Here is a 57,671-nt window from a genome sequence, read left to right as displayed (position 1 = left end):
CGCGATGCCGGCGATCGAGGCTACCCGCGCAGCCTCCGCCGCCGGCACGCCACGGTCGGTGAGCAACGGCACGAAATGCACCGAACAGCCATTGATGGCCAGCGCCGCCAGGAAAAACGCCGTGCCGATCAGCCAGAACGAGCGGCTGCGCAACGCCTGGCCGACGCTGAGCCCGACCTTGTCCTGGGCCATGTTCAGGCCCTCGCAGCAAGGCAGGTTGTCAGGGTTCAGGCCCTTGTCCGCCGGCCGGTTCTGCAACTTCCAGCCCACGCCCACGGCCCCCGCGACCACCACCAGGCCCATTACCCCGTACGCCAGTCGCCAGCCCACGGCGGCCAAGGCGTACTGCGCCAGCATCGGCATCAGCGCCGCGCCCACGCCAATCCCGGCCATGCTCAGGCCCAGGGCCAGGCCGCGACGGCGCACAAACCAGCAACTGACCGCCATGGCATAGGCGGTGGGCGTGCCGCCGGTGGACAGCAGGCCCACCGCGCAAAAGGCCAGGTAAAACACCAGCAGATTGGCCGGCAACAGCCCCAAGGCCATGATGCCGACGCCAAACAGCAGCAGCGCGGGCACCGCCACCTGGCGTGCGCCCTTGCGATCAATCAGGCGCCCCACCCAGGGTGTGCACAGCGCCGCCGTGAGGATGGCGATGGTCAGCCCCAGCGACACCTGGGAACGGCTCCAGCCAAACTCGGCACTCAGGGGCTTCATGAAAATACCGAAGGTGAACACCAGCACCGGGCCCTGGCTGACAATCATGCCCACCACCGAGGCCATCACCACCCACCAGCCATAAAACATGCGTGACGTCTTCATTGCCTGTTTACCTGTGATTATTGTTATTCAGGTAGCGGTACTGCGGCAGTACCGCATGGGGTCAAACGTACGGAGCCTGGGGCGTGTGCGGTTCAGCAGCCGCGCCACTGGGGCTTGCGTTTTTCGGCGAAGGCCCGCGGCCCTTCAAGGCTGTCGGCACTGGCCTGGCGGTGCTGTTCGGCAGCGTAGCGCTGGGCAACGGCTTCGGCCAGCGGCAGGTCCAGGCCCTGCATGGCGCAGGCCTTGGTGGCACGCACGGCCAGTGGCGCGCAGGCGAGGATATCGGCGACCCATTGTTCCACGGCCTCATCGAGCAAGTGGGCGGGGACCACTTCATTGATCAGCCCCAGCTCATAGCCGCGCTGCGCGGTCATGGCGCGGCCAGTCAACAGGTAGCCCATCGCCGCCTTCAAGCCGATCTGGCGCGGCAACCGATGCACGCCGCCGGCCGTGGCGATCAACCCGCGCCGCGGCTCGGGCAGGCTGAGCTGGGCGTGCTCGGCCGCGACGATGATGTCGCAGGCCAGGGCCAGCTCCAATCCCCCGCCGTGGGCCGAGCCGTTGAGCCTGGCGATCAGCGGCTTGGCAAAGTCGAAGCGGTCGGTGAGGCGCCGGGTGCGCTGCCACAGCTGAGCTTCGGCCTGGCGCTGGGCTTCATCGGCCCCAGCCATGTGCGCCAGTTGCTTGAGGTCGCGCCCGGCACTGAAGGCCTGGTCACCCTCCCCGGTCAGCACCCCCAGCCACAGCTCGGGGTCTTGCTCCAGCTGGTCACAGGCCAGGCTCAACTGGTGATAGGTCAAGGGGTCCAGGGCGTTGCGCACCTCGGGGCGGTTGATGCGAATGTACAGCACATGCCCACGCCGCTCGGTCAGCACATTGTGCTGCTGGGCGCTCATGTCACAGCCCCAGCACGCGTTCGGCGTTCTTGTGGAAGAACGCTTCCAGCATCTCGTCGCTGTAGCCCAGTTCGCCCCACTCCTTGAACAGGCGTTCGTGGGGGATGCTGGGGTAGTCGCTGCCAAACATCACCTTGTCCTTGAGCCGACCGCGCATATCGCGCTTCAGCGCCTCGGGCAGGTACTTGGGCGCCCACCCGGACATCTCCCAGAACACATTGCCCTTGTGCAACGCACACACCGTGGTCTCGTCGATCCAGGGGTAGCCGGGGTGCGCCATGACGATGGTCAGGTCGGGAAAGTCCGCCGCCAGGTTATCGATGGACGAAGGGTGCGCATGGCGAGTCTTGGCGCCCATGCCGCCGGGCATGCCGGCTCCCATGCCCGTCATGCCCACGTCGATCATCACCGGCACCTTGAGGGCGTTGATCTCCTCCCACAGCGGGTAATAGCGCTGATCGTCGACACTGAAGTGCTGCATGATCGGGTGGAAGTGGAAACCCAGCATGTCCAGATCGCGGATGGCGTGCTTGGCTTCATCGATGGCCACCTGGCCCATGGCCGGCTCCACCGCGCCCCAGGCCTGGATGATGCAATCATGGCGGTCGCGCATGCCGGCCACGTAATCGTTGTCGCACGGCACGGTATTGATCGTCGCCCGCAAATCCAGGGCCACCAGCACCGCCTCGATACCGGCGCTCTGGAACTCGCGCACTACGTCCTCTTCGGATTTGGCCTTCCACTCCCGGTGCCAATACTTGGCCAACGCATCGACGTAGGGGCCTTGGCAGTCGATCCAGCGTTGTGTGTTGGGGTAGCAGTGCAGGTCGATACGGCGCATATGATCACACCCTTTATTGTTATTGATCATTTATGAACATGTTCTTTATAGGGGTGTGCGGAGGGGTTGTCAAGGAGGGATGGGGGAGGTTTTGGGGTGGGGGATTGCGGGGGCTAGGCTGGGGATTTTCTGTGTGCATGAGATCGAGCGCCGCCCGCGCGGCGCTTCCCGGGCAGAGCCCGGTCCTACATTTGTTGCAACGTGCCATTGCCTGTGAGATCGCCTAGTCCGCTTTGTTTTTTCACTGCGGATCTGTGGTGGTGCAAACAAGGCGGACTAGGTGATGGCACAGACATAATTGGCCCGAAACAAACGTGGGACCGGGCTTGCGCGTGAGGCCGGGAAGCGCCGCGCGGGCGGCGCGCGATGGTGGCCATAATGTAAATCTCAACCGCACACCATTCGACAACAACACACAACCATCATCGAACCCCTGCCCCTCACCGCCCCTGATTAAACAAAGGCGAATCCGCCTTAACAATACTCGCCGTGCGCTCAATATGCCCCCGCAGCAACCCCACCGCCTCATCCGCCCGCCCTTCCACTGCGGCCTCCATGATCTGCTGGTGCTCGGACTTCACATCGCGCTTGGCGGTAAACGCCTGCGGCGCCGACAGGGTGCGGTAACGGTGATGCTGGTCAGCCAATTGATCACAGAACGCCAACAACCACCTCGACCCACACCCACCAATCAACGCCCGGTGGAACGCGCGGTGCGCCGGTTCCCAATCCGGGTTGTCTTCGAAATGCTCCTGGGACAGCGAGCGCGGCGTGCGCGCCAGGCGGTGGTGGGCGATCACCACCTCTTCTTCCCACGCCCGATCACGGCGGGCGATGGACTCGCGCAGCGCGATCTCTTCCAGCCAGCAGCGGGTCTTGGTGATTTCCACCAGGTCCTGCTCGCTGACCTCGGCCACGACAAAACCACGCAGTTCGCGCTTTTCCACCAGGCCGTCGGAGATCAGCCGGTTCAGCGCCTCGCGCAATGGCGTGGCGCTGGTGGCGTAACGACCCGCCAGGGCATCGATCACCAGCTTGCTGCCCGGCTCCAGCTGACCGTTGATCAAGTCAGCGCGCAGCTGATCATAAAGGTCGGTAGCGCGGGTGGAGGGGCGGTTATCGATGCTGACAGCGGGGGTTCGAGCCATGGGTAGGGGCACCAGAGAATGAAAAACAAGCAGTCGGGGTTGCGATTGCGCAGCCAATCATATCAGATACAGCCACACCGTTCATTTAATATATAAAAAGGAACCGTTATGCCCACCCTCACCCTCGATCAGGCTCAAGCCGCACTGCATGGCGCCTTGCAGGCCGCGCGCAGTCATCAGTTCCGGCCCATGGCCATTGTGGTGGTCGACGCTGCCGGTGCCGTGATCACCTCCGCCCGTGAGGACGGAACCACCGCGCTGCGCATGACCATCGCCACCGGCAAGGCCTGCGCCGCCATCGGCATGGGCGCCAACACTCGATTATTAGCAAAGAAAGCCAGTGAAATGCCAGCTTTCTTCGGCTCGATCGCGGCCAGTGCCGCGCACCCGTTCATCCCGCAAACCGGCGCAATGCTGGTGCTAGACGCTTCCGGCAACGTATTGGGGGCGATTGGCGCCTCGGGCGGGACAGGCGATGAAGATGAGCTGATTGTGTCCGCGGGCATCGACGCGGCGGGCTTGGCAGCGCGCTGACAGGGGCGCCGGGGCCCTGTAAAACCGAACCGAAAGGGCCCCGCGCTTTGTAGGAAAAACCGATACAGAATATTTTAATATTTTATATTGCCACTAAAATTCGTTTTATATAGGATCTGCCCACACAATCATAAAAATAGCCGCCACCATGACCTTCCAGCTCGCTAAAGACCTGGGCACCGATATCCACGCCCACTTCGTCCCCGGCCAATTCCCCGCCTGGGCCGACAAGCATGTACCCGCCGGCTGGCCCTCCATGCTGCAGGCGCCTTCCCACGACGGCCATTGCCACTGCCACGTGATGATCGACGGCAAGCAGTACCGCACCGTGTCCGACCAATGCTGGAGCCTGCCACGCCGCCTGGCCGACCTGCCGGGCATGGGCCTGGCGCACCAGGTCATCTCGCCGATGCCCGAGTTGCTCAGCTACTGGATGCCGGCGCACCACGCCCAACCCCTGTTGCGTTATATCAACGAATCCATTGCCCAGCTGTGCGACGAAAGTGGCGGTGCCTTGCTGGGCATGGCCGCCGTGCCGCTGCAGGACGTCGGCCTGGCCATCGCCGAACTCGAATACGCCGTGCGCACCCTGGGCCTGGTTGCGGTCGAACTGGGCAGCAACATCAACGGCCTTACCCTGGCCGACCCCAGCCTGCGCCCCTTCTTCCAGGCCTGCGTGGCGCTGGACGTGCCGGTGTTCGTGCACGCCCTCAAGCCCTGCGGCATGGACCGCCTCAGCGGCCCGGCGCAACTACAGCAAGTGCTGGCCTACCCCAGCGACGTCGGCCTGGCCGCCGCCGCCGTGATTACCGGCAACCTGCTGCGTGACTGCCCCGGCCTGCGCCTGGCCTTCAGCCACGGCGGCGGCACCTTCGCCTCATTGCTGCCGCGCCTGGAACAAGGCTGGAAAACCTTTCCCAGCCTGCGCGACAGCATCGCCGTTTCACCCAGCGAACAGGCGCGCCAGCTGTACTTCGACACCCTGGTATTCGACGCCCCGACCCTGCGCCACCTGATCGACAAATTCGGCGCCAGCCAACTGCTGCTGGGCAGCGACTACCCGTTCAATTTCCATGAGCGCACACCCGTGGCACGCCTGGCCGAATGCGGCCTGAACGACACCGACATCCAGGCCCTGCTGCACGGCAACGCCCACCGTTTTCTCGCACTCTCGACTCACACAGGCAGGGGTTGATTTATGGCTTCCAAATGGATTCAGGCATTGCGCAGCGTCGCGCTGGACGTACCGGACCTGGCACTCGCGGAGGACTTCTACACCCGCGTCTGGCACCTGGACATCGCCGCACGCACCGACACTGCCATTTACCTCAAGGGCACCGGCGCCGATCACCACCTGCTGGCCCTGCACCAGGCCGACCACTTGGCCATCCGCAACGTCACCCTGCGCGCCCGCGATGCTGACGCCCTGGGGCAGATTCGCGAAGCGGCGCTGGCCAACGGCGGCCAGATCATCGAAGACCAGGTCAGCGTGACCGAGCCGGGCGGCGGCATTGCCCTGACCCTGCGCGACCCCCACGGCCGCATCCTGCGCGTGGTGCACGGCGACGAGCGCGGCCAGGCTTTCGAAGCCAGCGACCGCCCCATCCGCCTGGCCCACGCCGTGCTCAACAGCCACGACGTGGCGCAGTCCCAGGTGTTCTTCGAGCGCGTGCTGGACTTCCGCCTGTCCGACCGCACCAAGATCATGGCCTTCCTCAACTGCGACCGCGACCACCACTCCATCGCCCTGGGCGTGACTGACAACGACGCGCTCAACCACATCGCCTTCCTGATGCCGGACCTGGAATCGGTGATGCGCGGCGGTGGCCGCATGCGCGACGCCCAGCACCCGATTGAATGGGGTCCAGGCCGCCATGGCCCAGGCAACAACGCGTTCAACTACTTCATCGGCCCGTTCGGCGAAGTCATCGAATACACCGCCGACGTCGAGCAGATCGACGACAGCTACCAGGCCGGCGCGCCGGGCGACTGGACCTGGCCCGAAGGCCGCGTGGACCAGTGGGGCATTTCCCAGCCACCGTCAGCGGCCCTCAAGGACGCCCAGCGCAACGTCTTCTTCATTTCCCCAGAGCAAGGACAATAACAATGAAATTCACCACCTTTCTGCACAACGGCACCCCACGCCTGGGCCTGATCGAAGGCGACCAGGTCATCGACCTCAACGCGGCCCTGCCCCACGTACCGGCCGACCTGCGCCAGGCACTGGAACAAGGCATCGACCTGAACGAAGCGGCCCTGGCCGCCGTCGACAGCCAGGCCCCGCGCCTGCCGCTCAATGACCTGCAACTGGCGCCACTGGTGCCCGAGCCGGGCAAGACCATCTGCCTGGGCCTGAACTACTTTGACCACGCCAACGAGAGCGGTCGCGGCAAGCCTGAATACCCATGGTTCTTCTACCGTGGCAAAACCTCGCTGATGGCCCACGAAGTGGCCGGCCGCCTGCCCAAGGTCTCCGAGCGCTTCGACTTCGAGGCCGAGCTGGCCGTGGTCATCGGTGCAAAAGTACCGCGCCATGTGGCCCAGGCCGATGCCCTGGATTACGTGTTCGGCTACACCTGCTTCAACGACATGTCGGTACGTGACTACCAGAAGCGCACCCCACAGTGGACCATCGGCAAGAACTTTGACGACACCGGTGCCCTGGGCCCGGTCGTGGTCACCGCTGACGAGCTGCCTGCCGGCGCCACCGGCCTGCGCATCCAGTGCCGCCTGAACGGCGAGATCATGCAGGACGCCACCACCAGCGACATGATCTGGTCGGTGGCCGAAACCATCTCGCTGCTGTCCGAGTGCCTGACCCTGGAACCGGGCGACGTCATCGCCATGGGCACCCCGGCCGGCGTCGGCCAGGCGCGCACCCCGCAACTGTGGATGAAGGCTGGTGACGTGGTAGAAGTGGAAATCGAAAACGTCGGCCTGCTGCGCAACCCGATCCTGGCCGAAGGAGCCTGAGCCATGGCGGCCGATATCTACGATGTAGCCATCGCAGGCTTCGGCCCCTCGGGGGCCATTGCCGCCGCGCTGCTGGGCCAGGCAGGCGTGAGCGTCTATGTGTGCGACCGCGCCCATGACGTGTACGACAAGCCGCGCGCCATCGCGCTGGACCACGAGATTCTGCGGGTGTTTCAGCACCTGGGCATCGGCGAGGAAGTGGCGCAGTACTGCGAGCCCTTCACCGACTCCTGCTACTACGGCCTGGACGGGCAGATGATCCGCCGCATGACCGTGGTGCCCGAGCCCTACCCGCAGGCCCACCAACCGTCGGTGGTGTTCACCCAGCCGCCGGTGGAAGCGGTGCTGCGCCGCAAGATCGCCACGCTGGCCAGCGTCACCGTCGAAACCGGCATGAAGCTTGAGACCCTGCAGCAAAGCGCCGACGACGTGACCCTGACGCTCAAGGCCGAAACCGGCGAGCACAAGACCGTCAAGGCGCGCTACCTGATCGGCTGCGACGGCGCCTCCAGCACCGTGCGCGAACAGGTCGGCCTGACCCTGCAAGACCTTGACTTCGACGAGCCATGGTTGGTGGTCGATGTGCTGGCCAACGAACAGGGCCTGGCCAAGCTGCCGACCACCAGCGTGCAGTACTGCGAACCCGAGCGCCCCTGCTCGTTCGTGATGGGCCCGGGCAACCACCGCCGCTGGGAAATTTCCCTCAAGCCGGGTGAAGACCCGGTGCAGGCCGCCACCCCCGAAGGCGCCTGGGCATTATTGGAACGCTGGATCGGCCCGCAGGACGCGCAACTGTGGCGCCAGGCCAGCTACCGTTTCCACGCCCTGGTGGCCGAGAACTGGCGCGTGGGCCGGGTGTTTATCGCCGGCGACGCCGCGCACCAGCAACCGCCGTTCCTGGGCCAAGGCATGTGCCAGGGCGTGCGTGACGTCAGCAACCTGATCTGGAAGCTGCAAGCGGTGCTCGACGGCCGCGTGCAGGGCCAGGCCGCCGAAGCCCTGCTGGACAGCTACAGCATCGAGCGCAAGGAACACGTGCGCCAGCTGACCACCACCATCAAGTCGGTGGGCGCGGTGATCTGCGAGCGCGACCTGGACAAGGCCCGTGCCCGCGATGCGCGCCTGCTGGATGAACAAGGCGGCAGCGTGCGCCCTACCCCGCGTCAGGATATCCTGCCGCGCCTGACCACCGGCCTGCTGGTCGACAGCCCCGCCGCCGGCAGCCTGTTCCCGCAGCCCTGGCTGCTGCGCGACGGCAGCCGCCAGCGCATGGATGACGTGCTGGGCGGTGGCTGGCGATTGGTGGTGACCGACCCGGACCTGGGCCTGGATGCGCAGTTGCAAGCCACCACCGGCATGCAGCGCGTGGTGCTCGACAACCAGACGCTGACCGAAGCCGACGGCTTGCTGGCCGCCTGGTTTACGCGCCACAACGTGACCGCCGCCCTGGTGCGCCCGGATCACTATGTGTACGCGACCGCCGCAGGTGTCGGCCCCCTGGTGGCCTTGCAACGCGACTTGCTGCACCGTTTGACTGCCTGACCCCATTCAGCCGTGACTGCTTACAACTACAAGGAACAGTCCATGAACGTCGTATTCCGCAATGCCCGCATCTTCGATGGCAGCGGTGCCGCTGCCTTCGCCGGCGAGATCCGTGTTGAAGGCAACCGCATCACCGAAGTGGCCCGTGCGCCGCAGACCGTGTCGGCCCATGACGCGCGTATCTTCGACTGCACCCACCACGTGGTGATGCCTGGCCTGGTCGAACCCCACGCCCACATCACCTGGCCGACGTCGGTGGAAAAGTTCATCCCCGGCATGTACCTGCCGCCCGAAGAGCTGGCGCTGACCGCCGCGCGCAACGCACGCATCCTGCTGGACCACGGCTTCACCAGCGCCTACTCCGCCGGTGCCTTGAGCAAGTCGCTGGAAATCAGCCTCAACGCCCATATCGTCTCCGGCGGCATGCCCGGCCCGCGCCTGATCCCCTCGTCGGTAGAGCGCGAGCCGCCGAACGAAACCGAGCTGGACCCCGGCAAAGTCGAAGGCAACCAGCGCGGTGCCGATGGCATGCGCACCTTCGTCAAGGAGTGCGCCGAGCTGGGCGCCAAGGCCGTCAAGTTCCTGATCTCCGGTGAAAGCGCGCTCAAGCCCGGCGCCTCTCACGAACTGCTGTACGACGCCGACGAACTGATGGCCGCCGGCGAGCAGGCGCGCGAGTCCAACGTCTGGCTGACCGGCCACGCCCATGGCGCCGAAGCCGTGAAAATCGGCGTGCGCAGCGGCTTCCGCGTGCTGTACCACTGCACCTATGCCGACGAAGAGGGCCTGGACCTGCTGGAATCGCGCAAGGACGAGATCTTCGTCGCGCCCACCATCGGCATCATCCAGGCCACCCTGGACGCCAACCCGCCGCCGCACTTCGACATGAGCCACATGAAGGCCGACGCCGCCATCGTGCTGGAACACCAGAAAGCCCTGGTGCCCAAGCTGCGCGCCCGTGGCATCCGCCTGCTGCCGGGCGGCGACTATGGCTTCCCGTTCAACCCCAACGGCCGCAACGCCCGCGACCTCGAGCTGTGGGTACGTCACTTCGACTACACCCCGCTGGAAGTGCTGCAGGCCGCCACCGAACTGGGCGGGCAGATCATGGGCATGGGCGACGAACTGGGCCTGATCAAGCCCGGTTACCTGGCCGACCTGCTGATGATCAAGGGCGACCCCACCGAGGACGTCACCGTGCTGCAGGACAAGCACAACATCGCCCTGATCATGAAGGACGGCCAGCTGTACAAAACCCCGGAAGCACGGGCATGAGCGGCATGAGCGAAGCGCTGGCCGCGCGCATTCGCGAGGTGGGCAATGACTTGCCCGCCGTTGCCGCGCTGTACGCCGACACCCCACCTGCGGAGTCAGCGAACCTGCACGTCGACCTCAGCTACGGCGCGCACGAACGCCACCGCCTGGACCTGTTCACGCCCACCGGCACCGCGCCAGCCGGCGGCTGGCCGGTGCTGGCGTTCTTCCACGGCGGCGGCTTCATTCGTGGCAGCAAGGCGCACCGGCAGAACATCGGCCACTTCCTGGCCCGCCATGGCTATGCCGTGGTGCTGGCCAACTACCGGTTGGCGCCGGAAAGCGCTTGGCCGTGCGGGCCGCAGGACGTGGGGCTGGTGTGGCAATGGCTGCAGGACAACGGCCACGAATTTGCCGTGGACCCATCGCGCATCGTGTTGATGGGTGAATCGGCGGGCGCTGCCCATGTGGCGGCGGTCGCGCTGCGCGAAGCGTTTCAACCCCAAGGCTGGAACATCCGCGGCGCCGTGCTGCTGTCGGGCCCCTACAACGCCCGGCTGGAAGGCAAGGCCCGGGCGCAGTTCGGCATCGACACCCCCGACCCGCGCAACGAAGCCTATTTTGGCAGCGACCCGGCGGTGTGGGACGGTGCCAGCACCGTTGACCACGTGTCGAGCGCGCCCTTCCCGTTGCTGATCGGCTTTACCCAACTGGACCTGCCGCAGATGCAAGTGCAGGCCGGCGAGCTGTTTGCGCGGCTGGTCAGCCAGCACGGGTTCAACCCCGAACTGCTGGTACTGCCCAACCACAACCACTTTTCCCAGGGCTTCAGCATCGGCACCCCCGACACCTCGCTCAGCGACCCACTGCTGACCTTCCTGGAGGCCACTACAACACCGTAGCCGCTGCCGCCAGGCTGCGCTGGCCCCATGCCCCACCGAAGATGTCCGGGGTTCACACGAGCCAGCGCAGCCTGGCGGCAGCGGCTACAGATCACCGTTACAGCACACCCTGGACACTAACAATAAATCAGGTGTAACCCCATGAACCAAGCGCCCGTCCCCGCCCAGCACTACATCCAGCGCGAAACCCTGCTCGGCTGCGCGATCAACGCCGCCATCGCCCTGTTCTTCGCCGCCCTGCTGTTCCACAACACCCCCACCATCCCGCTGTGGGGCACCAAGGGCATCGCCGTCGACCTGATACCCACGGTGTTCATGCTCACCCTGTTCGGCAGCCTGGCCATCTCGCTGCTGACCCGCCAGCGCCTGCGCCAAGGCCGCGTCGCACCGCCCCAGGCCCGGCCCTCGTCGTGGATTTCGGCATTGGCCTCGCTGCCGCTGCCGGTGCGCACCGTGATTGTCGCGGTGCTGATGACCGTCGCCCTGGTGCCTGTCACTTGCCTGGCACTGATGGGCCTGGCCGTGGACACCCTGGCGTTCTGGCCGTTCGTGGCCTTCAAGATGGTCTACGCCGCCATCGTCGGCGCGCTTTCCGCGCCGTGGATTCTCAAAGCTGCGCTGACTGTCCGCTCGCCTGCCTGAGCGTCAGGACTTATTTCGAAGAAGGAACTGCCATCGTGCCTACCACCCTGCTGACCAGAGCCCTGGCGTGCGCCTGCCTGGTTGCCGGCCTGCCTGCGGCCGCCGACGACTTCAACCAACTACGCCCGCTGTTGGAAAAGCCCACCCAGGCCTTCAAACCCAGCATCCGCTACTGGCTGCCCGGCGCCCAGGCCGACAGCGCCGTGATCGCCCAGGACATGCACAGCATCGCCCAGGCCGGCTTCGGCAGTGTCGAGGTCGCCGACCTGCCGCAAAACGCCGGCCCCGTGGACCCCGCGCGCTACGGCTGGGGAACGCCGGCGTGGCGCGCAGTCTTGGAAGCCACCCTGCGCGCCGCCGCCAAGAATGACCTGCGCGTATCGCTGACCATCGGCCCAGCCTGGCCGGTGGTGGTGCCGGGGCTGGACCCCAACGGTACACAGGCGGCCAAGGAGCTGGTGGTCGGCTGGAAAGTGCTGAGCGGTGGCGACACCTACGCAGCCCCCGCGCCGGAGCCTGCGAAAAGCCGCGCGCCACAGATCACTCAGCAGCATCTGGTAACCGCCCAGGCCTGGCAGTGCGCCGACCAATGCGCCGAAACCCCGATCCGCCTGAAACCCGGTTCGCTGGTCGAACTCAAGGCCGACGCCACCCTGCACTGGCAAGCCCCCCAGGGCGGCCACTGGATCGTCATCGGCTACTGGCAGCGCGGCACCGGCCAGACCGCCGCCCTGGCCATCATGCAACAGAACCCCGCCGCCAGCGCCCCACAGGCCTATGTGCCTGACCACTTCGCCGCCGCCGGCACCCAGGCGGTCACCGGATACTGGGAATCCAATATCCTTACCCCGGCGCTCAAGGGCCTGATCCGCCAGCACGGCCGCGACCTGTTCGAGGACTCCCTGGAACTGGACTCGCACCTCAACTGGACGCCCGGCCTGCCCGACACCTTCGCCCAGCACCGCGGCTACCGCCTGGAACCGTTGCTGCCGCTGGTCATCGTCGACAACCAGCGCCACTTCGGTGCCCCGCGCACCCGCGTGCCCACCTTCGAGCTGGCCAGCGCCGTGCCCCATGCCGACCAGGTGTTCACCGATTACGAACGTACCCTCAGCGACCTGTACCGCGAACACCACCTGCAACCACTGGCCAACTGGGCCCACAGCCTGGGCCTGGGCTACCGCGTGCAAACCTACGGTCAGCCCATGGACATGGGCGCCGCCGCCGAGCAGGCCGACACTCCCGAAGGCGAGAACCTGACCCTGAACAACGAGCTGGACCTGTTCCGCGTGCTGGGCACCGCCGGCCAGATCCAGGGCCGCAGCCAGTTCTCCACCGAATGCTGTTCAATCATCGGTGGCAGCTACCGGCAGAGCTGGCCGGACATGCTCAATGTGCTGCAACTGCACTACGCCGGTGGCGTCAACCAGATCACCGTGCACGGCTACCCGTACTCGGGCAAGGTGCCCACGGCGCGCTGGCCGGGCTGGTCGCCGTTCGAGCCGTTCGGCCCCAGCTTGTTCTCGCCCAACATCGACAACGGTTTCTCCGAAGCCTGGGGGCCGCGCCAGCCGTCCTGGCCGGACATGCTGCTGATCACCGGCTATTTGGCGCGTACCCAGGCGCTGCTGCGCCATGGCACGGCGCAGACCGAGCTGGTGGTACTCAATGATGTACTGGATCACGAAGGCCCGCTGCTGGCCGATCCGTCGTTGGCACAGGCCGGTTACCACTACGGCTTCATCAGCAGCCAGCAAGTGCTCAGCCATGGCCTTGCCTGGCAGGGCAAGCAGCTTGTCATGGGGAAGGCGCACTGGCAGGCGCTGTTGATTGACGGCAGCCGACCGTTGGCCATGGATGTTCAGCAACGCCTGCAAGCCGTGATCGCCCAAGGCGCACCGGTGCTGGTGATCGGCGGCAACCTGGCGCTGGCGGGCGCAACGCGCGTCGGCGATTACGCCCAGGCACTGAGCGCGCTGCAAGCACGGCACGTGCAACCTGGCTTCGTCGCGGGCGTGGCAGGCGTGTACAGCGTGCACCGCCGCGACGCCGGCAACGACTACTACTGGCTGGTCAACACCGGCAAGCAGGTCTACAAGGCGCAGATCGCCCTGCGTGGCCACGGCAAGCTGGTACAGCTGGATGCCTGGAGTGGCAAGGTGGTGCCCGTGGCGTTCACGCATCAGGCGCCGGACAGTGTTGGCACGGAGGTGGAGCTGCAACCCGGCCAGGCAATGGCCTTTGCCTTGGGTGAACACTTCGCCGCCACCGCAGCGCCTGCCGTGCAGTGGCAAGCCCCGGTAGCCTTGAGCAACGCCACCCTGCAGCTGGAAGACTGGGGCCCGGCGGCGGACGGCTACGGCATGCGCGTGCAGCACAAGGATGTGGGTGCAGCACCGCAAGGTCCGTGGTCCGAGGTCGACGGCCTGCGCAACCTGTCGGGCCGCGCCACCTACCAAGGCAGCTTCCAGCTGGCCGACGGCGCCACCGCCGCGCGTCTGCTGGTGCCCGCCGCCGATGGCGTGTGGCAATTGAAGGTCAACGGCCGCGCCGTGGCGGTAGACCCGCACCTGCGTGAAGTGGTGATCAGCGGCTACACCCACGCCGGGCGCAATACCGTGGAACTGACCATGGCCTCAAGCTTGAACAACCGCATGAAGCAGCAGGAAGCGGCCATCTACGGCCCGCTGCCGTTCCAGCCCTACGGCCTGCAAGGCCAGCTGACCGTGCAATTGGGTCGCTGATGCGGGTGTGGGAGCTGGCTTGCCAGCGAGCTTTTCGGGCCTCAACAGCTCGCTGGCAAGCCAGCTCCCACAGCGAACAGGTCCCACGTCTACCCTGCCCCTCCACCGTCTACAGGTGAACTCCATGCTTGGATGCAAACCGACTCGCCCGCTGCTGGCCTTGGCCATCGGCGCCACCCTGTGTGCCGCAGGCCACGCCAGCGAGGCAGATACCACCGCCACCACTAGGGCAAACCAACTGCTGGCCAACATGACCCAGGCCGAAAAAATCAGCCTGGTCCACGGTGCCGGCTTTTTCACCTCGCCCATCGGCGGCGGGGGCTTCGTGCCGGGCATCGAACGCCTGGGCATCCCGCCCATCAACTACGCCGACTCAAGTTCGGGCATCAACCTGGCCGGCAAGAACACCACACCCCTGCCCGCCACCCTGGCGCTGGCCGCCAGCTGGGATCCAGCCCTGGCCCACCGCTATGGCACGCTGATCGGCACCGAACTGCGCACCCTGGGCTTTGCCGGCGGCCTGGGCGGCGGCACCAACCTGGCGCGCGAGCCGCGCAACGGCCGCACTTTTGAATACCTGGGCGAAGACCCGCTGCTGGCCGGCACCCTGCTGGCCGAACGCACCAAGGGCACCCAGGCCCAGCACATCCTGGGCATGGCCAAGCACTTTGCGGTCAACGGCCAGGAAACCGATCGCTTCAATTCCAACTCGGTGGTCAGCGAACGCGTGTTGCGTGAGCTGTACCTGCGCCCGTTCGAAATCGCCGTTAAGGACGGCCAGCCCGCCATCGTCATGTGCGCCTACAACAAGGTCAACGGCGAGAAGGCCTGCGAGAACAAGCACATCCTCAGCGACATCCTCAAGGGCGAATGGGGCTTCGACGGGTACGTGCAGTCCGACTGGGTGATGGCTGTCACCGACACCGCGCGCGCCGCCAACAGCGGCACCGACGAAGAAGAACCCGGCTCGGCCAATGACAACGAACCGGGCCTGATGGGCCGCGGCACCTGGTTCAACCAGAAGCTTGCGGCGGCGCTGCAAAATGGCACGGTCGCCCCCCAGCGCCTGGACGACATGGTGCGTCGCAAGCTGACCATGCTCTACCGCCACGGCATCATGGACGCACCGCCCGTGCCCGGTGGCCAAGTCGACAGGGCCGCAGGCGACAAGCTGGCGTTGTACGCCGCCGAGTCCTCGATAGTCTTGCTGAAAAATGCGCCCAAGCCCGGCACGTCCCAGCACGCACCGCTGCCGCTGGATGCCGCGCACCTGCACAACGTAGTGGTCGTCGGTGGCCACGCCGACGCCGGTGTCATGGGTGGCGGCGGTTCCGCCTCGGTGCCTGCCCGCGACGGCAACGCCGTGCCGTGCCGCACGCCGGGGGCGAAGGATTCGGTGATCCACATTTTCGACCTGTGCGCGATCTGGCATAAATCCTCGCCGCTGGAGGCCATCCGTGCCCGCCTGCCGGGCGCCACCGTCACCTATTTTGACGGCAGCGATGCAGCCGCCGCAGCCGCCGCGGCTGCAAAAGCCGATGCCACCATCGTCTTCGCCACGCAGTACACCATGGAGCAAGTGGACCTGCCGGACCTGTCGCTGCCCGACGCCACGCGTGACCCGGCCAACCAGGGCTACGACCAGAACGCGCTGATCGACACCATTGCCAGCCACGCCCGCAACACCATCGTGGTGCTGGAAAACGGCACCGCCGTGACCATGCCGTGGGTGGACAAGGTGCAGTCGGTGCTGGCCGCCTGGTTCCCGGGGGCACAGGGTGGGCCGGCGATTGCCAGCATTCTGTTCGGCGAGGTCAACCCATCCGGCAAACTGCCCATCACCTTCCCGGCCTCCGAACAGGACCTGCCGCAGCGCGCCATCAGCAGCACCAACCCCGATGTCGACTACGACGAAGGGCTGCTGATGGGCTACCGCCGCTACGATGCGCAAAAGCGCACACCGCTGTTCGCGTTCGGCCATGGCTTGTCGTACACCCACTTCAGCTACACCGGCCTGCAGGTCACCCCCTACGCCAACGGCGACGTCAGCGTCAGTTTTACCCTGACCAACGACGGCCCGCGCGGTGGCGCCGAGGTGGCCCAGCTCTACGCCGGGCTGCCGGCGGACAGCGGTGAGCCGCCGCAGCGGCTGGTGGGGTGGCAGAAGGTGTTCCTCAAGGCGGGTGAGTCACGCAAGCTCAACCTCACGCTGCCGGCCGCGCGGTTCAGCGTATGGAGCGATGGCTGGTTTGTGCCCCTGGGCGAAGCGTCGTTGACCGTGGGCGGTTCTTCGCGCGACGCGCACGGGCTCAAATCCACGTTCACGATGGGCAAGCGCTTGCTGGCGGCGGGCGCCTGACGGGCGCAACAGGTGCGGCCAACACCGGCTCCTACCGCGCACCGCGTAGGAGCCGACTTTAGTCGCGATGCAGACGATGCGGTGGCCAGCCTGCACATCGCATCAATCAATTAGTGGCACCGCAACATCAATTATTCAATAATATTTAAATATCGATACATAAACAAAAAGCATATCAACAAAAAACAAACGAAACTCCCCTCCGTGGCGTAACACTTCAACTTCGCCCATCATTAAAAAACTTTCATAAACCAACTCGCGTCGCTTACTGCGACTGCCCAAGGTTTGCTGTCCTGCCCTTTGCCTTTTCGTGCTTTTCTTCCGGCCCGCCCTTTTGCAGCGTCCGGTTGACACCATGTTCCACCGGCAATACCCGAGTTTCCCCATGACGGGGAAAACAACAATAACAATTCAACTCCAAGACAGGGAAAGACCATGCGATCCACCTTCAACATCCCGGCATTTGCCCCGTTGGCGCTGTGTGGCGCCATTGCGGCGGTCACTTCCATGGGGGCCTGCGCCGCCAGCAGCAGTGCCAAGGACACCCTGACATTCGACGCCAGCAGTGGCGGCACCGCAGGCTCGGTGAGCGTGTTGGGCAGCACCGTCAACTACACGGCCTACACCGTGACCTACGTCAGCAAGCCCATCGATGCGGCCCAGGAGGTGATGACGATTTACATCCCCTCCACGGCCACCAAGGACTCGGCCATTTACATGCCGCTCAATACCGGTGGCTACATGCAGCTCGACTCCCTGGCGCCTGCCGACGTCACCACCAGCAACAACACCGACCAGCCCCACGCCGCCGCGGTGGCTTTGTCCAAAGGCATGGTCGTGGCCTCGGTGTCGGGCCGCGGGCGCAACACCACCCTGGTCATCAACGGCGCGACCACCGAGGTGGGCAACGGCCCCTCGGCCATCGTCGACCTCAAGGCCGCCATCCGCTACCTCAAGCACAATGACAAGGCCATGCTCGGCGATGCCGACAAGATCATCATCAGCGGCACCAGCGGTGGCGGCGCGTTCAGCTCGTTGATCGGCACCACCGGCAACAGCGCGATCTACAAGAAATACCTGACCGAAATCGGCGCCGCCGACGAGAAGGATGACGTGTTCGCCGTGGCGCCCTACTGCCCCATCACCAACCTGGACAATGCCAACGCCGCCTACGAGTACTACTTCAACGGCACCGGCATCACCACCTTCGCGCCCACCGCACCGGTCACCCTCACGGCCAACGACCAGCGCCTGTCCACGGTCATGGCCAACATGTTCGTGCCCTACGTCAACGGCCTGGGCCTGCGCCACCCCACCACCGGCGCAGCCCTGGTACTCAACAGCTACAGCCCCGACGCCGTCATGGGCGGCAGCTACCGCAACTACCTGTACAGTGTCATCGGCGCCTCGGCCACCCAGTTCATCATCGATGCCGGCTACGTCAACGGCAACGGCAGCCTCAACGCCGCAGGCCTGGCCTACATGAGCACCGCCACCGCCATGAACAGCGCCACCTCCGGGCTGGCCCCGCAGGACTTCATCAGCTGGAACGCGGCCACCCGCACCGCCTCGCTCAAAAGCTGGAAGAACTACATGACCTTCATGAACCGCATGAAGCCGGTGGGTTCGTTCGACAACGGTTTCTATGACGTGACCGGCGAAATGGACGTGTTCAACACCGACCCCACGGCCCTGAAGAATGACATCACCGTGGCCGAAGGCTGGAACCACCTGGATGAAAACCTCGGCGCCGCCATCACCAAAGCCGGGCTCAAGGGCGTCACGGGCTACACCAGCCTGAAACACTTCGTGGTGCGCGACGACGTGGCGCCGCAGGTGGCGATGATGAACCCCATGTACTTCATTGCCAAAGCGCCGAAGAACACCGGCCTTGCGGTCAACCCCTACGCCGACCAATTGTACGGCTCCAGCACCGTGGCCCCGCACTGGCGCATCCGCGTTGGCTCCTACGACCGCGACTCCTCGCCTTTCATCTCGCTCAACCTGGCCACCGTGCTGCAAAACCGTGGCAAGGATGTGGACTATCACATTGCCTGGAACCAGCCCCATGCCGGCAACTATGACAATACCGACCTGATTGCCTGGATGGTGGACGTCGCCAAGCATAAATAACGCTTATTGACACACCGTTAGTTGTTGCCCCCCTAAAGTCTGATTATTCAAGTGCGGCCCCCGGCTGTCTTGAATAATCAACTTCAGGGCCGCCGTTTAATTATAAGAAGCAACAGGCGTTTGCATGACACTTTTTCAGCCAGGCCTGGCCACCGTGACGGAATTGTCCATTGTCGAGCAATTGGTGGCTGACAATCGATTGAAATCCACTGACCGCGAACGCGCCCACCGTTTATATAACGAGGCAAGCGACGAACGCTTCAGCACGCTGTTGTTACGCCTGGGCCTGGTGTCCGAGCGCGACCTTGGCCAGGCCTGGGCCACCCTGCTCAATGCGCCACTGATAAAAGAAAGCGAAGCCCCTGCCACGCTGGAGTCGCCCCCTGACCTGCCGGTACGCTTTCTCAAGCAGCATCAATTGGTGCCGGTGGGCCGTGACCCGGACGGCACCCTGCATGTACTGCTCGCCCACCCTGACGATACCTATGCCGTGGACGCAGTTGCCTATGCCTGCCGCTGCCCGCTGCGGCTGTCGGTGGGGCTGGGCAGCGACATCGACATGCTGATCGAACGCTATTACGGGCAAGGCCGCTCGGCCATGGGCACCTTGGTGGAGAACATCGACACTACGGCCCGCAACGAAGACGACATCGAACACCTCAAGGACCTGGCCAGCGAAGCGCCGGTGATCCGCCTGGTCAACCTGGTGATCCAGCGCGCCGTGGAACTGCGCGCCTCGGACATCCATATCGAACCTTTCGAGCACCAGCTCAAGGTGCGTTACCGCGTGGACGGCGTGCTGCTGGCAGCCGAAGCGCCGCCTGCGCATTCCACCGCCGCCGTGATTTCCCGGGTCAAGATCATGGCCAAACTGGACATCGCCGAGCGCCGCCTGCCCCAGGACGGCCGCATCATGCTGCGCATCCAGGGCAAGGAACTGGACTTGCGCGTGTCCACCGTGCCCACCAGCTTCGGCGAGTCGGTGGTGATGCGCCTGCTGGACCGTGAAGCGGTGAGCTTCGAGTTCGAGCGCCTGGGCTTCGGCGGCCCTGGGCTGGCCAGTTTCCTGGAACACTTGCAGCGGCCCCACGGCATCGTGCTGGTGACCGGGCCCACCGGCTCGGGCAAGACCACCACCCTGTACACCGCGCTGTCGCAGCTCAACACCGCCGAGCGCAAGATCATCACCGTCGAAGACCCGGTGGAATACCAGCTGGAGGGCATCAACCAGATTCAGGTCAAGCCCAGCATCGGCCTCAATTTCGCCGATGCCCTGCGCGCCATTGTGCGCCAGGACCCGGACGTGATCATGATCGGCGAAATGCGCGACCTGGAAACCTGCCGCATCGCCATCCAGTCCGCCCTCACCGGCCACCTGGTGCTGTCCACCCTGCACACCAACAGCGCCGCCGGCAGCGTTACGCGCTTGCTGGACATGGGCGTGGACGACTACCTGCTGGCCTCCACCGTCAACGGTATCCTCGCCCAGCGCCTGGTGCGCCGCCTGGACCCGGCCCTGTGCGAGGCCTACGAACCGCTGCCCGAGGTGGTGGCCCAGTACCAGTTGCAGCGCTACACCGACGAGCGCCCCGTGCGCCTGTACCGGCCGCGCGCCGACGTGCCGGCCGGCGAAGGCTTCCGTGGGCGCAGCGCGATCACTGAATGGCTGGTGCTGGACGACGATCTGCGCCGCCTGCTGATGCAACGCGCCGACGCCGCCACCCTGGAGAAAGCGGCCCGCGCCGCCGGCATGCGCACCCTCTACGAAGACGGCATGCGCCAGGCACTGGCAGGGCTAACCACCCTGGAAGAAGTGCTGCGCGCAACGAGTGGAGACTGACATGGCCACCTTTCGCTATCGCGCCCTGGACAGCGCCGGCAAACCGGTGGATGGCCATCTCAGCGCCCCGGCCGAAGCCCAGGCCGTGGGGCAGTTGCAGGAACGCGGGCTGCTGGTGCTGCACGTGGTGGCAAGCCCTGGCGAACCCAGCGCGGCCCTCGGCCTGTCACGCCTGCGCGCCTGGTGCCAGCGCGAACCGTTGGGCGCTGCGCAACTGGCGCAGTTCACCCAGCAACTGGCCACGTTGCTGGGGGCCGGCCAGCCGCTGGACCGCGCCTTGGGCGTCCTGCTCAACCAGCCGGGCGATGAGCGCGCCCAGCGCCTGATTGCCCGGCTGCGCGAGCAGGTCAAGGGCGGCCAGCCGCTGTCGGCGGCCATGGCCGAGCAAGGCGATCAGTTCTCCCAGCTGTACCTGAGCATGGTGCGCGCCGGTGAAGCCGGTGGCGCCCTGGAAAACACCCTGACGCAGTTGTCGGTTTACCTGGAGCGCGCCCAGGCCCTGCGTGGCGAAGTGATCAACGCCCTGACCTATCCCGCCTTTCTGGTGGTGGGCGTGCTCGGTTCACTGGCCTTGCTGATGGCCTACGTAGTGCCGCAGTTTGTGCCGATTTTCACTGACCTGGGCGTGCCGATTCCGCTGATGACGCAAAGCGTGTTGTGGCTGGGCCAGTACCTGGCCGACTACGGCCTGTGGCTGCTGGCGGGGCTGATGGGCGGCGCCAGTCTCTGGGCCGCGAGCCAGCAGGATCCCGAACGACGCTTGCGCCGCGACCACCGCTGGTTGCGCCTGCGCGGGGTGGGCCCGTTGCTGCAACGCCTGGAAACCGCGCGCCTGGCGCGCACCCTGGGCACCCTGCTGCACAACGGCGTGAGCCTGCTGAGCGCGCTGGCCATCGCCCGGCAGGTGTGCGGCAACCGCGCCCTGCAGCACGCCGTGAACCTGGCCACCGACCAGGTCAAGGACGGCGGCGCCCTGGCCCACGCCTTGGGTGCCAGCGGCCTGCTGCCCACCCTGGCGCTGCAAATGATCCAGGTGGGCGAAGAGTCCGGGCAACTGGACCGCCTGCTGATCAAGGTCGCCGACGTCTTCGACGCCGAAGCGCGGCGCAGCATCGACCGCCTGCTCGCCGCCCTGGTGCCCAGCCTGACCATCGTCATGGCCGTGCTGGTCGCTTTCATCATGCTGGCCATCATGCTTCCGCTGATGAGCCTTACCAGCAATATCTAAGGAACCCCTCGCGTATGAACACCCTGAAGTCGGCCCGTGCCCAAGGCGGGTTCACCCTGTTGGAAATGCTGGCGGTGATCGTGCTGCTGGGCATCGTCGCCACCATCGTCGTGCGCCAGGTGGGCGGCAACGTCGACAAGGGCAAATATGGCGCCGGCAAGGCGCAGCTGGCCAGCCTGAGCATGAAGGTGGAAAGCTACGCCCTGGACGTCGGCGCCCCGCCGCGCAGCCTCCAGCAACTGACTACCCGCCCGGCCAACGCCGGCAACTGGAACGGCCCGTACGCCAAGCCGTCGGACCTGCGCGACCCGTTCGGCCACGATTTCGGCTACCGCGCCCCGGGCCAGCATGGCCCTTTCGACCTGGTGTTTTACGGCCAGGACGGCCAGCCCGGTGGCGACGGCTTCAACGCCGACCTGGGCAACTGGGAATAGCACGCCGTGGCCCGCCCCGCCCAACATGGCTTCACGCTGCTGGAGATGCTGATGGTCATCGTGCTGATCGCCGTGGCGGTGGGCCTGGTGTCCTATGGCGTTACCCGCGGGCTGGACAACGTACGCGCCCGCGAAGCGGCGCGCACGCTGGCCCTGGCGCTGCGCGGCGCCCGCACCCAGGCCATCACCAGCGGCGTGCCTGCCAGCGTCAGCTTTGATCTGGCGGCGCGGCGCTATGTGGCCGCCGGCGGGCACGTCCAGACCCTGCCCACCGGCATGACCCTGCAATTGACCACGGCCGCCGTGCTGCGCCAGGGCCAGCACGCCGACGTGGCCTTCTTTCCCGATGGCAGCTCCACCGGCGGCAGCATCCGCCTGGCCAAGGACCGCCGCACCTGGCGCGTGGACATCGCCTGGCTCACCGGCGACGTGCACTGGCAGCAGGTGCAGCCATGATCCGCGCCGCGCAGCACGGCTTCACCCTGCTGGAAATGCTGGCAGCCCTGGCGCTGCTGGCGGTGACCTTCTTCGTGCTGATGGGGGGCATCGGCCAGGCCACCCACGCCCTGCTGCAAGACCAGCGCGCCACGCGCATGGCCCTGCAAGCCAGTTCACTGCTCGATGACAGCCTGCACAGCGCCCTCACCCCGCGCGCCGTCAACGGCCAGTTGCCCGACGGCACCGACTGGCGCCTGGTGATCAGCACCCTGGGGCCGGCCACCAAGGTGCAGCTGTACCGCATTGACCTGACCCTGCAGGCCGCCCAGCACGCCGAGCGCTTCACCACCCTGCGCGCCCAGTCCGTCGCCGGGGCGATGAAATGAGGCGTGTAGCGCAAGGCTTCACCCTGCTCGAAGTGCTGTTGGCCATCAGCCTGCTGGGCATCCTGCTGGTGTTGATCGGCTCGGCGCTGATCAACACCCAGCGCACCCTGGCCACCACCGAACGCTTCACCGCCCGCCTGGGCCAGATCCGCACCGCGCAGTTCTGGCTGCGCGAGCAGTTGCAGCAGGTCCTGCCCTTGCCCCTGGCCGTGGCGCACCAGGGGCCTGCCCAAGTGTTTGAAGGCGAACCCCAACGCATGCAGTTCATCGCCAGCCTGCCGCCACACCTGGGCGGCGGGCTGTACCTGCATACCCTGCGCCTGGGTGGCGCGCCCCAGGCACCGGTGCTGGAAATGGCCTTTGCCCGCCTGACCGGCCCCGGCGCCAGCCAACCCTGGGGCGAACCGCAGGCCCTGCTGCGCCGCGTGCGCCAGGCCAGCTTCAGCTACAGCGGCCTGGACGCCCAAGGGCGCCCGACTGACTGGCTGCCCCGCTGGCCGTGGCCCCAGCGCCTGCCGCAAAAGGTACGCATCGCCTTGCAACCCCAGGGCAGCATGGCCTGGCCACCGCTGGAAGTCGCCCTGCGCCTGGATGCCAACCACCTGGACAGCACGGGGGGCGCGCCATGACTCATCAAAGGCAGGCCGGCGTCGCCCTGCTGATCAGCCTGTGGGCGCTGGCCCTGCTCAGCCTGCTGATGGCCGCCATTGTCAGCGCCGTGCGCCTGGAAAATCGCCAGAGCAGCTTCCTGCTGCAACAGACCCGCGCCCACCTGGTGGCCGAATCAGGCGTGGCCCTGGCCGTGGCGCGCCTGAGCAGTGGCCCGGGCTGGCCCGGCATGGGGAAGGCGCTGGACTTCAACCTGGACGACAGCCATGTGACCGTGCAAGTGGCCAGCGAACTGGGCAAGGTCGACCTCAACAGCGCCAGTCCCGACCTGTGTGGCCGGCTGGCAATCATCGTCGGTGCCACCCAGGCCCAGGCCGCGCAACTGGTGGCCGCCCTGCGCCAGCGCCAGGCCGCCGGCAGCCTGGCGCCCTTACGCATTCTGGAAGAGACCCTGCAACTGCCGGGCATGGACAGCGACCTGTTCGCCCGCCTGCAGCCCTACATCACCGTGTGGAGCGGCAATGACCAACCGCTGGCGGGACTGGCCGCGCCGCCGGTGTTGCAGGCGCTGGGCCAGAACATCAGCGCCGTTTCCAGCGAGTCCGACCCCGGCCAGGTGCTCACCCTGACCAGCCAGGCACAACTGGCCAACGGCTTTCGCGCCACCCTGCGCGTCACCCTGCTGCTCACCCCCAACGAAGGCCGCGCGCAACCCTATCGCGTGCTGCGGTGGCAACCATGAAAACCGAGCTTAACTGGCGCGCTGCGCTGCAACCACTGCACCACCACTGGCAGGCGTCGGCCCTGCCACGCCTGCTGGCCTGGTGGCTGGGCGAACTCAAGGCCTGCCTGCCGGCGAGGCTGACGCGGGCCCTGGCGCAAGACGACATCTGCCTGCTGCACTGGCAGGACGGCGCCCTGTGGCAAACCGGACCGGATGGCGTCATGCCCTGCACCCCGCAGCCCGAGCGCCGCTACGTGTTGGTGCTGGGGCCTGGTCAGGCGCTGATCCGGCCGGTGACCTTGCCTGTCGCCGCAGCCAGCAACCTGACCGACGTGCTGGCCTATGAAATGGATCGCTACACGCCCTTCCAGGCCCGGCAGGTGTACTACGCCGTGCAACGGCTGCCCACGCCACAAGGCCAGCCACTGAGCGTGCGCCTGGTGGTCAGCCAGCGCACCAGCGTCGACGCCCACTACCAGGCCGCCCAGGCCCTGGGCCTGCACCTGCACGCCGTGGATGTGCAACCCGCGCAGGGCCCGCGACTGGGCATCAACCTGCTGCCGCCGGCACTGCGCAGTCGCCGCTCGGCGCCGCGCCAGCGCCTGAACCGCCTCCTGGCCGTCACCAGCCTGATGCTGGCGTTGACCGCCGTCGGTCTGTGGCACGCCAATCAAAACAGCGTGCTGCACGCCATGCAGGACGAAGTCGCCCAGCAACGGCGCGACGCCGCGCAGATCGACGCCCTGCGTCAGCAACTGGACGATGGCCAAGGCGCCAACCGTTACCTGGCGTTGCGCAAGCAGGCCACGCCTGCCGTAAGCCAGGTAGTGGACGAACTGACCCACTGCCTGCCGCTGGACACCTGGCTGACCGAGCTCACCGTGGACCCCGACGGCCAGGTCAATCTGACGGGCCTCAGCCGCCATGCCGGTGGCCTGATCGGCGCCCTGAAGAACTGCCCGTCGCTGACCGGCGCGCAATTCCAGGGCGTCATCCAACCCGATGAAAACACCGGCCAGGAGCGCTTTTACCTTTTGGCCCACCTGAAAAGCGAGGACACCCGCGATGCGCCGCCCCCTGACGCCCCGTGAAAACAGGATCGCCGCGCTGGCGGTGCTCGCTGCGTGCGTGTGCCTGATGTATTGGGGCGCGCTGTACCCGTGGCTGATCGCCCCGCAGTTGGCTGTCCGGCAACAGATGGATGAACTGCGCGACACCCAGCGCCGCTACGTGGCCCTGCTGGCCCGGCGCGAGCCCTTGCAGGCGCAACTGGCTGCGGCCCAGGCCGATCCGGCGGGCGTGGATGCGCTATTGCCCGGCGACGACCCCAGCGCCATCGCGGCCGGGCTGATGCAGTACACCGCCGACCTTGTCGGCCGACATGCCAGCGATGGCGCCGGCTGCGAGGTGCTCAACCGCACCCCCAGCGCTGCCGAACCGGGTGATGAGCGCTACGCCCAGGTCAAGGTGACCCTCAACCTGAGCTGCTCGATCGAGCCGCTGGAAGCCATTTTGTACGACATCGAAACCGCCCGGCCGTACCTGTTCGTGACCCAGTTGCGCGTGGAACATCACGCCGACAGCCCCATCGGCGCAGGCGCTGGCAGGCTTCAGGTGCAGCTGCTGGTGACCGGTTACCGGCATCGCAGCACAGGGGAAGGCTCATGAAGCAGCGTCTTGCCCCGTGGCTGCTGGGCCTGTCGGCTGCACTGGCCAGCCTGGACCTGGCATTGCTCAGCGGGCTGGGGGATCAGCCGCAGTGGCTGCCGGCATCGCCGCCGTCCGCCGTCGCCCCTGCTCCCGCTGCCGCACCCGTCGTGTTACCGCCGCTGCAAGACTATGCCGCCACCTGGCAACAGCCGCTGTTCAACCCCAATCGCCAGCCCGACGCCAGCACGGCCGGCGGCCAGGCGGCATCGCTCGACGGCCTGGTGCTGAGCGGCGTGGTGCTGGGCCAGACGCTGCAACTGGCGTTGCTCAAGACCCCCGAAGGCAAGGGCCTGAGCGTGGCCGTGGGGAAAACCCTGCCTAACGGCTGGACCCTGGCGCACCTGGAGCGTACCCAGGCGCGTTTCACCGCCGCCAACGGCGAACAGACCCTGACCCTGTACCGGCCCAAGGCCGAGGCCGCCCCCTCACATTGACTTTCAGGCGCGCCGCCATGGCCGCCGCGTTACCAGGAGCACCGCCATCTTGACCCTGCGTTACCCCTTGGCCTGCATGGCCACCGCAACCTGGCTGGCCGGCTGCGTGGCCCCGGCCACCGACCTGTCGCAAAACAACGCCCTGCTGCGCGAGGGCCTGGCCGGCACCGGCAGCCAGCGCAGCGTGGCCAGCGCGCCGCCAGCCATTACCCAGGCTGACAGCACAGCCGCCACCCCAGCGCACAGCCAGATCATCCGTGGCGACAGCCGTTTCATCGCCAGCCCCGACCGTGGCGCGGCCCCGGCCAAACCGGCCAGCGAAGGCACGGTAACCTTCAACTTCAACGAGCAACCGATTCGCAACGTGGTGGCGATCATTCTCGGGGACCTGTTGCAACAAACCTACAGCGTGGCGCCGGAGGTCAAGGGCGAGGTGACGTTCTCCACCGCCAAGCCGGTGAGCAAGGACGACGCGGTGCCGATCCTCGAAACGCTGCTGTCGTGGACCGGCAACTCGCTGCTGCATGAAGGCGATCGCTACCGGGTAGTGCCCACCAGCCAGGCGGTGGCCGGGCGGCTGATGCCCACCCTGAAAATGCCCAGGCCGGGCGACGGGCTGACAGCGCGGCTGTTCACCCTTAACTACATCTCCGCCACCGAGATGCAAAAGCTGCTCAAGCCCTTCGCCCGCGAGAACGCCTTTCTGTTGGTGGACCCGGCGCGCAACGTACTGGCCCTGGCCGGCACGGCGGACGAACTGGCCAACTACGAACGCACCATCAACACCTTCGACGTCAACTGGCTCAAGGGCATGTCGGTGGGCGTGTTCGGCCTGCAACGGGCCAGCGTCACCGGCCTGATGCCGGAACTTGAGCGCCTGTTCGGCCCCGACAGCGGTACGCCGCTGGCCGGCATGCTGCGCTTTTTGCCCATTGAACGCACCAACGCCATCGTCGCCATTTCTTCCCAGCCCGAGTACCTCAACGAAGTGCGCCGCTGGATCGAAACCATCGACCGCGGCGGCGGCAACGAGCCGCAGATGTACGTGTACGACGTACGCAACATGAAGGCCACTGACCTGGCGCGCTACCTGCGTGAGATCTACGGCAACCAGGCCATCACCGAGGAAAGCGCGGCGCAGGTCGCACCGGGCCTGCGCACCACCACGCTGTCGTCGGGCACTGGCAGTTCGGCCACCACGACCAGCAGCAGCCAGGGGCTGGGCAGCGTTGGCAGCAGCGCCACGGCGGGGCTCGGCAGTAGCACGTCGCGCACGCAGAAAAGCAATGACAGCGGCACTGGCAGCGACAGTGCAGACACCGGCAAAACCGGCGACAGCAGCACCACGGCCGGCGCCAACGAGTCCACTGTGCGCATCACTGCGCAGAAAAGCAGCAACCAGTTGCTGATCCGTGCACGGCCGTCTGAATGGGACGAAATCCAGTCCGCCATCAAGCGCCTGGACAATCGCCCGCTGCAGGTCCAGATCGAGACGCGCATCCTGGAAGTCACCCTTACGGGCGACCTGAGCCTGGGCGTGCAATGGTACCTGGGCCACCTGGCGGGCAACTCCAGCACCGACGGCATCGAGAACACCTCCGGCAGCCAGGGCGCACTGGGCAGTGGCGGCGCGGCATTGGCCTCCACTGACACAGCGTTCTATTCCTTCGTCAGCAGCAACCTGCAAGTGTCCCTTCACGCCCTGGAAACCAACGGCAAAACCCAGGTACTGTCGGCGCCCTCGTTGGTGGTGATGAATAACCAGCAGGCGCAGATTCAGGTGGGCGACAACATTCCCATCACCCAGACCTCGGTGACCACCACCAGCGAGTCCACCTACAGCAGCGTCGAATACGTGCAGACAGGTGTGATCCTCGACGTGGTGCCGCGCATCAACCCGGGCGGCCTGGTGTACATGGACATCCAGCAACAGGTCAGCGATGCCAGCTCCACCACCGACGCCAACGGCAACCCCACCATCGCCACCCGCGCAGTCGCCACCCAGGTGGCGGTGCAAAGCGGCCAGACCGTACTGCTGGGCGGCCTGATCCAGCAGACCGACACCCAGACCGACAGCAGCGTGCCGTGGCTGGGGCACCTCCCCGGCCTGAACTGGCTGTTCGGCAGCACCACCCGCAGCCATGGCCGCTCCGAACTGATCGTACTGATCACGCCGCGGGTGATCAGCAACGGTGGGCAGGCCAGCCAGGTGACGGATGAGTACCGCGAGCAAATGCAGTTGATCAACCCCATCTGACAGCCCGCCACCCCCATCGCGGCCAAGGCCGGCGCCTACCACGATCAGAGCGATACAGACGACCGCGACTACAACGCGATTCATATGTGGGACCGAGCTTCGCCCGGTCCCACAAAAAAGGGCAACCGTACTCGTAGCCGCTGCCGAAGGCTGCGCTGGCCGGTGTCAACCCTGCAGATCTCCAGCGAAGCACAGGGCCAGCGCAGCCTAACGGCAGCGGCTACACGCGATTCGTGTTGTGGGACCGGGCGAAGCTCGGGAAGGGTCCAGCGCGGAAAGCGCGTTGACCGCTTCCCAAGCTTCGCCCAGCCCCACAAAAAGGAGCAACCATAACCGTAGCCGCTGCCGAAGGCTGCGCTGGCCCGTGTAAACCCTCAAAATCTCCAGCGAGGCACAGGGCCAGCGCAGCCTGACGGCAGCGGCTACACGCGATTCGTGTTGTGGGACCGGGCGAAGCTCGGGAAGGGTCCAGCGCGGAAAGTGAGTTGGCCGCTTCCCAAGCTTCGCCCAGTCCCACAAAAAGGAGCAACCATAACCGTAGCCGCTGCCGAAGGCTGCGCTGGCCGGGGTGAACCCTGAAAATCTCCAGCGAGGAACAGGGCCAGCGCAGCCTGACGGCAGCGGCTACACGCGACTCACGTGTGGGACCGGGCGAAGCTCGGGAAGGGTCCAGCGCGGAAAGTAAGTTGGCCGCTTCCCAAGCTTCGCCCAGTCCCACAAAAAGGAGCAACCATAACCGTAGCCGCTGCCGAAGGCTGCGCTGGCCGGGGTGAACCCTGAAAATCTCCAGCGAGGCACAGGGCCAGCGCAGCCTAACGGCAGCGGCTACACGCGATTTGTGTGTGTGTGGGACCGAGCGAAGCTCGGGAAGGGTCCAGCGCGGAAAGTGAGTTGGCCGCTTGCCGAGCTTCGCCCAGTCCCACAAAAAGGAGCAACCATAACCGTAGCCGCTGCCGAAGGCTGCGCTGGCCGGGGTGAACCCTGAAAATCTCCAGCGAGGCGCAGGGCCAGCGCAGCCTAACGGCAGCGGCTACACGCGATTTGTGTGTGTGTGTGGGACCGGGCGAAGCTCGGGAAGGGTCCAGCGCGGAAGGCGAGTTGGCCGCTTCCCGAACTTCGCCCAGTCCCACAAAAAGCAGCAACCGTAATCGTAGCCGCTGCCGAAGGCTGCGCTGGCCCGTGTAAACCCTCAAAATCTCCAGCGAGGCACAGGGCCAGCGCAGCCTAACGGCAGCGGCTACACGCGATTCGTGTTGTGGGACCGAGCAAAGCTCGGGAAGGGTCCAGCGCGGAAAGCGCGTTGACCGCTTCCCAAGCTTCGCCCAGTCCCACAAAAAGGAGCAACCATAACCGTAGCCGCTGCCGAAGGCTGCGCTGGCCGGGGTGAACCCTGAAAATCTCCAGCGAGGCACAGGGCCAGCGCAGCCTAACGGCAGCGGCTACACGCGATTCGTGTTGTGGGACCGGGCGAAGCTCGGGAAGGGTTCAGCGCGGAAAGCGAGTTGGCCGCTTCCCGAGCTTCGCCCAGTCCCACAAAAAGGAACAACCATAACCGTAGCCGCTGCCGAAGGCTGCGCTGGCCGGGGTGAACCCTGAAAATCTCCAGCGAGGCACAGGGCCAGCGCAGCCTAACGGCAGCGGCTACGGGTTACAACATCAACGCCCGCATTTTGCGCAGGCCAACGTCGGCGCGCTGGAAGCCATCCAGCGGCGGCTCCTGGCGGGTCGGCGCTTCGACGCTGATCGGCACGTGGCGCGGCAACGCCTGCAATAACCCGCGCAGGTCACAATCGCCATCGCCCGGGAAGCGCCGCTCGTTGCGCGCCTGGCGCAGGATCTCATCCATGCTGTCCGGCACCGGCCCCGCCACGTCGCACATCTGCGCGTAACGGAAGCGCTGCGGGTTGGCCTTCACGGCCGCCGCCAGTTCGTCCAGCGATGAACGCGATCGGTTGAAATGGAACGCATCCACCAGCACGCAGCCATTGCTGCGCCCGGCGTTGTCGACGATGCGCAGCGCTTTGGTCAGGTCAGGCGCGTCGGTCCAGGGCATGAACTCCAGATGCGGGTAAATGCCATACGGCAGCGCCAGGTCGCACAGTTCGGCAAAGTGGGCGGTCGCGCGCGCCTCATCCGGGTCATTGCCCGCCACCAGCAGCTCGGTAGCACCAAACTCGGCGCCCACCTGCAGGAAAATCTCGAAGTCACGCACGCGGGTTTCAGGCTTCAAGCGCAGGATCTCGATGTCCAGTACCTTGATCCCCGTGTCGCTCAACGCTTTGGCGGTCTGCCGACGCAGCGCCAGGTCGGCCACCAGCGGGTAGTGATACTCCTGCGGCGTGGCCGGTTCCAGGCGCAGGCCCACGTGGCTGTAGCCCGCGCGGGCGGCGGCCTCCACCATGTCGGGGGGCGACAGCTCCAGTACGGTCAGGGCTGCCAGGGAATAAATCTGTTCGCTCATGGTGGTCTCGCTCGGCATGGATAAAGGGCAAGTAAGCCCGCGCCAGATTATTTAGAACTCAGTTCCACTTTTATGCAAGGGGTCACGTTGACAACATTTCACAAAAGTGGAACCCTGTTCCAAAATAATCACTACCTTGGTCCCCCGGACCTGCGCTGACTTCAGGTGACTGCCCATGACAACGCCCCACTCCCAGCACGCCCGCCAGATTGACTGCGATCTGCTGGTCATCGGCTCCGGCGCCTCCGGCCTGGCCGCAGCGGTGACCGCCGCCTGGCATGGGCTGCGGGTGGTCGTGGTGGAAAAACATGACAGCTTCGGCGGCGCCACGGCCTGGTCCGGCGGCTGGGCCTGGGTACCCGGCAACCCGCTGGCCAAACGGGCCGGCATCCACGAGGACCCGCAGCAGCCGCGCACTTACCTGAAAAACGAGTTGGGCGAGCGCTACAACGCCGAGCGCGTGGATGCCTTTCTCGACAACGCGCCGCACATGGTCGCCTTCTTCGAGCAACACACCGCCCTGCAATGGGTGGACGGCAACGGCATCCCCGACGTGCACGGCAAGGTCGAAGGCGCCGCCACCCAGGGCCATCAAGTGATCGCCGCACCGTTCAATGGTCGCGAGATGGGCAAGCTGGTCAAGCGCATGCGCAAGACCATGCGCGAGACCTCGTTCCTCGGCATGCCGATCATGGCGGGCGCCGACTTGGGAGCGTTCCTGACCATGACGCGCTCGGTGAAGTCCTTCGTGCACGTCACCAAGCGCTTCTTGGCGCACCTGCGCGACCTGGCCTTCCACGGCCGCGCCATGCACCTGGTCAACGGCGTGGCGCTGGTAGGCCGCCTGGCCAAATCCGCCGAAGACCTGGGCGTGATCCTGATCGAATCGGCGCCCGCCCGCGAGCTGCTGCTGGATGACGGCAAGGTTCAGGGCGCGCAGGTCGATACCCCCAACGGCCCCATTACCATTCGCGCCAGCAAGGGCGTGGTGCTGGCCGCTGGCGGTTTCCCCAACGACCCCCAGCGCCGCCAGGCCCTGTTCCCGCGCACGCCCACCGGCCAGGAGCATCTGGCGCTGCCCCCGCAGTCCTGCTCGGGCGATGGCATCAGCCTGGGTGAATCGGCTGGCGGCGTGCTGGAGACCGACGTCGCCTCACCTGCGGCCTGGGCGCCGGTATCACGGGTCCATCATCGCGACGGCAGCATCGGGCACTTCCCGCACATCATCGAGCGCGGCAAGCCGGGCATCATTGGCGTGCTGTCCACTGGCAAGCGCTTCTGCAACGAGGCCGACGGTTACTACGACTACACCGCGGCCATGGTGGCCGGCGCGCCGGCCGGTGAAGAAGTGGCCTCGTGGCTGATCTGCGATCACCGCTTCCAGCGCCGTTTCGGCCTGGGTTACTCGCGGCCGTTTCCGTTGCCGGTGGGCCCGGCGGTGCGCAGCGGTTACCTCAAGCGTGCCGATACCTTGCAGGCACTGGCGGCCGAGTGCGGCATCGACGGCGCTGCGCTGGTGCAGACGGTCCAGCAGTTCAATGAACATGCGCGGCGGGGTGAGGATCCGGAGTTTGGTCGTGGCTCCACTGCCTACAACCGCAAGATGGGCGACCCGTTGATCACTGAGGGCAACCCGTGCGTGGCGCCGATCGAGACCGGGCCGTTCTATGCGGTGAAAGTACGGCCGGGCAGCTTCGGCACCTTCGCCGGGCTGAAGACCAACGGCCATGCCCAGGTGCTGAACAGCGAAGGTACGCCTATCGCCGGCCTGTACGCCGTGGGCACCGACATGGCCAGCGTGATGGGTGGTTTTTATCCTTCGGGCGGCATCAACCTGGGCCCGGCATTGACCTTTGGCTACGTTGCCGGCCGCCATGCGGCTGGCGCCCAGGGCTACGAAGCGTAGCCTGTCTTGGAATCGCGTTGCCTGCATCGCGGCCAAGGCCGGCTCCTACACGAACGGCGTCGTCTGCATCGCGACTAAAGTCGGCTCCTACGCTGTCCGTGTAGGAGCCGGCCTTGGCCGCGATGCAGACGCCACCGTTCTATAGGGCTACAGAGGCTTGCATATGGGTGGTTTGCCACTGCGGGTCGGGGTCGACGCGCACTACCTCAAACCCTTGCCGCTGCCAGAACTCCACCGCCCCCGCCAGAAACGGGTGGGTATGCAGGTACATCACCTGCACACCCGCCGCGTGCGCCGCGCCCTGCAAGGCAGCGTACAAAGCGCGCGCCAGGCCGCCCCGGCGGTATTCGGGCAGCACAAACAAACGCACCACCTCCACCACCTCCAGCCCCGGGTAGTCCAGGCCCGGGAACCGACGATCGTAAGGCAAGTAACCGATCGCCCCGACGATATTCCCCTGATCACGCGCTATCAGGAAACAGCCCCGCCCCTGCACATACACCCGCTCGAACTCGGCCAGATCCACCGGCATGGGCGCATCGTGCAGCTTGGGGAACATCACCTCTCGGGCCGCCAGGACAAAATCCAGTACCTGGGGAATGTCCGCTGGCTGCACGCTTTGGATTTGAAGCGGGTGCGTCATGGTGCTTTGCTCTTGATTGAGTGAACGCCCCGGCCGGGCGCTCGGGAATCTAAACCTTGGGAGGGCCCCATGACCAGAACAATCATCCTCGCCCTGGCGCTGGCCGCCTTGGCAGCGCCTGCCGCCCAGGCGGCATCACCGGACAATGCCGAGCAGAACCGCACACTGGTGGTGGATTTCTACAATCGCTTCTTCAACCAGCACCAAGTGGCAGAAGCCGCGCAAGTGGTCGGCCCGGATTACAAACAGCACAACCCGCAAGTACCCGACGGCAAGGCGCCGTTCGTGAATTTCTTCACCGACTACTTCAACAAATATCCCCAGGCCAGCTCCCGCATCGTGCGCAGCGCCGTGGATGGCGACCTGGTATGGCTGCACAACTTCTCGCAAAGCGGCCCGGCGGATCGCGGGCGTGCCATCGTCAATATCTTCCGGGTCAGGGACGGGAAGATCGTCGAGCACTGGGACGTCATCCAGGCGGTGCCGGAGCAGTCGGCGAATGGCAATACGATGTTTTGATCGACACATAGGGTGCGGTGACTTAGGTTAGCCGACACTGTCAAGGAGGTTGCCTGTGGTTGAAGATCCGTTGTGCATCGTATTCGTTCCGGCGCTGGTCGCCGTGCTCACCGCCGCTGAAAAGCACAAGGGCTCGGCCCTGACCGAGAGCGAAGTCTGCGACCTACGTGATAAAGGCGCATGCATCCGCCTGCCCGCCAGCGTGGCGCGCGACATGGAGAGCGCCCGCGGCTACCCGGACATCGTCGCCGAGGATTGTTGGCAGGAGTGGCAGCGGGTCCGTCAGGCGTAGCCGCTGCCGCCAGGCTGCGCTGGCCCTGCGCCTCGCCCTAGGTCTTCAGGGTTCACACCGGCCAGCGCAGCCTTCGGCAGCGGCTACGGGTTGGGTAATAACCGTTAGATCAGGGCCCGTCTGCGTATCGAAAGACCATCGATCAGCGCATCCGTGATCGCTTTTGCCGATTCCATCTGATGCAACGCCGACCACACAAGCCCGCGCTGAACCTGATCACCATCAGTCAATTCATAGGCGGATTCGTTGGCGTACTTTAGCAACAGCGAAATTTGCAGCAGAGCATCTTCCAGCGGTATGCCTTCGCGGACGGTGTAGAAAGGCTGGTCAAGGGAATCACAAGTGCCAAAGGGCGTGCTGGCAGTGGTGGGCAGTTGAGTCGGTAGTTCGAAATTCATATTCATTTCCTGTTCCATCATGGAGAAACCCTTCGCTACCAAACAAAAGGCGGTGGCAATGCGCAGGTTGGTAGACCGGGGAAATGACCGGCGCACGCGAACGTGCCCTACGCACGCCACCATCAAGCGACGCTGCGTAATTTCCCTCGGGCTACCACACCCGGCTGCTGAAGATTCAACAACCGGCGCAGATTAGGGCTGCCACACAGGGATCACAACCTTACCGGAGCAAATCAGAATCGTCCTACAGGCGGTCCTACAGATCTGTATCAAAACGCAACATCACGCCCCCAAACACGCGTAGCCGCTGCCGCCAGGCTGCGCTGGCCCTGCGCCTCAACCAGGATTTTCAGGGTTCACACTGGCCAGCGCAGCCTGCGGCAGCGGCTACAGTAGTGCGCTGCTCACCAAGAGGATTGAACATGAGACAACTCCCCGGCGCCGACGCCGGCCACGATGATGCAACCCGCAAGAAGATCCATGCGGCCGTCACGGCAAGGAACCTGGCCAGCGCTGCCAACAACACTCGGTGGAACGAGTTGATCGACCACTTTCGCGACTGCGACGGCTGGACACCGTCGTTCCGGTTCAAGTCGGTGACGGGGTACCGGTCGGGGTGGGATGTGGAGTGGTTCTACCACCTGCCCTTTCCATTTGCGTCAGTGGAGTGGTTTGACATTGGGCTGCACGAAGCCGTGCCACCCCAAGGGCTGTTGCTGCCGCGAACGACGATCGACCACACCGATGAAATCTCCAGCAGGGTGGCGCGGATCGGCTTCGAATTCGAGGTGCACGGTGACGTGTTGCGGATTTGGGGGTACCTACCCAAGTGCTACGACGCGCTCCCCGATGGCCCGTAGCCGCTGCCGCCAGGCTGCGCTGGCCGGTGTGAACCCGAAAGATCTCGAGTGAGGTGCAGGGCCAGCGCAGCCTGGCGGCAGCGGCTACAGGTCGGTGTTGCGGCAGGTATCGGGTTCCAGCCGCCAAGCTGATATCATGCCCCCACTAAACACACCGAGCCGTCCCCCATGAACCGCCGCAAGAAAATCAACCAACTGCTCAAGGCCAACGCCAAGAAAGCCAGCGCCAAACTCGCCCCCAAGAGCAAGGACCAGTACATCAGCAAGGCCGACCGGGCAAAAATGGCGGCTGAAGCCGACGCTCAGGCGACCAGCGTCACCGAAAGCTGAGACCTCCAGGGCAGCACTCAGCGCATAATGAAACCGCCATCCACGGATATAGACTGACCAGTCACATAACTGGCGCGGCTGCTGCTGAGCCACAACACTGCGTCGGCAATTTCCTCCGGGCGGCCATGGCGCGCCATTGGAATGCTCTTCACCATCCCCTCCAGCGCCTCGCCCTGCCCGGCCGCCACCATCTGTTCGGCCATGGGCGTCCAGATCAGCCCGGGGCATACCGCGTTCACGCGGATATTGCGCGCGGCGTACTCCAGGGCCGCACTCTTGGTCAGGCCGATCACGCCGTGCTTGGCCGCATGGTAGTTCGCCCGCTCGGCGCCGCCCACCAGCCCGCCCAGCGATGAGCAATTGACGATGCTGCCGCTGCCCTGCTCACGCATGTGCTGCAACTGGAACTTCATGCACGCCCACACCCCGCGCAGGTTCACCGACATGACGCGGTCATAGTCCTCCACGCTGGCATCGGCGGTTTCTGCCAGCAGGTTCTGGATGCCGGCATTGTTGAACGCTGCATCCAGGCGACCGAGTTCGGCCACGGTTTGCTGGATCATCGCCTGCACCTGTGTGATGTCGCTGACGTCACAGCCGATGGCAATCGCCTTGTGCCCCGCAGCACTCAGCTCCCCTGCCACGGCGTGAACGGCCTCGCGGTTAACGTCGGCCAACGCCACCGCAGCACCTGCCTCGGCGAACGCCCTGGCAGTGGCCAGGCCGATGCCGGATGCAGCGCCGGTCACCAGTGCCACCTGGTTTGCAAAGACAAAACCCATGCTATCTACCTCGTCTCAAGTTGAAGCCCTGCAGCGGCTGCTGCCGTGAATGCGCCTCACACTACGCACCGCCTGTGCGCTTGAGTACGGGGTGAAATCAGGATGTCGCGATGAGCCGCACTCATCAATCCAGCAACCGTAGCCGCTGCCGCCAGGCTGCGCTGGCCCTGTGCCTTGCCAAAAATCTGCAGGGTGCGCACCGGCCAGCGCAGCCTGGCGGCAGCGGCTACGGGATGTCGCCTAACGGCTGCAACTCGCGGATCAGGTCAATCAGCAGGCGCAGCCCCACCGGCAACTGCCGGTGGCTGGCGTAGTACATATAGAAACCCGGTGCCACGCTGGCCCAGTCATCCAGCACGCGCACCAGCTCACCGGCCTTGACCAGCGGCGCAACGACGGGCTCGGGCACATACATCAGCCCTGCCCCATTGCGGGCCAGAGCCACGCCCGTGCGGGTTTCGTCGATGGTGATGGCGCCGGGCACCGCGATTGCCAGTTGCTGGCTGCCTTGCTCGAATTCCCAGTCGTACATGCGGTCGTTACCCAGCCGAATGCGCAGGCAGCGGTGCGCTGCCAGGTCCGAGGGGTGGGCAGGCACACCGAACCGCTGCAGATAAGCCGCAGAGCCCACCACTACCCAGCGGATATCGGGTGAAAGCCGCTGGGCAATCATGTCTTCCGGCACCGTGCCGCCATAGCGAACGCCCGCATCATGGCCACCGCCGATCACATCGACGATGCGGTTGGTAACGGTCAGGTCAATTTCCACCTCTGGGTAACGGTCATTGAACACTGGCAGCACCGGCCCCAGCAGCAACTCGGCGGCGTCACCCAGCAGGTTCAGGCGAATGCGGCCGCCGGGCTCATCGCGCAAGCGCTCCAGGGCGGCCATGGCCTGGCCGATTTCCTCGATGGGCGCACCGATCATGCCGTGCAGCGCCTCGCCGGCGGCCGTCAGGGTCACGCTGCGGGTGGTGCGGTTGAGCAGCCGAACGCCCAGGCGGGCCTCAAGGCCTTTCATGGCGTGGCTCAGGGCGGACGCACTGATGCCCACTTCGATCCCCGCGCGGCTGAAGCTGTTGTGCCGCGCAATGGCGAGAAAATAGACAAAGTCGGCCAGGTTGGCGCGGCTGATGTGCATGGGGGCTCCTGGCTTGGACAAACGCAGGATTCTACCGGGCGGCAGGTGCGCTGATTACTGAGCGTAGCTAAACGAACTGATGAGTAGCGCTCATTTCCGCAGCACCTGGCTTGAGACGGCGTCGCCTGCATCGCGACCAAGGTCGGCTCCTACGCAGTCCGGGGTAGGAGCCGGCCTTGGCCGCGATGCAGGCGACGCCGTCCTGTTGGACCACGCGGTGGATCATGTGCACCCCGGCGCCTGCGACCTGAACGATGCAGCAAATAGCAAGACGGGTGTTGTCCCCAGAACAGGTGACAAGCAAGTACTAATACCCACACTAATTGCCATGGTGATTACCCCCTAACTCTGCAATCATTCTCGCCGTTAGTGCAACCCCACATGATCTTTTTCTGACGTCAAACAACTAACGCGAACACCTCGAAAGTGCTCGTCGTTGTTCCTGCGCCCCGGCTAAAAAAACCACAGACGACACCAGATCGTCCAACGGTCCAGCCCGCAGCCTTTTTTCTCAACACCTGCCCGTGACTAGAAACCGCTCTAGATCAAGGCCTTGCGCCATATAAGTCAATTTGTTGACAGCGCCACAGAATTTTCTCAACAAATGCGTTTGACAGCAAAACATTGACGATGCCATATTGCCATGATCTAGACGAATTCGAGTCCACCAACTTACGTCGATGTTCTGACGCAAGTTTGTTGACTCTTTTTTTATGCTTAATTTTTGTACGCAATTGTTTTTGAGTTGTACCTAACCCTACACAGAGATGCCTCCCATGCACCGTTCTGATGATATTGCGAACCTGTTCAACAGACTCGGCGCAAGTGTGGGCGCTTATCAGGAAATAGAGCCGCAGTACGACTACAACGAGGACGTGGCCGTTGTGGCGCAGCGCCCGGTGAGCGCCAGCGCAAACGTACCCGCCCCGGCTGCCGAAGCCCTCGCAACCACTGAGCCCAACGACAGCCGCCCCCTGAGCCGCCTGTTGCGCGAACTGGAACAGCAGCGCGAGCGCGAAGCCCAAGGCAGCCACACGCTAGACGCCGGCCGTGCCGCGCTCAAGGCGAAGGTGATTGCGCTGGTCTCTACCCAGGGCGGCGTGGGCAAAAGCACCCTGGCCGGCGCCCTGGGCAGCGCCCTGAAGCGCATTGGCGGCACCACCCTGGCCGTGGACCTGTCCCCCCAGAATGCCCTGTGCCTGCACCTGGGCGGCGGCGAGCAATGGCCCGGCCTGACCCAGGCCTACCCGCAGGACCGCGACCCGCGCCAACTGCTGCGCGACGGCTACGGCGGCAGCCAGTGCTTGGCCTTTGGCGCGGCCAGCGAGCCGCAGCGCCTGGCGTTTGAACAACAACTGGCCCAGGACCCGCTGTGGCTGGGGCACCAGTTGGCCGCCCTGGACCTGAGCGAACACGACACCGTGATCATCGACACCCCGCCCGGGGCCTCGGTGTACCTGACCCAGGCGCTGGAGCTGGCTGACGTGGCCGTGGTGCTGACCCACGCCGACGCCGCCGCCTACGCCGCCCTCGACCAGATGGACCGTTTGCTCGCGCCCTACCGCCAACGGCCCGATGCCGTGCAGTGCGGGTTTGTGGTCAACCAGCTGGACACGTCCCGGCAATTCAGCCTCGACATGTGCGCGGTACTGAAAACAAGAACAAGCCTGCCGCTGCTGGGGGTGATCCATCAGGACCACTTCCTGGGCGAGTCATTGGCGTACGACCGCAACCCGCTGGCGCACACCCCAAGCACCCGAGGCTGCCAGGATACCCTCGACCTCATTGAATCGCTGTGTCACCTGCTGACGCAAGGCACGCAAGAGCCCTGAATGCCATGACCAACGTCCCGAACCCCACGCCCCGCTTCACGGGGCGCGCCGAAGTGCGCCTGAACGGTTGGCTGACACGCTTCCATCAGCTGCGCGGTATCGCCCGCTGGAGCCTGATTCTGGGCAGCACGGCCATCGCCGCCCTGCTGCTGGTCAGTATCGTCAGTGCGCCGCTGGACCTGTACACCCAGTGCCTGTTCGCCGCCCTGTGCTTCTTCTGCGCGCTGTTCATCAAGCGCCTGCCGGGGCGCCTGCCGGTGCTGGGGCTGATCATGCTGTCGCTGGTGGCGTCGTTGCGCTACACCTACTGGCGCCTCACCGACACCCTGGGCTTTGAAGGCTGGCTGGACACGGTATTCGGCTACGGCCTGATGGCGGCGGAAATCTACGCCCTGGTGGTGTTGCTGTTCGGCTACGTACAGACCGCCTGGCCGCTGCGCCGCCAGCCCGTGCTGCTGGCCGGCGACCCCAGTGAATGGCCGACGGTGGACGTGTTCATCCCCACCTACAACGAAGCCCTGAACATCGTCAAACTGAGCATCTTCGCCGCCCAGGCGATGGACTGGCCCAAGGACAAGCTGCGCATCCACGTGCTGGACGACGGCCGCCGCGACGACTTCAAGCGCTTCTGCCAGGCCATCGGCGTCAACTACATCACCCGGGACAACAACGACCACGCCAAGGCCGGCAACCTCAACGCAGCGTTGAAGGTCACCGATGGCGAATACATCGCCATGTTCGACGCCGACCACGTGCCCACGCGCTCCTTCCTGCAAATCGGCATGGGCTGGTTCCTGAAGGATGAGAAGCTGGCGATGCTGCAGACGCCGCACTTCTTCTTCTCGCCCGACCCGTTCGAAAAAAACCTCAACACCTTCCGCGCCGTGCCCAACGAGGGCGAACTGTTCTACGGCCTGGTGCAGGACGGCAACGACCTGTGGAACGCCACCTTCTTCTGCGGCTCGTGCGCCATTCTGCGCCGCAAGCCCCTGGAAGAGGTGGGCGGCGTGGCCGTGGAAACCGTCACCGAAGACGCCCACACCGCGCTCAAGCTCAACCGCGCCGGCTACAACACCGCGTACCTGGCCATCCCCCAGGCGGCGGGCTTGGCCACCGAAAGCCTGGCGCGGCACATCAGCCAGCGTATCCGCTGGGCACGCGGCATGGCGCAGATCTTCCGCCTCGACAACCCGCTGATGGGCAAGGGCCTCAAGCTGGGCCAGCGGGTGTGCTACGCCAACGCCATGCTGCACTTCTTCTACGGCCTGCCGCGCTTGGTGTTCCTCACCGCACCCCTGGCGTACCTGATCTTCGGCGCGCAGATTTTCCACGCCTCGGCGTTGATGATCACCGCCTACGCCCTGCCGCACCTGTTCCACTCCAACCTCACCAACTCCAAGATCCAGGGGCGCTTCCGCCACTCGTTCTGGAACGAGGTGTACGAGACCGTGCTGGCCTGGTACATCATGCCGCCGGTGCTGATGGCGCTGGTCAAACCCTCGTTCGGCGGCTTCAACGTGACCGACAAGGGCGGGATCATCGCCGAGGAATATTTCGCCTGGAAACTGGCACGGCCGTACATCGTGCTGCTGGTGCTCAACCTGGTGGGCCTGGGCTTTGCCGTGCATCAGTTGATCTGGGGCGCGCCGGACACCGCCATCACGGTGATCATCAACGGCACCTGGACCCTGTACAACCTGATCATCATCAGCGCCGCCGTGGCGGTGGCCAGTGAAACCCGTCAGGTACGCGCCGAACCCCGTGTGCGCGCCGAATTGCCGGTGCGCGTGCAATGGCCGGACGGCACCCGCGTCATCTGCACCACCCAGGACTTCTCGCAACACGGCCTGGGCTTCAAGTTGCCCGTGGGCACCAGCGCCCAGGCTGGCGAGCGCCTGCGGGTGACGCTGTTCCGCAACTCGTCGACGCGCAGCACCGAAGCCGACTTCGACACCACCGTGGCCTTCAGCCGCGAGCAGTACGTGGGCGTGCGCTTCGACCCGCTGACCCTGCGCCAGCAAAGCGACCTGGTGCGCATGACCTTCTCGCGCGCCGACACCTGGGCCGCCAGTTGGGGCGCCGGCAAGCTCGACACGCCGCTGTCGGCCCTGCGCGAAGTCACCGGCATCGGCGTGCTGGGCCTGGCCGCATTGCTCAAGGCGCTGATCAGCAGCAAGCCCGCCCTCACCCGCAACCGCACCGCCCCTGCGCTGGCAATCGAACCCACTCTGGACAAGTCATGACCCTGAAACTTTCTTCTTCGCGCCGCCCGTTCATGCGCCTGGCTTCGTCCGTGCTGTGCCTGGCCACCCTGGTGCACAACGCCTACGCGGCCACCCCAGCGCCGGAAACCGCCGCCGTGATCACCCCGGCTGCCGATAGCGCCCCGGCTGGCAGTTACAGCCGCAGCATCACCCTCAAGCAGCTGGGCCACCTGGAGACCATGAACCTGCAGGGCACCGAGTCCTCCGACAGCGTCGACTTCAGCGTGCGCGCCGATGAAGTGGTCAACGGTGCCTCGCTGGTGCTGGACTACAGCTATTCCCCTGCGCTGCTGGCCGACCTGTCGCAGATCAACGTGCTGGTCAACGACCAGGTGGCCGCCAGCCTGGCGCTGCCCAAGGACGGCGCCGGCAAGCCGCAGCAGACCGTGGTGCAGATCGCCCCGCAGCTGATCACCGAGTACAACCACCTGCGCCTGCAGTTCATCGGTCACTACACCATGGAGTGCGAGGACCCGCAGCACAGCAGCCTGTGGGCCAAGATCAACAACAGCACGCAACTGACCCTGAACGTGTCGCCGGTGCAGCTGCGGGACGACCTGTCGATTCTGCCGATGCCGTTCTTCGACCGTCGCGACGCCAGCCAGGTCGACCTGCCGTTTGTGTTTGCCAAGGCGCCGGACAACGCCGCCCTGGAAGCCGCCGGCGCCCTGTCGTCGTGGATCGGCGCGCTGGCCGGCTACCGCGGTGCGCGCTTCACCACCACGGTGGCGCAATTGCCGGCCACAGGCAGCGCCATCGTGCTGGTGGAGGGCCAGGACGCCACCCAGGCGCTGGGCAACCTGGGCCTCAGCGAGCTGAAAGGCCCGACCGTCACGATCATGGCCAACCCCAACGACGCCCACGGCAAGGTGCTGATCGTGGCCGGCCGCGACGCCGCCGAGCTCAAGCTGGCCGCCGACGCCGTCGCCCTGGGCAACAAGACCCTGGTGGGCAACAGCGTGGTCATCGACAACCTGGACGCGGTGGCCCCGCGCAAACCGTACGATGCGCCCAACTGGCTGCCGTCCGACCGCCCCGTGCGCCTGGGCGAGCTGATCGACACCAAGCGCCTCAGCGTCTCGGGCTACAACCCCGGCTACATCACCATCCCCCTGCACCTGCCGCCGGACCTGTTCAACTGGCGTGAGGCCGGCGTGCCGCTGGACCTCAAATACCGCTACACACCGCAGCAGGACTCCACCAACTCCTCGCTGCTGGTGAGCATGAACGGCAACTTCATGAAGTCCATGCCGCTGCCCTCGCTGACCCGCCTGGACGGCGGCGACAACCTGCTGGCCATGCTCAAGAAGGACGAGGCCCTGCCGCGCGAAGCCACCGTGCTGCTGCCGCTGGACCTGGCCTCGGCGCGCTCGCAACTGCAATTGCGCTACATGTTCGACTACGTCAAACAGGGCCAATGCCGTGACATCATCATCGACAACATGCGCGGCCTGATCGACCCTGATTCAAGCCTGGACCTGTCGGGCTACAACCACTACATCGCGCTGCCCAACCTGGGCGTGTTCAACGACAGCGGCTTCCCGTTCACCCGCCTGGCCGACCTGTCGCAAAGCGCCGTGGTGATGCCCGACAACAGCGGCGCCGCCGAATGGGGCGCCTACCTGACCGTGCTGGGCCGCTTCGGCCTGTCCACCGGCTACCCGGCCACCGCCGTTACCGTGGTGCAGGCCGACGCCGTGCAATCGGTGGCCGACAAGGATTTGGTGGTGCTGGCCTCCGGCGCCAACCAGCCCCTGCTGACCCAGTGGGCGGCGCACCTGCCGGTGGAAGGCGACGGCAGCCTGCACCGCTTCAACGTGTCCGACCTGGCCCTGCGCATGCGTGACTGGATCAGCCCGGACCCGGCGGCCAACCAGCGCAAGCCACGCCTGAGCGTGACCTACAGCGGCGCGAACAGCAGCACCTACCTGGCCGGTTTCGAGTCGCCGCTCAAGGCCTCGCGCAGCGTGGTGGTGATCGCCAGCGGCCGCCCTGAGGGCCTCAGCGATGCCACCAACGCGCTGATCGGCGGCGAGCAGTACAAGGACACCCTGCAAGGCAGCCTGGCCGTGGTGCAAGGCACCCAGATCAACTCGCTGGTGGCGGACGAGCAGTACTACGTGGGCGACCTCGGTCTGTTCAAGCGTGTGCAGTGGACGCTGTCGCAGAACCTGCACTGGATGCTGCTGGTAACCGTGTTCGGCATCCTGCTGGTCAGCGGCCTGCTGTACCTGTTCCTGCGCTCGCGCGCCCAGAAGCGTCTGTCATGAAAGCCGCCCTGCTAAGCGCGCTGGCCTTGGCCACCCTGTTGCCCGGGCTTGCCCAGGCACAGGGCTGCAGCACGCAGAACTGGCCGCTGTGGAACCAGTACGCCGAGCGTTTCGTGCAGAAGGACGGGCGCATGCTGGGCTCCAGCATGGACCCCAACCAGAGCAGTTCCGAGGGCCAGTCCTACGGCATGTTCTTCGCCCTGGTGGCCAACGATCCAGTGACCTTCGACAGCCTGTGGCGCTGGACCCGCGACAACCTGAGCGGCGCCAACCCGGGGCAGAACCTGCCCGGCTGGCTGTGGGGCTCGGCCGGCAACGGCACCTGGGGCCTGCTGGACAAGAACTCGGCCAGCGACGCCGACCTGTGGATGGCCTACGCGCTGCTGGAGGCCGACCGCCTGTGGCACAAGCCGCATTACCGCGCCGATGCCCTGCTGATCCTGGGCAATGTGGAGCACACCCTGATCCGCGATATCCCGGGCCTGGGCAAAATGCTGCTGCCAGGGCCGGTGGGCTACGAGCACCCGGACCAGCTGTGGCGCTTCAACGCCAGCTACCTGCCCCTCCCGTTGCTGCGCCGCTTCACCAAGCAGTCGCCCACCAGCCCCTGGAAGGCGGTGGCCGACAGCACCGCGAAAATGATCGCCGACAAGAACATGAACCGCTTCGGCTTTGTGCCTGACTGGGTGGCCTACCGCGGCACCGACGTCAACAAGGGCATGTTCGTGGTGGACAAGTTCTCCAACCCCCTGGGCAGCTACGACGCCATCCGCGCCTACCTGTGGGCCGGGCTGACCTCGCCGGCCGATCCGCTGGCCAAGCCAATCCTCGACAACCTCGACGGCATGGCCCAGTCCACAGCCTCCGTGGGCATGCCGCCCGAGAAGGTCAACGTGATCACCGGCGCCACCGAAGGCACCGGCCCCTACGGCTACTCCGCCTCGCTGGTGCCGTACCTGCGGGCCAAGGGCCTGCCGCAACTGGCCGACCAGCAGCAGCGCATTGTCGACCAGGCCATCGCGCATTTCAGCGACCCGGCCGACCCGGCGTACCGCCAGCCGCAGTACTACCACGTGATGTTGAGCCTGTTCTCCCTTGGATGGACCGAGCATCGTTACCAGTTCAATCAAGACGGCACGCTGAACGTGTCGTGGGAGGCCGCATGCGCCAGCAAATCCTAGCCCTGGCCATCTGCGCCGCCCTGGCCTCCACCGCCAGCGTGGGCGCCGAAGCGCCGGCCAGCACCCCCCAGGCCCTGCTGATCGAGCAAGGCTACTATTGGCAGACCAAAAGCCAGCCCGACCGCGCCCAGGAAGCCTGGACCAAGGTGCTGACGCTGGCGCCCGAACAGCCTGATGCCCTCTACGGCCTGGGCCTGATCGACCTGCAACGCAAAAACCTGGCTGGCGCGCAACGCTACCTGGCGCGCCTGCAAGCGCTGTCGCCGCTGCCGCGCCAGGCCCTGCAACTGCAGCAGGACATCGCCCTGAGCCCGGACGACAAGCAAAAGCTGCTGGAGCAAGCCCGCGAAGCCAGTGACGCCGACCAGCGCGACCAGGCCGTGGCCCTGTACCGCCAACTGTTCGACGGCCACGAGCCCCAGGGCCTGATCGCCCGCGAGTACTACAACACCCTGGGCTTCGCCACCGGCGGCTGGCCCGAAGCGCGCAAGGGCCTTGAGCGCCTGCGCCGCGAGCGGCCCAACGACGAGATCCTCGACCTGTGGCTGGCCCTGCACCTGGCGCGCAACCCCGACAGCCGCCCCGAGGGCATCCGCGCCCTGGCGCGCCTGTCGCACAACCCGGACATCGGCGGCAACGCCGACGAAACCTGGCGCTTCGCCCTGCAATGGCTGGGCCCGCCCTCGCGCGATCAGGTGTCGCTGTTCCAGCAGTACCTGCAAGCCCACCCCCAGGATGACGAGATCCGCGCGCTGATGGACAAGGGCGTGGCCCAGGCACGCAGCGGCGCCACCGGCGGCTGGCAGCGCGACCCCCACGTGGCCCGAGGCCTCAAGGCGCTGGACGCCGACGACATGGCCACCGCCGAGCAGGAATTCCAGGCCCGCCTGAAAGAGTCGCCCAACGACTTCGACGCCCTGGGCGGCATGGGCATCGTGCGCCAGCACCAGAAGCGCCTGAGCGACGCCGAGCACTACCTGGTGCAGGCCAGCCGCGCGCCCGGTGGCGGCCAGTGGAAAAAAGCCCTGGACGACGTGCGTTACTGGCTGCTGCTGGACCAGGCCGAGGCCGCCCAGCGCGTGGGCCGCTACAGCCAGGCCAGCGAGTACATCGAGCAGGCCATCGCCAAGAACCCCTCCCAGCTGGCCGGGCCTACCGCCCGCGCCGGGCTGCTGATGCAAGCCGGGGAGCTGGACGCGGCCGAAACCGCCTACCGGCAGATCCTGGCACGCACCCCCGACTACGCCGATGCCATCAACGGCCTGATCGGCACCCTGGCCCGCGAAGGCAAGTCCGACGAGGCCCTGCGCCTGATCGACAGCCTGACGCCGGCGCAGCAGGCACGCTTGTCGCCCACCATCCATATCCGCAGCCTGCGCGCCGCGCAGACCGCCAAGCTGGCTGAGCGTCGGGGTGACTGGACGGCCGCGCAAAAGAACTATCAGGCTGCCCTGGCGGACGACCCGAGCAACCCCTGGACCCGCTTCGCCCTGGCACGGGTGTACCTGCACAACGGCCAGGTACAAGTGGCCCGCGACCTGATCGACGAGCTGCTCAAGCAGCAACCCGACCGCCCGGACGCCCTGTACACCAGCACCCTGCTGTCGGCCGAACTGGGCGAATGGACCAAGGCCCAGGCGACTCTGTCGCGCATCCCGGCCGCCAACCGCACCACCGACATGAACGCCATGGAACTGGACGTGCGCCTGCACGTGCAGACCGAACTGGCGGTGGACGTGGCCCGCCGCGGCCAGCGCCAGGACGCCTGGGCGCTGCTGGCGCGCAGCGAGCCGTTGGCGCAAGGCAAGCCCGAGCGCATGGCGGTGCTGGCCAGCGCCTACGCCGAAGCCGGCAACCCCGAGCAGGCCGTCAGCCTGATGCGCGGGCTGATGGACCGCTCCACGGCCACGCCCGACCTGCAACTGCTGTACGCCGGCGTGCTGCTCAAGGCCGACCACGACAGCGAGGCCAGCGACATCCTGCGCCAGTTGCAGGGCACGGCCATGAGCGACGCCACCACGCGCCGCTACGAGGACCTGGTGTACCTGTACCGCGTCAAGCAGGCCGATGAGCTGCGCGAGAAAAACGACCTGGTGGCCGCCTACGACATGCTCGCGCCCGCGCTCAAACAGCGCCCCCACGACAGCCTGGCGGTGTCGTCGCTGGCGCGCATGTACGCCGCCAGCGGCAACGTCGACAAAGCCCGTCAGCTCTACGAGCCGCTGATCAAGGGCGACCCGCACAACGCCAAGCTGCAACTGGGCCTGGCCGACATCGCCCTGCAGGGCCGCGACTTCGACCTGGCCGAACGCTCGGCGAAAAAGGCCCTGGACATGGAGCCCGGCGTGCCCCTGACCCTCACCGCCGCCGCCCGCGTATACCGTGGCATCGGCCAGAGCGGTGAGGCCGCCCGCCTGCTGCGCAAGGCTGTCGACATCGAGAACAGCCAGCGCACCACCGTGTATGCCACCACCGCGGTCAAGGGCGATGCACCGGCCTCGGACAACCCCTTCGTGGGGCTCAGCGGGCAACGTCGCCAGGCCACGATCCTGGCCAGCAACCGCCTGATTCCGCCGCCGGTGGACGGCGCCGACAGCGTTGCCGATGCCCAGGATGTGCCGCCTTCAGCAGCGGGCGCCGCCGGCAAAACCGCGGCCAATCCGTTCCAGAAGGTCTACGCCCGCGAAGACGACACGGCGCCGCGCACCGACCTGAGCCCGGCGCAACTGGCCCTCAACGATATCCTGCGTGACCGCACCCCGCAGGTCACCCAAGGCCTGACCGTGCGCAACAACAACGGTGAAAAGGGCCTGAGCAAACTGACCGACATAGAGACCCCGCTGGAAGTGCGCATGCCCGTGGGCGACGGCACCGACACCGTGGCCGCGCAGGTCACCCCGGTTACCCTCAGCGCCGGCGCCCCGGGCAGCAACGCCCGGGCCCGCTTCGGCACCAGCGGTGATGATACCGTGGGCAAGCAGAAGGACACCGGCGTCGGCGTGGCCGTGGCGTACACCAGCAAGGACCAGGGCATCAAGGCCGACGTGGGCACCAGCCCCCTGGGCTTCACCTACAGCACCCCGGTGGGCGGCGTCAGCGTCAACCGGCCGTTCGCCGGCGACAGCAACTACCGCTACGGCGTCAGCGTGTCGCGGCGCATGGTCACCGACAGCGTCACCTCGTTTGCAGGTTCGCGCGACTCGCGCACCGGCGACAGCTGGGGCGGCGTGACCGCCAACGGTGTGCGCGGCGAGCTGAGCCACGACGACCAGCAGGTCGGCGTGTACGGCTACGCCTCGGCGCACAAGCTGGTGGGCCACAACGTGGAATCCAACAACCGCTTCGAGCTGGGCAGCGGCGTGTACTGGTACCTGGCCAACACCCCCGACAGCACCCTCACCGTGGGCCTGAGCGGCTCGGCGCTGACCTACTCCAACAACCAGGACTTCTACACCTACGGCAACGGCGGCTACTTCAGCCCGCAGTCGTTCCTGTCCCTGGGCGTGCCGGTCAGCTGGTCGCAGCGCAGCGGCCGCTTTACCTACCGCATCAAGGGTTCGGTAGGTGTACAACACATCGGCCAGGACAGTGCCGACGTGTTCCCCGGCCACAGCGAACTCAATTCGCGCGCCACCGCCGCAGGCCTCACCGGCTACGACAGCCAGAGCAGCACCGGCATCGGTTACAGCCTGAGCGCGGCCGGCGAGTACCGCCTGAGCTCCAACTTCGTGCTGGGCGGCTCGCTGGCCGCCGACAACGCCAGTGACTACCGGCAGATCGCCGCCGGCCTGTACGTGCGCTACACCCTGGAAGACATGAGCGGCCCGATGGACTTGCCCGTCAGCCCTTACGCATCCCCTTATTCGAACTGATTCAACGAGGACTTTTTCATGGCTGCTTCAGTAATTGCTGGTTTGACCCTGCTCGTGATCGGCGAAAGCCACATGAGTTTCCCCGACTCGCTGATGAACCCGCTGTACGACAACCTCACCCAGCAGGGCGCGCAAGTGCACGCCATCGGCGCCTGCGGTGCCAACCCGGCCGACTGGGTCACGCCCAAACTGAAACTGGACTGCGGCGCCACCCGCGAGCCCGGCGAGAAGATCAAGGTAATGAGCCGCGGCACCATGGACACCCAGCCGATCAAGGACGTGATCGCCAAGGACAAGCCCAACCTGGTGGTATTGATCATGGGCGACACCATGGCCTCGTACAAAACCACGCCGTTCCCCAAAGTGTGGGCGTACCAGAGCGTGACCGCGCTGACCAAGCAGATCGCCGACAGCGGCGCCAAGTGCGTGTGGGTAGGCCCGGCCTGGGGCAAGGCCAACGGCAGCAACATCTACGAAAACACCTACGGCAAGAACCAGGTGCGCACCCAGCTGGTGGCCGGCACCCTGGCCAACATGGTCGCGCCGTGCACCTACATCGACTCCACCAAGTTCTCCAAGCCGGGTGAGTGGATCACCTCCGACGGCCAGCACTTCACCATCGCCGGCTACAAGCTGTGGGCCGCGGCCATCGGCAAGTCCATCAGCGAACTGCCGGCCAGCGCCGTGGGTGGCAAATGATGCGCCTGGCCCTGCTGATCGGCAGCCTGGCGGTGAGCGCGCAGGCGGTGTGCGCCGAGATCCCGCTGTACCCCACCGGCCCCGCCCAGGACTCGGCCTACCTTCGCCTGATCAACGTGTCGGCCAGCCCCTTGGAGCTGGCGCCCGAGGGTTCCAAGGCCACCTTGAAGCTGGCCGGTGACAAGGTCGCCACCGACTTCATCGCCGTACCCGGCGGCAAGACCGCCAAGGGCACCCTGAGCCGCGACGGCCACCACGTGCCGCTGGCCGTGACCGTGGCGCCGGGCGATTTCGCCACGGTGTTCGCCCTGCCGGCCGCTGATGGCGGCATCCAGCAGCAGGTGGTGACCGAACCGTTTGACCTGCCCAACCAGCTCAAGGCCTCGGTGGCGCTGTTCAATGCCGACGCACGCTGCACCGACCCTCGCGTCAATGTCGCGGGCAAGGATCTGGACCTGTTCCAGAAAGCCCCCGCCGGCAGCCCGCGCCGCCAGGAACTCAACCCGCGCGCGCAACTGGCGGTGCAACTGGTGTGCGCCGGCGCCAACGTCGGCCCGGCCGTGGAGCTGGGCCCGCTGGAAGCCAACAAGCGCTACAGCCTGCTGCTGGTGCCCGCGCCTGCCGGGCCGCAGCTGGTCGCGGTCACCGACAGCGTCGCCAACTAAAGGGAAACTCGCGCCACCATGGTCTTCGCCTCGCTCGAGTTCCTGACGCTGTTCCTGCCCGCCTTCCTGCTGGTGTACGCACTGGCACGGCCGGCGTGGCGAAACGTCATTCTGTTGATCGGCAGCTGGCTGTTCTATGGCTGGCTGAGCCCGCTGTTCCTGATGCTGCACATGGCCCTGACTGTGCTGGCGTGGGTGGGCGGCCTGCTGGTCGACCGCTCGCGTGAGGACGGCCGTGGCCGGGTGCGGCTGCTGATCAGCCTGATCGTGATCAACACCGCGGTGCTGTGCTGGTACAAGTACGCCAACATTCTGGCCGGCACCTGGAACCAGCTGATCACCTACTACGGTGCCATGCCCATGGCCTGGCAACGGGTGGCACTGCCGGCGGGGCTGTCGTTTATCGTGCTGCAGGCCATCTCCTACCTGGTGGACGTGCACCGCCACGTGGTGCCGGTGGAGCGCAGTTTCGTCAACTACGCCACCTACATTTCCATGTTCGGCCACTCCATCGCCGGGCCCATCATTCGCTATGACTGGGTGCGCCGCGAGCTGAACCAGCGCTACTTCAACTGGCCCAATTTCGCCCTGGGCGCGCGGCGTTTCATGATCGGCCTGAGCATGAAGGTGCTGGTGGCCGACACCCTGTCGCCGCTGGTGGACGTGGCCTTCCACCTGCACCAGCCGTCGCTGGTGGACGCCTGGATCGGCTGCCTGGCCTACTCGCTGCAACTGTTTTTCGACTTTGCCGGCTACAGCGCCATGGCCATCGGCCTGGGCCTGATGCTGGGCTTCCACTTCCCGGAGAACTTCAACCGCCCCTACCTGGCCAACAGCATCCAGGACTTCTGGCGCCGCTGGCACCTGTCGCTGTCCAGCTGGCTGCGCGACTACCTGTACATCCCCCTGGGCGGTAACCGCAAAGGCGTGTGGAAGACCTACCGCAACCTGTTCCTGACCATGGCCATCGCCGGCCTGTGGCACGGTGGCGACAGCTGGAACTACCTGCTGTGGGGCTCGGCCCACGGCGTGGCGCTGTGCGTGGACCGCGCCTGGTCGCGCTCCAGCCTGCCGCGCATCCCGGCCTGGACGGCGCATGCCGGCACCCTACTGTTCGTGTGCCTGGCCTGGACGCTGTTCCGCTCGCCGGACTTTGCCACCGCCCTGGACATGTACGCCGGCCAGTTCGGCCTGCACGGCGTGGCGCTGGGCGAGGCCTTGGCCGTGACCCTGCGCCCAGTGCATGGCGTGGCGGCGTTGCTGGGGGTGTTGTGCATCCTGGCGCCCCTGTTGCAAGCGCGTTGTGAGCGTCGACTGGCAGGCAACGCGATGTTTGCGCTGGCTGCCGCCCTTTGGCCCGTGTGCGGGTTCGTGCTGTCGTTCTCGTTGATCGCCAGCCGCGAAGCCGTGCCCTTTCTGTACTTCCAATTCTGATGACTGAAACCGCGCACTCCCCGTCGACCGCCCCCACCCCGCCCAGCGCCGTGGCCCTGCGCGCCAGCCCCCTGGCGGGGGTGGTGATGGTGCTGTTCTTTGCCGTGGCCGGGCTGTCTTGCGCCTGGCTGATGTTCAAGGGCACTGCGCCGTTCATGCCCAAGGCCGTCACGGCTGACCTGGTGCTGCACGGCGACATTACCCACCGTTTCGCCAAGACCCTGTCCGACGCTGCGGTGCCCCGCGAAGCCGCGTCGCTTGAGCGCGCCACCAGTTGGCTGCTGCTGGGCGACCTGGGGCCGCGGGTACGCCAGGGCTGCCCGGGCTGGCTGTTCCTGACCGATGAGCTGCGCCTCAACCCTGCGGCCGACGCCAACGCCCGGGCCAAGGCCGACGCGGTGTTCACCCTGCAACAGGGGCTGGCCCAACGCGGTATCAAGCTGGTGGTGGCGGTGGTGCCGGACAAAAGCCGCATCGCCGCCGCGCAGCTGTGCGGCCTGACCCGGCCGGCGTCACTGGCGCCGCGCATTGCCAACTGGCTGACCCTGCTGAACGCCGCCGGCGTCAGCGCCGTGGACCTCACACCGACCCTGCAGCCATTGGGCGAAGCCGCCTACCTGCGCACCGACACCCACTGGAGCGAAACCGGCGCACGCGCCGCCGCCGAACGCGTCGCCCAGGCCGTGCAGAACGTAGGCTTTGCGCCCACGCCACAGCAGGCCTTCGAACTCACACCGCAGCCGGCTGCCGTGCGCCCCGGTGACCTGGTGCATCTGGCCGGCATCGATGGCCTGGCGCTGTCGCTGCAACCGCAACCCGAGACGGTGGCGGCCACCCAGGTCAGCTCCACGGCCCAGGCCAGCGGTGACAACGTTGATGACCTGTTCGGTGATGCACAGTTGCCCAACACCGCGCTGATCGGCACCTCGTTCTCGCACAACTCCAACTTCCTGGGCTTTCTGGAGCACGCGCTGAACGCGCCGGTGGGCAGTTTCGCCAAGGATGGCGGTGAGTTTTCCGGGGCGGCCAAGGCCTATTTCGACAGCCCGGCCTTCACCCAGACACCCCCTGGGCTGATTGTGTGGGAAATACCCGAGCGCGACCTGCAAACGCCCTATGATGGCGAGGTCAAGCTGCGCTAAGCTGCTTCGATAGTCGGCCATGGAGTGGCCCCGGCTGGAAGGCGCCCGCCTTCCTTTCCACTCCCTGATTCACCGCCCGGTAACCCCATGCAAGCGCCCCCTGCCGCCACGCCCATCCGCATCGCCATGGTCGAGGACGATGTGCTGTTTCAAGAAGCCCTGCGCGCCAGCATCCAGACGTCGCCCGGCCTGCAGCTGGCCTCGGTCGCCAGCACCCGCGCCGCCGGCCTGGCCTTGCTGGAGCAGGCAGCGGTGGATGTGCTGCTGGTGGACCTAGGCCTGCCCGACGGCTCGGGCATCGACGTGATCCAGGCCGCGCATCAGCGCTGGCCTGCCTGCAACATCATGGTCAGCACGGCGTTTGGCGATGAGATGCACGTGATGCGCTCCCTGGAAGCCGGGGCCTCCGGCTACCTGCTCAAGGACAGCACGCCCGCCTGCATCGCCGCGGAAATCCGCAGCCTGCACGAAGGCGGCAGCCCCATCAGCCCGCTGATCGCGCGGCAAATCCTGCAGCGTTTCCGCAGCCCCGTCGCCACGCCCCAACCGCCTAGCCAGGACAAGCCCCGCGCGGTGCTGTCGGCCCGCGAGCAGGAAGTGCTGGAGTACATCACCAAGGGCTTTACCGCCGAGGAAATCGCCGGGTTGATGGCTGTGTCGCGCCACACCGTGCTGACTTTCGTGCGCCGGGTGTACAAGAAGCTGGAAGTGCACTCCAAGACCGAAGCCATCTATGAGGCGCGCAGCCAGGGCCTGCTTGGTGGGTGAACGGCGGCGCTGGCAGCGCGGGCTGCTCGCCGTGCTGACCCTGTGCAGCGCGCTGGCTGCCTGGGGCGCAGAGCCGGACTGGCACCTCACGCAGGCCCAGGTGGTCAGTGTCGACAGTCACGGCTACCCGCCCGCGCCCCTGATGCTCGACACCCCGCCGCAACCCTCAACGTGGGAAACGGTCACCCTGCCCCACGCACTCAAACACCCCTTGATCAGTGCGCCCGGGGCCTTGAACACGGCCAACCCGCCGACGGTGATCACCTGGTATCGCCTGGCGCTGCCGGCACAGGCACCCACCGATTCGCTGTACATCCCACGCTGGAAAACCGATGGCCAACTGGCGGTCTACGGCGACGGTCGCCTGCTGTACCAGTCCCACGGCGGCATCGACTGGAACGGCTGGAACATCCCCTTGTGGATACCACTGCAAGGCACCGCCCACGACCTGGTGCTGCGCATCGTGCGCCCTCAGGGCACGGGCGGCGGGCTGTCCTCACTGTGGCTGGCCGACCGCGAGGCGCCCAACTGGCGCTACCGCCTGCGTTACCTGTTGCAGGTGGAGCTGCCCTATACCAGCAGCGCCGCGTTCCTGGCGGTGGGGCTGTTTTCACTGATTGTGTGGGTGTGCCTGCGGTACGTGCGGGTGTACCTGCTGTTCTTCTTCATTTCCACCTCCTCCTTCGTGCGTACCCTGCACTATCACGTGGGCGAACAGAAACTGCCGATTCCCGAGGATTGGTTCACTTGGCTGACCATCAACTCGCTGTTCTGGATGGTGCTGGCCACCCATTTCTTCCTCAATGAGCTGCACGGCCGCCTCAAGCCTTGGCTCAACCGCGTGCTGACGCTGATCACGCTGGGGGTGGGCGTGCTCACCCTGCCGCTGCTGTCGGGGGTGGTCGACGCCTACGGCCTGGCGCCGCTGACCTACCTGGGGCTACTGGCCACCGGCACCCTGGTCGCGGTCAATGGCCTGTACGAGTCACGTCGGGCCGGCTCGCGAGACGGCATGCTGCTGGGTGGCTGGGCCGTGGTCGGCATGCTGCTGGGGGGTTACGACTGGCTGCTGCAGAACAACTACGTCAGCATCGAAAACCTGTACCTGGGCCCGTACAGCAACATCGCCGCGTTCCTGATCTTCATGTACATCATCTTCCGCCGCTACCTGACCGCCAACGAAAGCGTGCGCCAGGCCAACGCCAACCTGCTGTCGCAACTCAAGGCGCGGGAAGAGGAACTGCAAGTCAGCTACCAGCGCCTGCGCGAGGTGGAACACCGGCAGACCCTGAGCAACGAACGCCAGCGCCTGATGCAGGACATGCACGACGGCATGGGTTCCTCACTGCTGACCGCCCTGCTGCAGGCGGAAAAAGGCCAGCTGGACGCCTCGATGCTGACCGATGTGCTGAAAAGCTGCATCGACGACCTGAAGCTGACCATCGATTCGCTGGAGCCGGTGCAGGCCGACCTGCTGTTGCTGCTGGCCACGCTGCGCTTTCGCCTGGCGCCGCGCCTGGAAAGCGCCGGCATCAAGCTGCAGTGGGACATCCACAACGTGCCCAGCCTTGAGTGGCTGGACCCGCGCAACAGCCTGCATATCCTGCGCATCCTGCAGGAGGCCTTCGCCAACATCATCAAACACACCCGCGCCACCCACATCCGCGTCACCACCCGCCACGACGGCCACTGGGTGAAAGTGGCCGTGCACGACAACGGCCAGGGCTTCCACCTGCCCGCCGCCACCTTGCGCGGCGGCAAGGGCCTGAGCAACCAGATGCGCCGCGCCCAGGCGATTGGCGCACGCATCGAGTGGCAGTCGGATGAAAACGGCACGTGCATGACCCTGGTGCTGCCTGTGGGGCCCGCCAAACCGTAGCACTGCCCTGTCTCTTCTCCACAGCCCCCCCACCACCCCTGTGGGACCGGGCGAAGCTCGGGAACTGCCCGGCCCGGTAATCCCTGCTGGCCTATTCCCGAGCTTCGCCCGGTCCCACACAAAAAACGGCATGTGCAGGACCCAGCAGCCTGGCCGCAGCGGCTACGGCACCGGCCGCGCAACCTGCGTAGCCGCTGCCGCAGGCTGCGCTGGCCCCTTGCCTCGCTGAAGATCTTCAGCGCCCAACAGCTCCAGGGGCACGCGATACGTCTCCCGCGCGGTATAGGCGGCGAAGGCAGCAACCGCCGTCACCCCGAACGCTACCCCGCCCACCACCCACGGAATATGCTGCGCCCCGGGCGGTGCCAGCAGGGCGAACAGCGCCGGCAACAACGCCGCGGCCGCAGTGCCGACGTTCTGCGAGATGGCCATGGCCGTGACGCGGATGCGGGTGGGGAACATTTCCGGGAAGAAGCTGGGGAACACGGCGTTGAAGCCCTGGTAGGCCACGCCCCACATCAGCATCGCCAACACAAACACCAAGGTCACGTTGTGGATGCTGATGGCGTACAGGTAGGCGAACGACAACAGCCCGCACAACAACGCGCCGACCATGACCGGCGGGCGGCGGCCGATGCGGTCCGACAGCTTGCCCACGAACGGTATCACCAGCACTGCCGTGGCATTGCCCAGCAGCGAGATCCACAGGTACAGGCTGGCCGAGAAGCCGATGCCATAGGCCGGCTGTACCGCATAGGCGGCCCCGAAGATGGTGGTCACGGCGGGGATGACGTTCATGGCGGCCATGCAGATCACCCTCAGCATGTCACGCCAGTGGGTGGTGACGGCCTCGATCACCGGCGCGCGGGCCGCATGAAGGTCGCGCTGCTGGTTGGCAAAGGCCGGAGCCTCGCCCACTTCGCGGCGGATGTACCAGGCGGTGGCGATGATCAGCGCGCTGAGCCAGAACGGTACGCGCCAGCCCCAGGCCAGGAACGCTTCGGGCGTCATGAACGCCTGCAACGGCAAAAACACCGCCGCCGCCAGGATCTGCCCCGCCTGCACGCCCTGGGTGGTGAAGCTTGCGAAAAACCCGCGACGCCCCGCCGGCGCATGCTCCAGCGACAGCGAACTGGAGCCGGATATCTCACCCGCCACGGCAAAGCCCTGCACCAGCCGCAGCGCCACCATCATGATCGGCGCCAGCATGCCCACCTGATCGTAGGTCGGCAGCAGTCCCACCCCCACCGTGGACAGGCCCATCAGCAGCATGCACAGCACCAGCACGCTGCGCCGCCCGTAGGTGTCGCCCACGTGCCCCAGGACGATGGCGCCGATGGGCCGCGCCACATACCCCACCCCATAGGCCGCCAGCGAACCGATGATGGCGATGGCCGGGCTCCAGGACGGAAAAAACAGCTTGGGGAAAATCAGCGAAGCAGCCGTGGCGAAAATGAAGAAGTCGTAGTACTCCAGCGTCGAG

The 57,671-nt window shown here is 66.0% G+C and carries 48 protein-coding genes (2 of these 48 cut by a window edge); 38 read left to right on the top strand and 10 right to left on the bottom strand.

Going from position 1 to position 57,671, the window contains the following annotated elements; genetic code table 11:
• The 4 genes from ACZ9GA_RS09885 to ACZ9GA_RS09870 all read right to left on the bottom strand — a co-directional run.
• Positions 1 to 822: the 5' portion of an MFS transporter gene (locus ACZ9GA_RS09885; protein ID WP_457362844.1), read on the bottom strand. It extends 483 nt beyond the left edge of the window; only the first 822 of its 1,305 coding nucleotides appear in the window; the start codon lies at positions 820 to 822; its stop codon lies beyond the left edge, outside the window.
• 92 nt (positions 823 to 914) lie between these two features.
• Positions 915 to 1,718 carry an enoyl-CoA hydratase-related protein gene (locus ACZ9GA_RS09880; protein WP_457362845.1) on the bottom strand — a complete coding sequence of 268 codons (804 nt, stop codon included), beginning with the start codon at positions 1,716 to 1,718 and terminating at the stop codon, positions 915 to 917.
• Between the two features lies 1 nt (position 1,719).
• Entirely contained in the window at positions 1,720 to 2,559 is an 840-nt protein-coding gene (locus ACZ9GA_RS09875; RefSeq protein ID WP_027980638.1) for an amidohydrolase family protein, read from the bottom strand.
• Between the two features lie 440 nt (positions 2,560 to 2,999).
• The gene (locus ACZ9GA_RS09870; RefSeq protein ID WP_457362846.1) at positions 3,000 to 3,707 is read right to left on the bottom strand and encodes a GntR family transcriptional regulator; all 708 of its coding nucleotides are present in this window, start codon (positions 3,705 to 3,707) and stop codon (positions 3,000 to 3,002) included.
• 108 nt (positions 3,708 to 3,815) lie between these two features.
• Here ACZ9GA_RS09870 and ACZ9GA_RS09865 point away from each other — a divergent pair, with 108 nt between their 5' ends.
• From ACZ9GA_RS09865 to gspD, 22 genes are all read left to right on the top strand, one after another.
• On the top strand, positions 3,816 to 4,241 hold the full coding sequence (locus ACZ9GA_RS09865) for a GlcG/HbpS family heme-binding protein (RefSeq protein ID WP_457362847.1): 426 nt from the start codon (positions 3,816 to 3,818) through the stop codon (positions 4,239 to 4,241).
• A gap of 148 nt (positions 4,242 to 4,389) precedes the next feature.
• Positions 4,390 to 5,436 carry an amidohydrolase family protein gene (locus tag ACZ9GA_RS09860; RefSeq protein WP_457362848.1) on the top strand — a complete coding sequence of 349 codons (1,047 nt, stop codon included), beginning with the start codon at positions 4,390 to 4,392 and terminating at the stop codon, positions 5,434 to 5,436.
• 3 nt (positions 5,437 to 5,439) lie between these two features.
• Positions 5,440 to 6,345: a VOC family protein gene (locus tag ACZ9GA_RS09855; RefSeq protein WP_457362849.1), complete on the top strand. Its 906-nt coding sequence runs from the start codon at positions 5,440 to 5,442 to the stop codon at positions 6,343 to 6,345.
• Between the two features lie 2 nt (positions 6,346 to 6,347).
• A complete protein-coding gene (locus ACZ9GA_RS09850) occupies positions 6,348 to 7,214 on the top strand; it encodes a fumarylacetoacetate hydrolase family protein (RefSeq protein ID WP_457362850.1) in 867 nt (288 codons plus the stop codon).
• 3 nt (positions 7,215 to 7,217) lie between these two features.
• Positions 7,218 to 8,756 (top strand): bifunctional 3-(3-hydroxy-phenyl)propionate/3-hydroxycinnamic acid hydroxylase, encoded by a 1,539-nt coding sequence (locus ACZ9GA_RS09845; RefSeq protein WP_457362851.1) that lies wholly within the window; start codon positions 7,218 to 7,220, stop codon positions 8,754 to 8,756.
• A 42-nt stretch (positions 8,757 to 8,798) separates the two neighbouring features.
• Positions 8,799 to 10,031 carry an amidohydrolase family protein gene (locus ACZ9GA_RS09840; protein ID WP_457362852.1) on the top strand — a complete coding sequence of 411 codons (1,233 nt, stop codon included), beginning with the start codon at positions 8,799 to 8,801 and terminating at the stop codon, positions 10,029 to 10,031.
• On the top strand, positions 10,028 to 10,912 hold the full coding sequence (locus tag ACZ9GA_RS09835; protein WP_457362853.1) for an alpha/beta hydrolase: 885 nt from the start codon (positions 10,028 to 10,030) through the stop codon (positions 10,910 to 10,912). The genes ACZ9GA_RS09840 and ACZ9GA_RS09835 overlap by 4 nt, the downstream gene beginning before the upstream one ends.
• A 141-nt stretch (positions 10,913 to 11,053) precedes the next feature.
• The gene (locus tag ACZ9GA_RS09830; protein WP_457362854.1) at positions 11,054 to 11,554 is read left to right on the top strand and encodes a hypothetical protein; all 501 of its coding nucleotides are present in this window, start codon (positions 11,054 to 11,056) and stop codon (positions 11,552 to 11,554) included.
• A 35-nt stretch (positions 11,555 to 11,589) separates the two neighbouring features.
• A complete protein-coding gene (locus ACZ9GA_RS09825; RefSeq protein ID WP_457362855.1) occupies positions 11,590 to 14,298 on the top strand; it encodes a glycosyl hydrolase in 2,709 nt (902 codons plus the stop codon).
• A 124-nt stretch (positions 14,299 to 14,422) separates the two neighbouring features.
• A complete protein-coding gene (locus ACZ9GA_RS09820; RefSeq protein WP_457362856.1) occupies positions 14,423 to 16,657 on the top strand; it encodes a beta-glucosidase family protein in 2,235 nt (744 codons plus the stop codon).
• Between the two features lie 435 nt (positions 16,658 to 17,092).
• Positions 17,093 to 18,790, top strand: a complete 1,698-nt coding sequence (locus tag ACZ9GA_RS09815) for a subtype B tannase (protein ID WP_457362857.1) — start codon at positions 17,093 to 17,095, stop codon at positions 18,788 to 18,790.
• A gap of 124 nt (positions 18,791 to 18,914) precedes the next feature.
• A complete protein-coding gene (gene gspE, locus ACZ9GA_RS09810; protein ID WP_457362858.1) occupies positions 18,915 to 20,630 on the top strand; it encodes a type II secretion system ATPase GspE in 1,716 nt (571 codons plus the stop codon).
• Between the two features lies 1 nt (position 20,631).
• Positions 20,632 to 21,858, top strand: a complete 1,227-nt coding sequence (gene gspF, locus ACZ9GA_RS09805) for a type II secretion system inner membrane protein GspF (protein ID WP_457362859.1) — start codon at positions 20,632 to 20,634, stop codon at positions 21,856 to 21,858.
• A 14-nt stretch (positions 21,859 to 21,872) separates the two neighbouring features.
• On the top strand, positions 21,873 to 22,292 hold the full coding sequence (gene gspG / locus ACZ9GA_RS09800) for a type II secretion system major pseudopilin GspG (RefSeq protein ID WP_457362860.1): 420 nt from the start codon (positions 21,873 to 21,875) through the stop codon (positions 22,290 to 22,292).
• A 6-nt stretch (positions 22,293 to 22,298) separates the two neighbouring features.
• Positions 22,299 to 22,748, top strand: coding sequence for a GspH/FimT family pseudopilin (locus ACZ9GA_RS09795; protein ID WP_457362861.1), 450 nt, complete (start codon positions 22,299 to 22,301; stop codon positions 22,746 to 22,748).
• Positions 22,745 to 23,116, top strand: a complete 372-nt coding sequence (locus ACZ9GA_RS09790; RefSeq protein WP_457362862.1) for a prepilin-type N-terminal cleavage/methylation domain-containing protein — start codon at positions 22,745 to 22,747, stop codon at positions 23,114 to 23,116. Before ACZ9GA_RS09795 ends, ACZ9GA_RS09790 begins: the two co-directional genes overlap by 4 nt.
• Positions 23,113 to 23,745 (top strand): prepilin-type N-terminal cleavage/methylation domain-containing protein, encoded by a 633-nt coding sequence (locus ACZ9GA_RS09785; RefSeq protein ID WP_457362863.1) that lies wholly within the window; start codon positions 23,113 to 23,115, stop codon positions 23,743 to 23,745. The genes ACZ9GA_RS09790 and ACZ9GA_RS09785 overlap by 4 nt, the downstream gene beginning before the upstream one ends.
• The gene (locus ACZ9GA_RS09780) at positions 23,742 to 24,467 is read left to right on the top strand and encodes a type II secretion system minor pseudopilin GspK (RefSeq protein ID WP_457362864.1); all 726 of its coding nucleotides are present in this window, start codon (positions 23,742 to 23,744) and stop codon (positions 24,465 to 24,467) included. The genes ACZ9GA_RS09785 and ACZ9GA_RS09780 overlap by 4 nt, the downstream gene beginning before the upstream one ends.
• Positions 24,464 to 25,540 carry a PilN domain-containing protein gene (locus ACZ9GA_RS09775; protein ID WP_457362865.1) on the top strand — a complete coding sequence of 359 codons (1,077 nt, stop codon included), beginning with the start codon at positions 24,464 to 24,466 and terminating at the stop codon, positions 25,538 to 25,540. Before ACZ9GA_RS09780 ends, ACZ9GA_RS09775 begins: the two co-directional genes overlap by 4 nt.
• The gene (gene gspM / locus ACZ9GA_RS09770) at positions 25,515 to 26,117 is read left to right on the top strand and encodes a type II secretion system protein GspM (RefSeq protein ID WP_457362866.1); all 603 of its coding nucleotides are present in this window, start codon (positions 25,515 to 25,517) and stop codon (positions 26,115 to 26,117) included. Before ACZ9GA_RS09775 ends, gspM begins: the two co-directional genes overlap by 26 nt.
• Positions 26,114 to 26,593, top strand: a complete 480-nt coding sequence (locus ACZ9GA_RS09765; RefSeq protein ID WP_457362867.1) for a hypothetical protein — start codon at positions 26,114 to 26,116, stop codon at positions 26,591 to 26,593. Before gspM ends, ACZ9GA_RS09765 begins: the two co-directional genes overlap by 4 nt.
• 76 nt (positions 26,594 to 26,669) lie before the next feature.
• Entirely contained in the window at positions 26,670 to 28,850 is a 2,181-nt protein-coding gene (gene gspD / locus ACZ9GA_RS09760; RefSeq protein ID WP_457363767.1) for a type II secretion system secretin GspD, read from the top strand.
• Positions 28,851 to 30,498: 1,648 nt separating this feature from the next.
• Here the strand turns inward: gspD and ACZ9GA_RS09755 are convergent.
• Entirely contained in the window at positions 30,499 to 31,311 is an 813-nt protein-coding gene (locus ACZ9GA_RS09755; RefSeq protein ID WP_457362868.1) for a sugar phosphate isomerase/epimerase family protein, read from the bottom strand.
• 175 nt (positions 31,312 to 31,486) lie between these two features.
• Between ACZ9GA_RS09755 and ACZ9GA_RS09750 the strand changes: the two genes are divergently transcribed.
• Positions 31,487 to 33,217 (top strand): FAD-dependent oxidoreductase, encoded by a 1,731-nt coding sequence (locus ACZ9GA_RS09750; RefSeq protein ID WP_457362869.1) that lies wholly within the window; start codon positions 31,487 to 31,489, stop codon positions 33,215 to 33,217.
• A 139-nt stretch (positions 33,218 to 33,356) separates the two neighbouring features.
• On the opposite strand, the gene ACZ9GA_RS09745 is transcribed toward ACZ9GA_RS09750, so the two are convergent.
• On the bottom strand, positions 33,357 to 33,860 hold the full coding sequence (locus ACZ9GA_RS09745) for a GNAT family N-acetyltransferase (protein ID WP_457362870.1): 504 nt from the start codon (positions 33,858 to 33,860) through the stop codon (positions 33,357 to 33,359).
• A 69-nt stretch (positions 33,861 to 33,929) separates the two neighbouring features.
• On the opposite strand from ACZ9GA_RS09745, the gene ACZ9GA_RS09740 reads away from it, so the two are divergent.
• Entirely contained in the window at positions 33,930 to 34,379 is a 450-nt protein-coding gene (locus ACZ9GA_RS09740) for a nuclear transport factor 2 family protein (RefSeq protein ID WP_457362871.1), read from the top strand.
• 55 nt (positions 34,380 to 34,434) lie between these two features.
• Complete coding sequence (locus tag ACZ9GA_RS09735; protein ID WP_457362872.1) at positions 34,435 to 34,671, top strand: hypothetical protein; 237 nt, start codon at positions 34,435 to 34,437, stop codon at positions 34,669 to 34,671.
• Between the two features lie 104 nt (positions 34,672 to 34,775).
• Here the strand turns inward: ACZ9GA_RS09735 and ACZ9GA_RS09730 are convergent, their stop codons facing one another.
• Entirely contained in the window at positions 34,776 to 35,090 is a 315-nt protein-coding gene (locus tag ACZ9GA_RS09730) for a DUF3077 domain-containing protein (RefSeq protein ID WP_457362873.1), read from the bottom strand.
• A 401-nt stretch (positions 35,091 to 35,491) separates the two neighbouring features.
• Between ACZ9GA_RS09730 and ACZ9GA_RS09725 the strand changes: the two genes are divergently transcribed.
• Positions 35,492 to 35,929: a DUF6678 family protein gene (locus tag ACZ9GA_RS09725; protein ID WP_457362874.1), complete on the top strand. Its 438-nt coding sequence runs from the start codon at positions 35,492 to 35,494 to the stop codon at positions 35,927 to 35,929.
• Between the two features lie 168 nt (positions 35,930 to 36,097).
• Positions 36,098 to 36,259 (top strand): DUF2986 domain-containing protein, encoded by a 162-nt coding sequence (locus tag ACZ9GA_RS09720; protein WP_457362875.1) that lies wholly within the window; start codon positions 36,098 to 36,100, stop codon positions 36,257 to 36,259.
• Between the two features lie 17 nt (positions 36,260 to 36,276).
• On the opposite strand, the gene ACZ9GA_RS09715 is transcribed toward ACZ9GA_RS09720, so the two are convergent.
• Together ACZ9GA_RS09715 and ACZ9GA_RS09710 are read right to left on the bottom strand one after the other, a co-directional pair.
• Positions 36,277 to 37,041: an SDR family NAD(P)-dependent oxidoreductase gene (locus ACZ9GA_RS09715; protein ID WP_457362876.1), complete on the bottom strand. Its 765-nt coding sequence runs from the start codon at positions 37,039 to 37,041 to the stop codon at positions 36,277 to 36,279.
• A gap of 226 nt (positions 37,042 to 37,267) precedes the next feature.
• Entirely contained in the window at positions 37,268 to 38,182 is a 915-nt protein-coding gene (locus tag ACZ9GA_RS09710) for a LysR family transcriptional regulator (protein WP_457362877.1), read from the bottom strand.
• 776 nt (positions 38,183 to 38,958) lie between these two features.
• Between ACZ9GA_RS09710 and bcsQ the strand changes: the two genes are divergently transcribed.
• The 11 genes from bcsQ to ACZ9GA_RS09655 all read left to right on the top strand — a co-directional run bounded on the left by bcsQ (position 38,959) and on the right by ACZ9GA_RS09655 (position 56,188).
• Positions 38,959 to 40,014, top strand: coding sequence for a cellulose biosynthesis protein BcsQ (gene bcsQ / locus ACZ9GA_RS09705; protein WP_457362878.1), 1,056 nt, complete (start codon positions 38,959 to 38,961; stop codon positions 40,012 to 40,014).
• Between the two features lie 5 nt (positions 40,015 to 40,019).
• Complete coding sequence (gene bcsA / locus ACZ9GA_RS09700) at positions 40,020 to 42,257, top strand: UDP-forming cellulose synthase catalytic subunit (RefSeq protein WP_457362879.1); 2,238 nt, start codon at positions 40,020 to 40,022, stop codon at positions 42,255 to 42,257.
• Entirely contained in the window at positions 42,254 to 44,548 is a 2,295-nt protein-coding gene (bcsB, locus tag ACZ9GA_RS09695) for a cellulose biosynthesis cyclic di-GMP-binding regulatory protein BcsB (protein WP_457362880.1), read from the top strand. The genes bcsA and bcsB overlap by 4 nt, the downstream gene beginning before the upstream one ends.
• Complete coding sequence (bcsZ, locus tag ACZ9GA_RS09690) at positions 44,545 to 45,729, top strand: cellulose synthase complex periplasmic endoglucanase BcsZ (protein WP_457362881.1); 1,185 nt, start codon at positions 44,545 to 44,547, stop codon at positions 45,727 to 45,729. The genes bcsB and bcsZ overlap by 4 nt, the downstream gene beginning before the upstream one ends.
• Entirely contained in the window at positions 45,711 to 49,601 is a 3,891-nt protein-coding gene (locus ACZ9GA_RS09685; RefSeq protein WP_457362882.1) for a cellulose biosynthesis protein BcsC, read from the top strand. The genes bcsZ and ACZ9GA_RS09685 overlap by 19 nt, the downstream gene beginning before the upstream one ends.
• Positions 49,602 to 49,619: 18 nt before the next feature.
• Complete coding sequence (locus tag ACZ9GA_RS09680; RefSeq protein WP_457362883.1) at positions 49,620 to 50,300, top strand: SGNH/GDSL hydrolase family protein; 681 nt, start codon at positions 49,620 to 49,622, stop codon at positions 50,298 to 50,300.
• Positions 50,297 to 50,965, top strand: a complete 669-nt coding sequence (locus ACZ9GA_RS09675) for a cell division protein FtsQ (RefSeq protein WP_476226455.1) — start codon at positions 50,297 to 50,299, stop codon at positions 50,963 to 50,965. Before ACZ9GA_RS09680 ends, ACZ9GA_RS09675 begins: the two co-directional genes overlap by 4 nt.
• 18 nt (positions 50,966 to 50,983) lie before the next feature.
• The gene (locus tag ACZ9GA_RS09670; RefSeq protein ID WP_457362885.1) at positions 50,984 to 52,399 is read left to right on the top strand and encodes an MBOAT family O-acyltransferase; all 1,416 of its coding nucleotides are present in this window, start codon (positions 50,984 to 50,986) and stop codon (positions 52,397 to 52,399) included.
• Complete coding sequence (locus tag ACZ9GA_RS09665) at positions 52,399 to 53,541, top strand: alginate O-acetyltransferase AlgX-related protein (RefSeq protein ID WP_457362886.1); 1,143 nt, start codon at positions 52,399 to 52,401, stop codon at positions 53,539 to 53,541. The genes ACZ9GA_RS09670 and ACZ9GA_RS09665 overlap by 1 nt, the downstream gene beginning before the upstream one ends.
• 87 nt (positions 53,542 to 53,628) lie before the next feature.
• On the top strand, positions 53,629 to 54,309 hold the full coding sequence (locus ACZ9GA_RS09660) for a response regulator (RefSeq protein WP_457362887.1): 681 nt from the start codon (positions 53,629 to 53,631) through the stop codon (positions 54,307 to 54,309).
• Positions 54,302 to 56,188, top strand: coding sequence for a sensor histidine kinase (locus tag ACZ9GA_RS09655; RefSeq protein WP_457362888.1), 1,887 nt, complete (start codon positions 54,302 to 54,304; stop codon positions 56,186 to 56,188). Before ACZ9GA_RS09660 ends, ACZ9GA_RS09655 begins: the two co-directional genes overlap by 8 nt.
• A gap of 162 nt (positions 56,189 to 56,350) precedes the next feature.
• On the opposite strand, the gene ACZ9GA_RS09650 is transcribed toward ACZ9GA_RS09655, so the two are convergent.
• Positions 56,351 to 57,671 carry the 3' portion of an MFS transporter gene (locus ACZ9GA_RS09650; protein ID WP_457362889.1) on the bottom strand. Its footprint extends 62 nt past the window's final position, so 1,321 of the gene's 1,383 nt are visible here — the last part of the coding sequence; its start codon lies beyond the right edge, outside the window; it ends in the stop codon at positions 56,351 to 56,353.

The organism is Pseudomonas sp. TE3644, from assembly GCF_056278815.1.
The sequence above is the reverse complement of the archived record's forward strand: the minus strand, read 5'-3'. Positions and strand labels throughout refer to the sequence as shown.

Bases quoted from the DNA above. Each gene is read 5' to 3' on its own strand.
- ACZ9GA_RS09880 (WP_457362845.1), bottom strand. From the start codon at position 1,718: ATGAGCGCCCAGCAGCACAATGTGCTGACCGAGCGGCGTGGGCATGTG.
- ACZ9GA_RS09875 (WP_027980638.1), bottom strand. From the start codon at position 2,559: ATGCGCCGTATCGACCTGCACTGCTACCCCAACACACAACGCTGGATC.
- ACZ9GA_RS09870 (WP_457362846.1), bottom strand. From the start codon at position 3,707: ATGGCTCGAACCCCCGCTGTCAGCATCGATAACCGCCCCTCCACCCGC.
- ACZ9GA_RS09865 (WP_457362847.1), top strand. From the start codon at position 3,816: ATGCCCACCCTCACCCTCGATCAGGCTCAAGCCGCACTGCATGGCGCC.
- ACZ9GA_RS09860 (WP_457362848.1), top strand. From the start codon at position 4,390: ATGACCTTCCAGCTCGCTAAAGACCTGGGCACCGATATCCACGCCCAC.
- ACZ9GA_RS09855 (WP_457362849.1), top strand. From the start codon at position 5,440: ATGGCTTCCAAATGGATTCAGGCATTGCGCAGCGTCGCGCTGGACGTA.
- ACZ9GA_RS09850 (WP_457362850.1), top strand. From the start codon at position 6,348: ATGAAATTCACCACCTTTCTGCACAACGGCACCCCACGCCTGGGCCTG.
- ACZ9GA_RS09845 (WP_457362851.1), top strand. From the start codon at position 7,218: ATGGCGGCCGATATCTACGATGTAGCCATCGCAGGCTTCGGCCCCTCG.
- ACZ9GA_RS09840 (WP_457362852.1), top strand. From the start codon at position 8,799: ATGAACGTCGTATTCCGCAATGCCCGCATCTTCGATGGCAGCGGTGCC.
- ACZ9GA_RS09835 (WP_457362853.1), top strand. From the start codon at position 10,028: ATGAGCGGCATGAGCGAAGCGCTGGCCGCGCGCATTCGCGAGGTGGGC.
- ACZ9GA_RS09830 (WP_457362854.1), top strand. From the start codon at position 11,054: ATGAACCAAGCGCCCGTCCCCGCCCAGCACTACATCCAGCGCGAAACC.
- ACZ9GA_RS09820 (WP_457362856.1), top strand. From the start codon at position 14,423: ATGCTTGGATGCAAACCGACTCGCCCGCTGCTGGCCTTGGCCATCGGC.
- ACZ9GA_RS09815 (WP_457362857.1), top strand. From the start codon at position 17,093: ATGCGATCCACCTTCAACATCCCGGCATTTGCCCCGTTGGCGCTGTGT.
- gspE (WP_457362858.1), top strand. From the start codon at position 18,915: ATGACACTTTTTCAGCCAGGCCTGGCCACCGTGACGGAATTGTCCATT.
- gspF (WP_457362859.1), top strand. From the start codon at position 20,632: ATGGCCACCTTTCGCTATCGCGCCCTGGACAGCGCCGGCAAACCGGTG.
- gspG (WP_457362860.1), top strand. From the start codon at position 21,873: ATGAACACCCTGAAGTCGGCCCGTGCCCAAGGCGGGTTCACCCTGTTG.
- ACZ9GA_RS09790 (WP_457362862.1), top strand. From the start codon at position 22,745: ATGATCCGCGCCGCGCAGCACGGCTTCACCCTGCTGGAAATGCTGGCA.
- ACZ9GA_RS09785 (WP_457362863.1), top strand. From the start codon at position 23,113: ATGAGGCGTGTAGCGCAAGGCTTCACCCTGCTCGAAGTGCTGTTGGCC.
- ACZ9GA_RS09780 (WP_457362864.1), top strand. From the start codon at position 23,742: ATGACTCATCAAAGGCAGGCCGGCGTCGCCCTGCTGATCAGCCTGTGG.
- ACZ9GA_RS09775 (WP_457362865.1), top strand. From the start codon at position 24,464: ATGAAAACCGAGCTTAACTGGCGCGCTGCGCTGCAACCACTGCACCAC.
- gspM (WP_457362866.1), top strand. From the start codon at position 25,515: ATGCGCCGCCCCCTGACGCCCCGTGAAAACAGGATCGCCGCGCTGGCG.
- ACZ9GA_RS09765 (WP_457362867.1), top strand. From the start codon at position 26,114: ATGAAGCAGCGTCTTGCCCCGTGGCTGCTGGGCCTGTCGGCTGCACTG.
- gspD (WP_457363767.1), top strand. From the start codon at position 26,670: ATGGCCACCGCAACCTGGCTGGCCGGCTGCGTGGCCCCGGCCACCGAC.
- ACZ9GA_RS09755 (WP_457362868.1), bottom strand. From the start codon at position 31,311: ATGAGCGAACAGATTTATTCCCTGGCAGCCCTGACCGTACTGGAGCTG.
- ACZ9GA_RS09750 (WP_457362869.1), top strand. From the start codon at position 31,487: ATGACAACGCCCCACTCCCAGCACGCCCGCCAGATTGACTGCGATCTG.
- ACZ9GA_RS09745 (WP_457362870.1), bottom strand. From the start codon at position 33,860: ATGACGCACCCGCTTCAAATCCAAAGCGTGCAGCCAGCGGACATTCCC.
- ACZ9GA_RS09740 (WP_457362871.1), top strand. From the start codon at position 33,930: ATGACCAGAACAATCATCCTCGCCCTGGCGCTGGCCGCCTTGGCAGCG.
- ACZ9GA_RS09730 (WP_457362873.1), bottom strand. From the start codon at position 35,090: ATGATGGAACAGGAAATGAATATGAATTTCGAACTACCGACTCAACTG.
- ACZ9GA_RS09725 (WP_457362874.1), top strand. From the start codon at position 35,492: ATGAGACAACTCCCCGGCGCCGACGCCGGCCACGATGATGCAACCCGC.
- ACZ9GA_RS09720 (WP_457362875.1), top strand. From the start codon at position 36,098: ATGAACCGCCGCAAGAAAATCAACCAACTGCTCAAGGCCAACGCCAAG.
- ACZ9GA_RS09715 (WP_457362876.1), bottom strand. From the start codon at position 37,041: ATGGGTTTTGTCTTTGCAAACCAGGTGGCACTGGTGACCGGCGCTGCA.
- ACZ9GA_RS09710 (WP_457362877.1), bottom strand. From the start codon at position 38,182: ATGCACATCAGCCGCGCCAACCTGGCCGACTTTGTCTATTTTCTCGCC.
- bcsQ (WP_457362878.1), top strand. From the start codon at position 38,959: ATGCACCGTTCTGATGATATTGCGAACCTGTTCAACAGACTCGGCGCA.
- bcsA (WP_457362879.1), top strand. From the start codon at position 40,020: ATGACCAACGTCCCGAACCCCACGCCCCGCTTCACGGGGCGCGCCGAA.
- bcsB (WP_457362880.1), top strand. From the start codon at position 42,254: ATGACCCTGAAACTTTCTTCTTCGCGCCGCCCGTTCATGCGCCTGGCT.
- bcsZ (WP_457362881.1), top strand. From the start codon at position 44,545: ATGAAAGCCGCCCTGCTAAGCGCGCTGGCCTTGGCCACCCTGTTGCCC.
- ACZ9GA_RS09685 (WP_457362882.1), top strand. From the start codon at position 45,711: ATGCGCCAGCAAATCCTAGCCCTGGCCATCTGCGCCGCCCTGGCCTCC.
- ACZ9GA_RS09680 (WP_457362883.1), top strand. From the start codon at position 49,620: ATGGCTGCTTCAGTAATTGCTGGTTTGACCCTGCTCGTGATCGGCGAA.
- ACZ9GA_RS09675 (WP_476226455.1), top strand. From the start codon at position 50,297: ATGATGCGCCTGGCCCTGCTGATCGGCAGCCTGGCGGTGAGCGCGCAG.
- ACZ9GA_RS09670 (WP_457362885.1), top strand. From the start codon at position 50,984: ATGGTCTTCGCCTCGCTCGAGTTCCTGACGCTGTTCCTGCCCGCCTTC.
- ACZ9GA_RS09665 (WP_457362886.1), top strand. From the start codon at position 52,399: ATGACTGAAACCGCGCACTCCCCGTCGACCGCCCCCACCCCGCCCAGC.
- ACZ9GA_RS09660 (WP_457362887.1), top strand. From the start codon at position 53,629: ATGCAAGCGCCCCCTGCCGCCACGCCCATCCGCATCGCCATGGTCGAG.